This window comes from Ginsengibacter sp., from assembly GCF_057362405.1.
The window spans coordinates 1-57,671 of the sequence record NZ_JBMQQG010000154.1 but is presented as its reverse complement, the minus strand read 5'-3'; the positions used below and the strand labels follow the sequence as shown (position 1 = coordinate 57,671).

Annotated in this window: 45 protein-coding genes and 1 tRNA gene; 25 read left to right on the top strand and 21 right to left on the bottom strand. The window is 38.4% G+C overall.

From position 1 onward, the window contains the following. The first annotated feature begins 100 nt into the window (after positions 1 to 100). Entirely contained in the window at positions 101 to 1,120 is a 1,020-nt protein-coding gene (gene glk, locus ACO1O5_RS12960) for a glucokinase (RefSeq protein WP_486270845.1), read from the top strand. A 38-nt stretch (positions 1,121 to 1,158) separates the two neighbouring features. Here glk and ACO1O5_RS12955 read toward each other — a convergent pair whose 3' ends face one another. The 3 genes from ACO1O5_RS12955 to ACO1O5_RS12945 form a co-directional block, all read right to left on the bottom strand. Next, the gene (locus tag ACO1O5_RS12955; protein ID WP_486270843.1) at positions 1,159 to 2,178 is read right to left on the bottom strand and encodes a hypothetical protein; all 1,020 of its coding nucleotides are present in this window, start codon (positions 2,176 to 2,178) and stop codon (positions 1,159 to 1,161) included. Beyond that, complete coding sequence (locus ACO1O5_RS12950; protein ID WP_486270841.1) at positions 2,156 to 2,668, bottom strand: P-loop nucleotide/nucleoside kinase family protein; 513 nt, start codon at positions 2,666 to 2,668, stop codon at positions 2,156 to 2,158. Before ACO1O5_RS12950 ends, ACO1O5_RS12955 begins: the two co-directional genes overlap by 23 nt. A 504-nt stretch (positions 2,669 to 3,172) precedes the next feature. Continuing rightward, a tRNA-Leu gene (locus tag ACO1O5_RS12945) sits at positions 3,173 to 3,256 on the bottom strand. 109 nt (positions 3,257 to 3,365) lie between these two features. Here ACO1O5_RS12945 and ACO1O5_RS12940 point away from each other — a divergent pair. Then, complete coding sequence (locus ACO1O5_RS12940; protein WP_486270839.1) at positions 3,366 to 4,562, top strand: NAD(P)-dependent oxidoreductase; 1,197 nt, start codon at positions 3,366 to 3,368, stop codon at positions 4,560 to 4,562. 11 nt (positions 4,563 to 4,573) lie between these two features. Here the strand turns inward: ACO1O5_RS12940 and ACO1O5_RS12935 are convergent, their stop codons facing one another. The 3 genes from ACO1O5_RS12935 to ACO1O5_RS12925 all read right to left on the bottom strand — a co-directional run bounded on the left by ACO1O5_RS12935 (position 4,574) and on the right by ACO1O5_RS12925 (position 7,708). Beyond that, complete coding sequence (locus ACO1O5_RS12935; RefSeq protein ID WP_486270837.1) at positions 4,574 to 5,239, bottom strand: tRNA1(Val) (adenine(37)-N6)-methyltransferase; 666 nt, start codon at positions 5,237 to 5,239, stop codon at positions 4,574 to 4,576. A 194-nt stretch (positions 5,240 to 5,433) separates the two neighbouring features. Beyond that, the gene (gene tsaD, locus ACO1O5_RS12930; protein ID WP_486270835.1) at positions 5,434 to 6,450 is read right to left on the bottom strand and encodes a tRNA (adenosine(37)-N6)-threonylcarbamoyltransferase complex transferase subunit TsaD; all 1,017 of its coding nucleotides are present in this window, start codon (positions 6,448 to 6,450) and stop codon (positions 5,434 to 5,436) included. A 13-nt stretch (positions 6,451 to 6,463) separates the two neighbouring features. Continuing rightward, positions 6,464 to 7,708: an ABC transporter permease gene (locus tag ACO1O5_RS12925; RefSeq protein WP_486270833.1), complete on the bottom strand. Its 1,245-nt coding sequence runs from the start codon at positions 7,706 to 7,708 to the stop codon at positions 6,464 to 6,466. 80 nt (positions 7,709 to 7,788) lie between these two features. Between ACO1O5_RS12925 and ACO1O5_RS12920 the strand changes: the two genes are divergently transcribed. After that, positions 7,789 to 8,778, top strand: coding sequence for a cation diffusion facilitator family transporter (locus tag ACO1O5_RS12920; protein WP_486270831.1), 990 nt, complete (start codon positions 7,789 to 7,791; stop codon positions 8,776 to 8,778). Positions 8,779 to 9,474: 696 nt separating this feature from the next. On the opposite strand, the gene ACO1O5_RS12915 is transcribed toward ACO1O5_RS12920, so the two are convergent. From ACO1O5_RS12915 to topA, 5 genes are all read right to left on the bottom strand, one after another. Continuing rightward, complete coding sequence (locus tag ACO1O5_RS12915) at positions 9,475 to 10,185, bottom strand: VIT1/CCC1 transporter family protein (RefSeq protein ID WP_486270829.1); 711 nt, start codon at positions 10,183 to 10,185, stop codon at positions 9,475 to 9,477. 87 nt (positions 10,186 to 10,272) lie between these two features. Further along, the gene (locus ACO1O5_RS12910; RefSeq protein WP_486270827.1) at positions 10,273 to 11,463 is read right to left on the bottom strand and encodes a PQQ-dependent sugar dehydrogenase; all 1,191 of its coding nucleotides are present in this window, start codon (positions 11,461 to 11,463) and stop codon (positions 10,273 to 10,275) included. 122 nt (positions 11,464 to 11,585) lie between these two features. Continuing rightward, positions 11,586 to 12,077 carry a methylated-DNA--[protein]-cysteine S-methyltransferase gene (locus tag ACO1O5_RS12905; protein WP_486270825.1) on the bottom strand — a complete coding sequence of 164 codons (492 nt, stop codon included), beginning with the start codon at positions 12,075 to 12,077 and terminating at the stop codon, positions 11,586 to 11,588. Positions 12,078 to 12,091: 14 nt separating this feature from the next. Next, complete coding sequence (locus ACO1O5_RS12900) at positions 12,092 to 12,961, bottom strand: transglutaminase-like domain-containing protein (RefSeq protein ID WP_486270824.1); 870 nt, start codon at positions 12,959 to 12,961, stop codon at positions 12,092 to 12,094. A 154-nt stretch (positions 12,962 to 13,115) separates the two neighbouring features. Further along, on the bottom strand, positions 13,116 to 15,647 hold the full coding sequence (gene topA, locus ACO1O5_RS12895) for a type I DNA topoisomerase (RefSeq protein ID WP_486270823.1): 2,532 nt from the start codon (positions 15,645 to 15,647) through the stop codon (positions 13,116 to 13,118). A 296-nt stretch (positions 15,648 to 15,943) separates the two neighbouring features. Between topA and ACO1O5_RS12890 the strand changes: the two genes are divergently transcribed. The 5 genes from ACO1O5_RS12890 to ACO1O5_RS12870 all read left to right on the top strand — a co-directional run bounded on the left by ACO1O5_RS12890 (position 15,944) and on the right by ACO1O5_RS12870 (position 20,204). Then, positions 15,944 to 16,711, top strand: a complete 768-nt coding sequence (locus tag ACO1O5_RS12890) for a Rossmann-like and DUF2520 domain-containing protein (protein ID WP_486270821.1) — start codon at positions 15,944 to 15,946, stop codon at positions 16,709 to 16,711. Positions 16,712 to 16,733: 22 nt separating this feature from the next. Continuing rightward, positions 16,734 to 17,255: a KdsC family phosphatase gene (locus ACO1O5_RS12885; RefSeq protein WP_486270819.1), complete on the top strand. Its 522-nt coding sequence runs from the start codon at positions 16,734 to 16,736 to the stop codon at positions 17,253 to 17,255. A 28-nt stretch (positions 17,256 to 17,283) separates the two neighbouring features. Then, a complete protein-coding gene (locus tag ACO1O5_RS12880) occupies positions 17,284 to 18,216 on the top strand; it encodes a geranylgeranylglycerol-phosphate geranylgeranyltransferase (protein WP_486270817.1) in 933 nt (310 codons plus the stop codon). An 11-nt stretch (positions 18,217 to 18,227) separates the two neighbouring features. After that, positions 18,228 to 18,848, top strand: a complete 621-nt coding sequence (locus ACO1O5_RS12875) for a Maf family nucleotide pyrophosphatase (RefSeq protein ID WP_486270815.1) — start codon at positions 18,228 to 18,230, stop codon at positions 18,846 to 18,848. 69 nt (positions 18,849 to 18,917) lie between these two features. After that, positions 18,918 to 20,204 carry a DUF2851 family protein gene (locus ACO1O5_RS12870; RefSeq protein WP_486270813.1) on the top strand — a complete coding sequence of 429 codons (1,287 nt, stop codon included), beginning with the start codon at positions 18,918 to 18,920 and terminating at the stop codon, positions 20,202 to 20,204. A 63-nt stretch (positions 20,205 to 20,267) separates the two neighbouring features. On the opposite strand, the gene ACO1O5_RS12865 is transcribed toward ACO1O5_RS12870, so the two are convergent. Continuing rightward, positions 20,268 to 20,669, bottom strand: coding sequence for an OsmC family protein (locus tag ACO1O5_RS12865; protein ID WP_486270812.1), 402 nt, complete (start codon positions 20,667 to 20,669; stop codon positions 20,268 to 20,270). A gap of 46 nt (positions 20,670 to 20,715) precedes the next feature. On the opposite strand from ACO1O5_RS12865, the gene ACO1O5_RS12860 reads away from it, so the two are divergent. From ACO1O5_RS12860 to ACO1O5_RS12850, 3 genes are read left to right on the top strand one after another with little or no spacing between them, the layout of a single operon-like run. Continuing rightward, complete coding sequence (locus ACO1O5_RS12860) at positions 20,716 to 21,498, top strand: hypothetical protein (protein WP_486270810.1); 783 nt, start codon at positions 20,716 to 20,718, stop codon at positions 21,496 to 21,498. A 47-nt stretch (positions 21,499 to 21,545) separates the two neighbouring features. Next, positions 21,546 to 22,457 carry a lipoyl synthase gene (gene lipA, locus ACO1O5_RS12855; protein ID WP_486270808.1) on the top strand — a complete coding sequence of 304 codons (912 nt, stop codon included), beginning with the start codon at positions 21,546 to 21,548 and terminating at the stop codon, positions 22,455 to 22,457. A 32-nt stretch (positions 22,458 to 22,489) separates the two neighbouring features. Further along, positions 22,490 to 23,485 (top strand): phosphodiester glycosidase family protein, encoded by a 996-nt coding sequence (locus ACO1O5_RS12850; RefSeq protein WP_486270806.1) that lies wholly within the window; start codon positions 22,490 to 22,492, stop codon positions 23,483 to 23,485. Positions 23,486 to 23,747: 262 nt separating this feature from the next. Here the strand turns inward: ACO1O5_RS12850 and ACO1O5_RS12845 are convergent, their stop codons facing one another. Together ACO1O5_RS12845 and ACO1O5_RS12840 are read right to left on the bottom strand one after the other, a co-directional pair. Continuing rightward, positions 23,748 to 24,731 (bottom strand): ROK family protein, encoded by a 984-nt coding sequence (locus tag ACO1O5_RS12845; protein WP_486270804.1) that lies wholly within the window; start codon positions 24,729 to 24,731, stop codon positions 23,748 to 23,750. A 28-nt stretch (positions 24,732 to 24,759) separates the two neighbouring features. After that, positions 24,760 to 26,529, bottom strand: coding sequence for an MFS transporter (locus ACO1O5_RS12840; protein WP_486270803.1), 1,770 nt, complete (start codon positions 26,527 to 26,529; stop codon positions 24,760 to 24,762). Positions 26,530 to 26,619: 90 nt separating this feature from the next. Between ACO1O5_RS12840 and ACO1O5_RS12835 the strand changes: the two genes are divergently transcribed. The 4 genes from ACO1O5_RS12835 (at position 26,620) to ACO1O5_RS12820 (ending at position 32,945) form a co-directional block, all read left to right on the top strand. Continuing rightward, positions 26,620 to 28,053, top strand: coding sequence for a glycogen synthase (locus tag ACO1O5_RS12835; protein ID WP_486270800.1), 1,434 nt, complete (start codon positions 26,620 to 26,622; stop codon positions 28,051 to 28,053). Between the two features lie 139 nt (positions 28,054 to 28,192). Continuing rightward, positions 28,193 to 29,476, top strand: a complete 1,284-nt coding sequence (locus tag ACO1O5_RS12830) for a glucose-1-phosphate adenylyltransferase (protein ID WP_486270798.1) — start codon at positions 28,193 to 28,195, stop codon at positions 29,474 to 29,476. A 79-nt stretch (positions 29,477 to 29,555) separates the two neighbouring features. Next, positions 29,556 to 31,076: an MFS transporter gene (locus ACO1O5_RS12825; protein WP_486270796.1), complete on the top strand. Its 1,521-nt coding sequence runs from the start codon at positions 29,556 to 29,558 to the stop codon at positions 31,074 to 31,076. A gap of 6 nt (positions 31,077 to 31,082) precedes the next feature. Then, positions 31,083 to 32,945: an alpha-amylase family glycosyl hydrolase gene (locus ACO1O5_RS12820; protein WP_486270794.1), complete on the top strand. Its 1,863-nt coding sequence runs from the start codon at positions 31,083 to 31,085 to the stop codon at positions 32,943 to 32,945. A 9-nt stretch (positions 32,946 to 32,954) separates the two neighbouring features. Here the strand turns inward: ACO1O5_RS12820 and ACO1O5_RS12815 are convergent, their stop codons facing one another. Both ACO1O5_RS12815 and ACO1O5_RS12810 read right to left on the bottom strand, forming a co-directional pair. Beyond that, positions 32,955 to 33,713, bottom strand: a complete 759-nt coding sequence (locus ACO1O5_RS12815; RefSeq protein ID WP_486270792.1) for a GLPGLI family protein — start codon at positions 33,711 to 33,713, stop codon at positions 32,955 to 32,957. Between the two features lie 20 nt (positions 33,714 to 33,733). Continuing rightward, positions 33,734 to 36,505, bottom strand: a complete 2,772-nt coding sequence (locus tag ACO1O5_RS12810) for an outer membrane beta-barrel protein (protein WP_486270790.1) — start codon at positions 36,503 to 36,505, stop codon at positions 33,734 to 33,736. Positions 36,506 to 36,646: 141 nt separating this feature from the next. On the opposite strand from ACO1O5_RS12810, the gene glgB reads away from it, so the two are divergent. The 3 genes from glgB (at position 36,647) to ACO1O5_RS12795 (ending at position 41,121) form a co-directional block, all read left to right on the top strand. After that, positions 36,647 to 38,641, top strand: a complete 1,995-nt coding sequence (glgB, locus tag ACO1O5_RS12805) for a 1,4-alpha-glucan branching protein GlgB (protein ID WP_486270788.1) — start codon at positions 36,647 to 36,649, stop codon at positions 38,639 to 38,641. A gap of 28 nt (positions 38,642 to 38,669) precedes the next feature. Then, entirely contained in the window at positions 38,670 to 39,692 is a 1,023-nt protein-coding gene (locus ACO1O5_RS12800; protein ID WP_486270786.1) for a tetratricopeptide repeat protein, read from the top strand. Between the two features lie 259 nt (positions 39,693 to 39,951). Beyond that, entirely contained in the window at positions 39,952 to 41,121 is a 1,170-nt protein-coding gene (locus tag ACO1O5_RS12795; protein WP_486270784.1) for a choice-of-anchor E domain-containing protein, read from the top strand. A 63-nt stretch (positions 41,122 to 41,184) separates the two neighbouring features. On the opposite strand, the gene ACO1O5_RS12790 is transcribed toward ACO1O5_RS12795, so the two are convergent. Together ACO1O5_RS12790 and ACO1O5_RS12785 are read right to left on the bottom strand one after the other, a co-directional pair. Further along, the gene (locus ACO1O5_RS12790) at positions 41,185 to 42,132 is read right to left on the bottom strand and encodes an arginase (protein WP_486270782.1); all 948 of its coding nucleotides are present in this window, start codon (positions 42,130 to 42,132) and stop codon (positions 41,185 to 41,187) included. Between the two features lie 181 nt (positions 42,133 to 42,313). Continuing rightward, positions 42,314 to 43,129, bottom strand: coding sequence for a universal stress protein (locus ACO1O5_RS12785; protein ID WP_486270780.1), 816 nt, complete (start codon positions 43,127 to 43,129; stop codon positions 42,314 to 42,316). A 209-nt stretch (positions 43,130 to 43,338) separates the two neighbouring features. Here ACO1O5_RS12785 and smc point away from each other — a divergent pair, with 209 nt between their 5' ends. From smc to ACO1O5_RS12770, 3 genes are all read left to right on the top strand, one after another. After that, the gene (gene smc, locus ACO1O5_RS12780) at positions 43,339 to 46,878 is read left to right on the top strand and encodes a chromosome segregation protein SMC (RefSeq protein WP_486270778.1); all 3,540 of its coding nucleotides are present in this window, start codon (positions 43,339 to 43,341) and stop codon (positions 46,876 to 46,878) included. Between the two features lie 108 nt (positions 46,879 to 46,986). Continuing rightward, positions 46,987 to 47,226, top strand: a complete 240-nt coding sequence (locus ACO1O5_RS12775) for a type II toxin-antitoxin system RelE/ParE family toxin (protein WP_486270777.1) — start codon at positions 46,987 to 46,989, stop codon at positions 47,224 to 47,226. Between the two features lie 11 nt (positions 47,227 to 47,237). Beyond that, positions 47,238 to 47,537, top strand: coding sequence for a HigA family addiction module antitoxin (locus ACO1O5_RS12770; RefSeq protein WP_486270776.1), 300 nt, complete (start codon positions 47,238 to 47,240; stop codon positions 47,535 to 47,537). Between the two features lie 70 nt (positions 47,538 to 47,607). On the opposite strand, the gene ACO1O5_RS12765 is transcribed toward ACO1O5_RS12770, so the two are convergent. Further along, positions 47,608 to 48,600 (bottom strand): WD40/YVTN/BNR-like repeat-containing protein, encoded by a 993-nt coding sequence (locus tag ACO1O5_RS12765; RefSeq protein WP_486270775.1) that lies wholly within the window; start codon positions 48,598 to 48,600, stop codon positions 47,608 to 47,610. 226 nt (positions 48,601 to 48,826) lie between these two features. On the opposite strand from ACO1O5_RS12765, the gene hutH reads away from it, so the two are divergent. The 4 genes from hutH (at position 48,827) to ACO1O5_RS12745 (ending at position 53,454) form a co-directional block, all read left to right on the top strand. Then, a complete protein-coding gene (hutH, locus tag ACO1O5_RS12760) occupies positions 48,827 to 50,320 on the top strand; it encodes a histidine ammonia-lyase (RefSeq protein WP_486270773.1) in 1,494 nt (497 codons plus the stop codon). 43 nt (positions 50,321 to 50,363) lie between these two features. Continuing rightward, the gene (locus tag ACO1O5_RS12755) at positions 50,364 to 50,771 is read left to right on the top strand and encodes a GIY-YIG nuclease family protein (protein WP_486270771.1); all 408 of its coding nucleotides are present in this window, start codon (positions 50,364 to 50,366) and stop codon (positions 50,769 to 50,771) included. Positions 50,772 to 50,949: 178 nt separating this feature from the next. Next, positions 50,950 to 52,620, top strand: coding sequence for a urocanate hydratase (hutU, locus tag ACO1O5_RS12750; RefSeq protein ID WP_486270769.1), 1,671 nt, complete (start codon positions 50,950 to 50,952; stop codon positions 52,618 to 52,620). 69 nt (positions 52,621 to 52,689) lie between these two features. Then, a complete protein-coding gene (locus ACO1O5_RS12745; RefSeq protein ID WP_486270767.1) occupies positions 52,690 to 53,454 on the top strand; it encodes a ThuA domain-containing protein in 765 nt (254 codons plus the stop codon). A 23-nt stretch (positions 53,455 to 53,477) separates the two neighbouring features. Here the strand turns inward: ACO1O5_RS12745 and ACO1O5_RS12740 are convergent, their stop codons facing one another. Continuing rightward, complete coding sequence (locus tag ACO1O5_RS12740; protein ID WP_486270765.1) at positions 53,478 to 54,965, bottom strand: LamG-like jellyroll fold domain-containing protein; 1,488 nt, start codon at positions 54,963 to 54,965, stop codon at positions 53,478 to 53,480. Positions 54,966 to 54,974: 9 nt separating this feature from the next. Beyond that, positions 54,975 to 57,671, bottom strand: a 2,697-nt coding sequence (locus tag ACO1O5_RS12735) for a beta strand repeat-containing protein (RefSeq protein WP_486270764.1), incomplete at its 5' end; no start/stop codon positions are given.

Genomic DNA, 57,671 nt, shown 5'->3' with positions numbered 1-57,671 from the left:
GTTCAGATAATATTGAATGACAGGCATGAAGAACGATAGATTAATTTAAATCGGGCCGGACCACAAAAAACTATGATTCAGGGATGAAGACCTTTAAATTATGCTCTTAAGAATTAAATCATCCAGCACGTTCGCTTTAAAAGACAAAAGCAGGATTGTGCTTGCCGGTGATGTGGGTGCCACCAAAACAAATCTTGCTCTTTTTAAGAGTAAAGGCAATACCATCGTTTCAATAGCAGAACAAAAATTCTTATCAAAGGAATATAAAAGCATTACAGAGATTATTGAAATCTTTCTAAAGAAAATTCCTCTTCCGGATTCTATTTGTTTTGGGGTAGCCGGCCCCGTTATGAATGGGCGTGCCAAACTTTCCAACATTTCATGGGATATAGATAGCAACGAACTGTCCCGGTATTTTACGATAAAAAAAGTAAAGCTCATTAATGACCTGGAGGCAAATGCATATGGGCTGGCTATGCTAAATGAAAAAGATGTGGTCTCCGTCCATTCAGTTAAAAATGCAGAAAAGGGTAACGTGGCTATAATCGCACCCGGAACAGGTTTGGGTGAAGCAGGAATGTACTGGGACGGAAAATATTATCACCCATTTGCAACAGAAGGCGGACATTGTGACTTTGCGCCACGCAATGATTTTGATTTTGAATTCTATAATTACCTGAAGAAAAAATTTGGTCATGTTAGCTGGGAGCGACTTATTTGCGGACCTGGTATCGTTAACATATATAATTTCCTTCGGGATGAAAAGAAACGGAAAGAACCAGAGTGGCTGATTAAGAGAATTAAGGAGGGCGAAGCCGCAGCGATTATCAGTCAATACGTTGACAAGAGCGCTATTTGTACAGAAACAATGGAGCATTTTATCCGTTACCTTGCTTACGAATCGGCTAATATTGTTTTGAAATTTAAAGCATTAGGCGGACTATTTATCGGGGGTGGAATTGCCCCAAAAATTATTTCACTGTTCACAAAAAATAATTTCTACGACTCCTTTTGCCAGAGCGGTCGCCTGAATTATTTGCTGGGAAAGGTTTCCATAAAAATTATTTTAAATACACAAACTGCATTGCTGGGAGCGGCCTGGTATGGCGCCAAAAATTGACAACAGTCCGGGAAATAAAATAGATCATACTTCCGCTGCTAAAAAGACTGCGCGACAGATTCTAAATAGTTATTCATCAGTTGAAGATATTTTTCTGCCTCACTCAGAGCTTTTGTTTTAATGGCTTCGTTCGCCGCTGACTTTGCACGTAAGCTGTTAACTTTTGCCCGCACGTTAGCCCGATAGCTTTTATAATAAATAAAAAGAGCGCGGTCTTCATGGGTCTTTATCGCAGGGAAAATCCGGTTGTAATAATCAATAAATAAAGTTGACAGATCTTTCCTTCCAAATGCGTCCAGGTCCATGCAAAGAAATGCGACCTCATTAAGCACATCAATTTTCCGTAAATCATCATTGAATTCTATGCAATCGAAAGGTACCGGGGCAGGCAAAAAGAAGATGTTTCTTGAATGTAAATCGCCGTGGCAATCCCTGTAGAAACCTTTGCGGAGCCGCTCTGCCAGCAATTTCATGCTGCCTTCTATAAATGAATCTGACACTTCTAGTGCATGATTGATAATATTGTTGCATTTATCGCTTATCTGAATGGTGAGGAAGTCCTTTTCTTTTCCGAGGTCATTAAAGTCCTGCCTGATTTTCAGGAAGTTTTTTTTGTAAATTATTGCTGCATGGCTGTGGAAGTCTGCTATTTTCTCAGCCAGGTTCCTTATATCGGATTCTGTCACTTGATTCTTCACTAAAAGATGATCCATTTGCTTTTCCCTATCCACTTTTTGCATTCTTACTGAATAGTCCGTTATCATACCTTTTTCCCCTCCCAAAATAAAATTTCCCTGGTGTTCATATACAGGCTGCACATCAAGATAAATATTTTCCGCAAGCCTTTTATTTAGTTCAATTTCTCTTTTGCAAAAATGCCTGCGCATCTCAAGAGTAGAAAAATCAAGGAATGAATAATGAACCGGTTTTTTTATTTTGTACACGAATTGATTGCATATAATTACCCACGATATATGTGTTTCAATTAATTCCCGCTCTCCGGGGTCATCCGGAAATACTCCATCTGAAACTAGTCTATTGATTTGTTCTTTTGTCATTTTTAAACTTCAGATAATCACAAGCTTTTTGAAGCATCTCATCTATGTTATCATTGGTTGATTGCAATACTAAATGCGGTTCCCTCATCCGTTCATTTTCCCTGCTAATAATTTTATAAACCTCAAAATCTGCCTCGCTATCCGGCCTCTCGCTTTTTAGTCTTTCCCTGGTCACATTTTCATCGGCCGTTATTTCGATAAAATAAATACCACCCCTTTCTTCCATTTCCTTCATAAACAGTCTGCGTGTCTCTTTTTTATGAAAAGTTGCATCTAAAACCACGTTCCTGTTTTGCTCTTGGTCTTCTTTCAATGTTGCCAGCATTTTATGGTATACAGTTTCTTTCTCCTGGTTCGAATAGGTTCTTCTTGCAAGCATCTCCTTCCTCACACGATCACTATTGATGTAATCAGCCCTGACTATCCGGGCAAGCCTTGAAGCAAAATAACTTTTGCCGGAACCTGGTAAACCAAATACTATTACAACCATTTTTCGGTGTTTAATATTTTAATCGTACTTCTACATAAAATTGTTTCGAAGAAACAATCGTTCCACTTGCTTTCATTATTTAAAGGAACATTATTACTATGGGCACTAAAATGATTTTGGGCATTGGATTACATGATTGGTATATCCAAATTCCTTTTGAACAGTACCGCTTTTGGGCGAGAAGACGCTATTTTTATTTTTTACCTTTCATTGTGTAAAACAAAGCTTTAACATCAGTTTCCCCATTTGACAATAGCACTGCCAGGATAATTGGCCATACCCATGAAAATGTATTTACTGATGCTCTTATAGAACATTTAGAACGGTATAAAGATCCATTCTTAAATCGCAAAGAAGTTGCAAGTAATGACGGATTTCGTGACTCACGCTTAGATTGGGTTAAAAGAGGATTGCCATCTCACAAACAAAGAGGGAGAGTCTATGTTTGTCTGCAAATTATAAAAGCCCACTTACGTGAGCTTTCATACTTTCTTGATAATTAAGTGCCCGGAACAGGAATCGAACCTGCACATCCTTGCGAACGGCAGATTTTGAGTCTGCTGCGTCTACCAATTCCGCCATCCGGGCATAAAAATTGGAGCGCAATATTACGCATTCCATCTTATCCTTCCAAATACGTTTCAAAGATTGCATTCTTAATTTAAAATGTAAATTGCCGCGATTGAAAAATATACGGATGCTTACAATTGGTTTAATAAGAGAAGGAAAAATTCCGCCGGATAACAGGGTGGCGCTTACACCTGCACAATGCAAATGGGTCGAACAAAATCTTCCCATATCAATTAAGGTGCAGCAATGCGACATAAGATGTTTTAAAGACAGGGAATACATCGAAGCCGGAATTGAAGTAAAAGCAGATGTTAATGATTGCGATGTGCTGCTGGGTATTAAAGAAGTGCCTGTGAGTATGCTTATACCTGGCAAGACTTATTTATTTTTTTCGCACACAAAAAAGATGCAGCCTTATAATCAGCATTTACTGCAAAGCATCATCCGTAAAAATATTACATTGATAGATTATGAATGTCTTGAGCATGACGACGGAACCCGCATAATTGGCTTTGGCTTTTTTGCAGGTGTGGTTGGTGCCCATAACGGCATGATGGCTTATGGCAATAGAACCGGCGCTTATAAACTAGGAAGAGTTTACAAGCAAAAAAATTTTCAGCAATTAATTCATACCTATTTCGGGCTGCAACTCCCATTGCTTAAAATTGCGGTAACAGGAAGTGGGAGAGTGGCGCATGGTATCCTGGAAGTTATGAACCTTATGGAAATTCATGAGGCTGAGCCGGACGAGTATTTTGAGCAAAGATTTGACTACCCCGTTTATGTCCATTTAAAAGGCGTTGACCTTTATGAAGATAGACTAACGGGAAAGTATAGCCGCACCGGATTTCATGAGCATCCGGAAAATTATAATTGTCTATTTAAAAAATATGCCAGTGAAACTGATATTCTCCTGAACGGAGTTTATTGGGATGAGAGAATTCCACGGTTGTTTGAACTGAGTGATATAAAAAATGAAAATTTCAGGATCACAACCATCGCAGATATATCAGACGACAGGAATGGCTCAGTGCCTTGTAACCTTGGCGACGGAACAATAGAGAACCCGATTTATGGTGTTGATAAATTTTCCGGAAAGATGACGCCTCCGTATCTTGAAAATTCAGTAGACGTAATGGCAGTAGGCAATTTGCCTAACGAATTACCAAGAGATGCTTCAAGGTATTTTGGAGAACAATTAATAAAATTTATTTTGAAAGATTTGATAAAAGGAAATTCCAAAATTATTAATAACGCGACTATTGTTAACAAAGGAAAGCTGACCGACGAATTCGCTTACCTTAAAGAATATGCCGGCTTATAAACAGGCAACATTTACAGTTGTAAATAATAATCTCTAAGGAGGAATTGAAATTCATCAGAATAATCCCCGCCGGTATTTTTAATGTTTATTTCATTTTTTAACGCCAGTGCCTGTTGTTTTTGTAATAACAACATTGCCCGAAAATAAAGGTGGGACGGTGTCTGCTTTACTTCTACCTTTTCTTTTACAAACAGCGAATGCCTGGCGACGCTATTTTCAAAAATCTCTATGCTTCGCGACGGTAACAATACCGCTAACATTCCATCTTCATTTAGTCTTTCGTTAGCGGCTACTATCAATTCTTCTAAATTCAAAGTGGTACTGTGTTTTGAAATATTCTTTCCATGATCAGCCGGCAACAAATCATTTTCGTAAAACGGAGGATTTGAAATTATTAAATCATATTTCAAAGGAGCTTTCCATTTTCTTACATCGACGTTAAATATTTTGATTTGATCCTTCCATGTTGAAGCTTTTATGTTTTCAGTGGCCTGCTCAAAAGCATTTGACCCGATTTCAACTGCGTCTATGCGTGCATTAGATTTTTGGGCAATCATCAGGCTCAGTAAACCTGTTCCTGCTCCAATATCTAAAATTGTTCCAGGGTTAATTTCTTTTTTGTCAATCAAAGAAGCCAGCCATGCACCAAACAGGCACGAGTCCGTGCAGACCTTCATGCTGCATTTGTCCTGGTTAATTAAAAATTTTTTAAACTGGAAATGTTGATTGGACAATGGTGTAAAATTGAAATAAAATATTTTCCCACTAAGGCACAAAGATCACAAAGAAAAAAATTTAAAAACTATCCCGCGAGGCCGAAAAGAAAGTTAAGAATATAACTTGGTGGTCCAGGCGTCTTCGTGGGTTATATTTAAAATACAGCTCTGGCCGATGGCACAACCGACAGGTCTTCAAAAATACCTGCCAGGTATTTATAATAACCTGTAATGGCGATCATGGCAGCATTATCGGTACAATATTCAAATGGCGGAATGAAGGTCCTCCATCCTTGCTCTAACCCTAGTTTTTCAAAGGCATTGCGCAATCCACTGTTAGCACTTACTCCGCCTGCAATACAGATGTCTGAGATACCCGTATCGTCCGCCGCTTTTTTTAGTTTATTTAATAAGATTGAAATAATCCTGGATTGAATAGATGCACATATATCCGCCATATTCTCCTCCACAAATTTTTTATTTTTTATTTTTTCATCTCTTACAAAATAAAGAATAGCTGTTTTCAATCCGCTGAAACTAAAATCCAATCCATCTATTTTTGGTTCGGGAAATTTATATCTGTCAGCATTTCCACTTTTCGCATATTTGTCAATAAGCGGACCGCCGGGATAAGGAAGTCCTAATATTTTTGCGGATTTGTCGAATGCTTCGCCCGCTGCATCATCCAACGTTTCACCAATTACTTTCATCTTTAGGTAATCTTCGCACAAAACAATTTGAGTATGTCCGCCACTAACGGTAAGACATAGAAAGGGAAAAGTGGGAGTAGAGTTTTTCTTATCGGGTACCTGGATACAATTTGCCAATACATGCGCCTGCATATGATGAACTGCCATCAATGGCTTATCGCAGGCAAGTGATAATGACTTTGCAAATTCTGCTCCTACCAGTAAGGCACCGATCAATCCCGGAGCCTGCGTAAAGGCAAAGGCATCTATTTGATCTAACTGTACTTTGGCTTTCTTTAGGGCGGTGTCCACAACGGGAACTATCGCCTGTAAATGAGCCCTGGAAGCCAGCTCCGGAACAACTCCTCCATATTCTTCATGAACTTTTTGACTCGCAATAATGTTGCTCAATATAATTCCATCGCGGCATACTGCGGCTGCGGTTTCATCGCATGAAGATTCAATTGCAAGAATGTGAGGCATAAAAAATTTAAGATTATTTAGAACGAATGGCGACTACCGGATCTAGGCGTGAGGCGGAATATGCGGGAATGATGCCAGCCAATATTCCAATAATAATGCATATTGATATTGCCAGTGTAAGTATTCCGGCGGAAATAAATACGGGAAAGTTAAATGCGTTTGTAAGGACTATCGTTAATATGTAGACGAGAATCAGGCCCATTAAACCACCCATTATGCAAATGATAGCGGATTCCAGAAGGAACTCAGAAAGTATACTTCTCTTTTTTGCCCCGATCGCTTTCTTTAATCCAATCATTGAAGTTCTTTCTTTAACAGTAACAAACATGATATTGGCAATACCAAATGCGCCGACGATCAAACTTAAAATTCCAATAGCCCATCCTCCTATATTAACACTTACAAAAAAGGAACTTATTTTATCACTAAATCCACTGATTTGATTAACGGTGAAATTATCCTCCTGTTTAGGACTTAGTTTCCTAACGGTACGCATAACACCTTCTAATTCGTCTGCCAGCGCCACAGAACTTACATTTTCATTTGCATTCACAATAATTTTTGGGCGGCTGTTTTGCTCGTTAAATATTTCTCTTGCAAACCTATAAGAAGTTATAAAACATTGATCATAGTCCCACCCGATCATACTCGTGCCCATTTTCTTAATAACGCCAATTATCCTTGCTTTCGTCCCTTTGATTTTAACTTCCTTGCCAACAGCAAGGGAAGGATCAAGAAACAGATTTTCGGCGTTGGTATATCCGATGATCGCAACGGGGCTCCCCAAGGCAAATTCAGTTCCGGAAATAAAGCGCCCGTATATCATTGTGATCGGCTGGATTTCATTTTCTTCTTCGCTTACACCGAATACATTAACCCGCGTTAAAGCATAGTCCTGGTATTCTACCTGTACATTATCATTGATAACAAAGGCAATATTCTTTGCGAGTTGACTGCGTTGTTTGATAGCTTCAACTTCACTAAATTTTGGAACAGGGCGATTGATGAATTTCCACCAAGGATAATCAGGCCCGCCGTTATAATCCCATTTGTCAATATAAATGGTATTCGACCCAAGGCTTTTGATCTGGTTTTGAATGTTAGCTTCCAGGCTATTAACAGTTGCCAATACACCAATGATGCAAAATATTCCGAACGAAATTCCTATCAGTGAAAGAGCGGTACGCAGCTTATTCACCATCAATTCCTGCATGGTAAGGCGAAAAGAACTTGCTAAAATGTTGAGCGTTTTACGCATGAAGCAAAATTAATGTTTTTTAAGATGTCTGCAGATTCAGGTATCAAGTGCGTACATTTGCTGCCCTTAAAAGATTTATATTGACGCCTTTCAAAGAAAATATAAGGTTGCAAAGATTGATCATCGTTATTGCAATTGTTTTATTTGCGCTAAAACTTGCTGCATGGTATTTAACGGGTTCGCTGGCAATACTTACAGATGCCCTGGAAAGTATTGTGAATATCTCGTCGGGATTTTTAGGATTGTATAGTTTGTATCTTTCTGCTAAACCAAAAGATGCCGATCATCCCTATGGACACGGCAAGGTTGAATTTATTTCTGCCGCTGTTGAAGGCACACTAATTTCAGTGGCCGGAATTATAATCATCTATAAATCTGTCTCCAGTTTCTTTTACCCTCATCAGATTTACAAACTTGACTACGGCATTATGATATTAGCGGCAACGGGAGTTGTAAATTATTTTGCCGGAGTTGTATGCGTAGCAACGGGCAAAAGAAATAAATCACTATTATTAATTGCCAGTGGCCAGCATTTAAAAACAGATACGTATAGCACCATTGGAATTTTTATAGGATTACTATTAGTTTATTTTACCAGGCAGGTCTGGTTGGACAGCACTGTTGCCTGCATCTTTGCCCTGATCATTATTTTTACCGGTTATAAAATTGTTCGTACATCCGTTGCCGGTATTATGGATGAAGCCGATCTGAAATTATTGCATGATCTTGTTGATCTGTTAAATAAAAACAGGAAAGAAAATTGGGTTGATCTGCATAACCTGCGCTTTATTAAATATGGTAGCACGCTGCATTGTGATTGTCATTTTACGGTGCCCTGGTACCTGAATGTGCAAGAGGCGCATGCCGAAATGGAAGCGCTTACAAAATTGATTCGCAATGAATTTGGGGAAACGGTTGAATTGTTTGTACATACAGATGCATGCGAAGAATTTTCATGCCGCATTTGTTCGAAACAAAATTGCATGGTGCGCAAGCATGAGTTTGAGAAAAAGATAACATGGACAATCAACAATATTTCTAAAAATTCCCGGCATGGAATTAACAGCTGATAAAAAATTTAAAATTAATATACGAAATGTGCAAAGAATTTTTACTATCAGATTGTATTTTATTTATTTTTTTCGTTTCTGTCTTTTAGGATTGAAATAGTATTTCTAAATCTTTCACTGTTTCTGATTCTTCTGTTTGTCTTCTTGTTATCGCGGGCTTTATTTAGACCAATTACTATTATAATGGTTATCGCGATACAAATAATTCCGAAAGGGATAAATATCATCATTTATTTTTTTAATTGCCTTTCTTTCTTTCTTCTTCAAAGCTAACTGTCTTTTTCTTCGTTCATCTGTATTGAAGTTGATAAAAAAATATCCCCCCATAGAAATGGGGGGATTTCCAAAATTCAAAAACTGATTATCCATTAAGCTCTTCTGTACGTATTATTTTGTTTTGATTTGATTTATTATATACGATTTATTAATTGTTGATTCGATACTATATTGGTGTAATCTTTTCGCAAAAAACATTAAGCTTCCTTGTAAAAAAATGCAAACATGATAAGTTCAATGAAACTTTTGTAAGATAAAACAGGTGCAGAGAAGCGTGAGTAAATAGGGTTAGCAACGGCTTCTGAAACATAAAACGTTGCTACTTAAGCGATATTTTATTTATGTGTAAAATTGAGTACACTTACTTATATAAAGGTAGAACCCACAAGCAATTATACTACCGGTTGTACCGCTTATTTTCTATTTAAATAGCATAGCTACGCCATACGCCGCACCGGCTGCAAGTGCTCCAATGAGCATTACTTTTAATGCGCCTGACATTACAGGCACGCCGGTAATTTTACTCTTGAAATATCCAAAAATAAAAAGACAAATCAAGGTTGCCACAACTGAAAATTTTAAAGCTTCTTTTGAGTCATTAAGAAAAAAATAAGGGCTCAATGGGATAATGCCTCCAACAATATACGATACCCCAATATTTAGTGCGCTGTTTCTTGCTCTTTTCGGATTTGGTTCATCAAGGCCTAGTTCAAATTTCATCATAAAGTCGACCCACTGCTTTTTATCTTTTGCAATCTCCTCTGTTGCCCTGTTCTGTAATTCTTCGCTCAGGCCGATGCTTTCAAAAAAATCTTTTACCTCCTGTTTTTCCATTTCCGGAATTCTTTCTACCTCTGCATATTCTCTTTTTAATTCACTGTCGTAATGGTCCTGTTCAGTTTTCCCTGCGAGGTATCCGCCAAGTGCCATTGCTATACTTCCGGCGGCGATCTCCGCAATACCCGCAACTACAATAATACCGCTGGTTGCCACAGCGCCGCTTAATCCGGCCGCAAGAGCGAAAGGAACCGTGAGGCCATCACTCATTCCTATAACTACATCTCTTAAAAGATCTGAACTTTGCAAATGTTCTTCTGCGTGATGATGATGATGATCATGATGATCCGACATTAGATTCTGGTTAAATGGTGTAAGAGTTAATTGGTTAAAAGTGGAAGATACAAATAGATTAAATGAGATTCGATTTGTATTGGCCTGTCACGGGGCTTTATAGCTAACCCTGTAAACAAGTCCTTTATAATCGTCGCTTATGAGCATTGACCCATCTTCTAAAACCTGCACGTCAACCGGCCGTCCGTTTACACTGGTTAAATTTTGCAGCCAGCCCTGCGCAAAGGGAACAGGATCGGCAAGAACGCCGCTGCTATCCATCTTAGCAACCACAACCCTGTACCCAACAAGGGCCGTTCTGTTCCAACTTCCGTGTTCAGCGATGAAAATCGCATTTTTATAGTCAGCAGGAAACATATTGCCTGTATAAAAACGCATACCCAACGAAGCAACATGAGCGCCCAATTTTTTTACGGGAGGTGTGTAATCAAGACAGTTTTTTCCTTTACCATATTCCGGATCTAAAATATCGCCTTCATGGCAATAAGGATATCCAAAATGCATCCCTTGTTTTGGTGCATTATTTAGTTCATCGCTCGGTATGTCGTCACCCAATTCATCACGACCATTATCAGTAAACCAAAGCTGTTTTGTAACAGGGCTCCATGCAAAACCAACGGAGTTCCTGATTCCACTTGCATAAATTTCAAAACCAGTGCCATCAGGATTCATCCTGGTCATGGATGCATAAGGTTTCGGAGAATCACAAATGTTACAAGGTGCACCTACCGGAACATATAATTTTCCGTCTGGCCCAAACGCTATAAACTTATTACCGTGATGCGTAGACGTAGGATATTTATCATAAACAACAACGGGAATCGATGGATTATTTAATTTTGATTCAATATTATCAATTCTATAAATTACTGATATAGTTCCGATATAAAGACTGCCATCTTTGAAAGCAACGCCGTTAGGAGCATTTAACCCGCTTGCAATAGCATAAACTTTGTCGGCTTTGCCATCATGATTTTCATCGGTTATTGCATACACTTTATCTTTTCTTGTGCCGACAAAAACAGTTCCATTTGGAGAAACGCACAAGCTTCTTGCATCCGGTATTTCGGCATATACATTTATTTTAAAACCATCAGGCAATTTTATTTTATCCAGTTCATATTTTTTAAAAAGCGAATCGGTGTTCTGCGAAACATTCATGCCTCCGCTATTAAAGGTTTTATTGTTATTGCTGTTACATGCAGGAACGAGGACAATGCATGCAAAAGCTATAGGCAGGATAGCCAGTCTCTTAATAGAAATAAAAAAAATGCTCATAATATTATTTTATTGAATTTAAAATGAAGACTAAAATCTTCCGGCAATGATATAGCTAAAAATGATAATCGATTTATTTTAGAAAAACGTACCTAAGAATTTATATAGATGGTTACAATTTATCAAAATAAAAGCGAAACTCCGTTGGCATATTTATTTTCATGTTCCAGTAGCCATTTTTTTCTTGGCAATCCTCCGCCATAACCAACAAGACTTCCATCTGAACCTATTACGCGGTGACAGGGAACAACAATGTTAAGTTTATTACGGCCATTGGCTGAAGCTGAAGCTCTTATTGCTTTCACATCTCCTAATTGTTGGGCCAGTTGAAAATAGCTGATCGTTTTGCCATAAGGGATTTTAATTAGCTCATTCCAGACTTTTTGTTGAAACCCGCTTCCTTCCTGCTTCACAGGTAAATCAAATATTTTTCTCTTGCCTGAAAAATATTCATCAAACTGGGTGATACATCTAGTTAACACTTTCCTTTCTTCAGTGGACAGCTTTATGGATTCAGCCTCAGCTTCTGACTCATCATTAATGTATAAAAGTTCAGTGACGTAACTGCCGGAGATTTTAATCTTAATAATGCCAACAGGGGAATGATAGAACATTGGGCGACCTGGTATTATTCGTCGAGTAATTTAGCCAAAAATATTAAATCATTTTTCTTGTAAAGGTTGGCACTGTCTGTAAAACACTTACTATACTCTTCCAGTAAGTGCTGGATAATGCGCTTATTACTTAGTTGCCGGAAATAGGAAGCAGTGGGTGGCACCGAAATTCTTTTGAAATAATTCTCTACATCTTTATGCGAATAAATCTGCCCGTTGAGCGGATCAATATAGAAATTTATTTTTTCGCTCTTTTGCCTTTCGGGGTTGGGGAAATTATAATCAATATCAAAATAGCCAAGAATAAACTGCCTTGGGATGTTAATTGCTTTTATCGGAATATCGAGAAGCTCGCAAATGATCAAATATAAAATGCCGTTAGTAATTGCATTGCCTTTTTTTTGCTCAATTACTTTATTAATCAAAAAATCTTCCGGGAAATCGTATGCTACTTCGTTACCCTTTAATTTGTAATAACTGTAAAGGATACCCGTAATTACATTTACCTGTTCAAGAGGCGTGAGGTAACTGTTTAATTCGAGCCAGATGTTTCTCCTTATTTTTTCCATCTCCTGTAATGTAGTTGTCGTGTTCATTTCAGGATAGCGGTATTTTGAAACGAGCAATGCACCTTGTAATAATTCGCAGGTTCCATTTTTCCATTCGGTAATTTCTTGAACAAGATCCCTAAAATGAAGTTTGTGAATCAGCATTTCAATTCTTTCCTGTACATTCTGGTCAGGAGTTGTTTCCCATAAATTTTCAAGATTGGGAATTATGGCACGACCCAATGAGACAATACGATCGCTGACCGAGCTAAAAACTTCTTCGTCAGGATCATCAATGAGATGAAATAAAGCAGATATTTCCCTATTCTCCTGCATTACAATGGGTACTAATGATGCGTTTTTTGATGATGTAAAGATAGAAAACTAAGACATATCAATAAATTATTGCGTCATTAGTTATCAACAGGTATTGATAACTACCCCGGGAAATATTTTGGGCTGGAAGACTTGCGCAATAGACTTATAGTTATTATTTCTTTTTTGCCTTCTTCCTGGCAGTTTTTTTATCAAAGGCTTTGGGATCCTGCGCAACAATCATTTTCTTTACTTCTTCTAAATCTATCGACGCTAATTCTTCAGGTGTAAATTTTCCTTTTGCTCCATTCGCAGATAGTTTCAACATTTTTTTATTGAAACGTATGAATGGTCCCCATCGACCATTTTCAATGGCAATTTTTTCTTCAGGCCATTGCCTGATATAACGATTAGCTTCCTTCTCAATCTTTTTTTCTATTAACGCATTACAATCTTTTTGCGTAAGTGCATCAAAATTATAAGCCCGCGGAACATTAATAAATAAATCGTTCCATTTTATAAACGGCCCGAATCTTCCCTTCCCTTTTGTTATAGGTTTTTGATCGTAATAACCAATGGGAGCATCTTCAACTTTTTTCGCATGAATAATTTCGATGGCTCTTTTTAGATCCATATCGGAGGGTTCTTCACCTTTGGGTATCGAAATAAATTGTTCGCCCCATTTTACGTAAGGTCCGAAACGACCAATGTTTACTGATACTTCGAGACCTTCGTGTTCCCCCAGAGTTAAAGGCAGCTTAAACAATTCAAGCGCCTCATCCATGCTGATCGTTTCAATACTCTGGCTCGATTTTAATTTTGCAAATCTTGGTTTTTCCTCATCATCTGGTGCACCTATCTGTACCATTGGGCCATATTTACCCATCCGCGCTATAATAGGTTTTCCTGTTGCTTCATCTGTACCTAACAATCTTTCACCAACAGCTCTTTCCGCTGTTTCGAGCGTATGTTCAACACCTGAATGAAAAGGGCCATAAAAATCACCGACCATTGTGCTCCATTTCATTTTCCCTTCAGCAATTTCATCAAACTCTTCTTCAATATTTGCGGTAAAAGAATAATCCATCACCTTTTCAAAATGCAGGTTTAAAAAATCGGTAACAACCAAACCAAGATCTGTCGGAAATAATTTTGATTTTTCCGCACCTGTGTTTTCCTGTTCAGTTACCTTCTGAATAACATCATTCTTCAATTTTAAAATCCGGTAATCTCTCTTTACACCTTCCTTATCTTTTTTCTCAACATAATTTCTTTTAATAATTGTTGAAATGGTAGGAGCATAAGTACTTGGCCGGCCAATTCCCAGTTCTTCCAGTTTCTTAACCAATGACGCTTCCGTATAACGGGCTGAATGTTTGGTAAACTTTTCTGTCGCCGTCATCTGGCTAAAATCCAATGATTGTCCAACGGTTAAATTTGGCAAGCGACTTTCGTCGTGTTCAGCATCATCATCGTCATCGGTACTTTCAAAATAAACTTTTAAAAATCCATCAAATTTGATTACTTCACCGCTTGCAGTAAGCTCGGCATTGTTGGTACTGATATTTATTTTTGCAATGGTTTTTTCCAATTCGGCATCTGCCATTTGACTCGCTATTGTTCGCTTCCAGATTAATTCATACAAACGGTTTAATTCGGGATCATCTACCGAATTGTTTTGCATATAAGTCGGACGAATCGCTTCATGTGCCTCCTGTGCACTTTCATTTTTGTTTTTGTATTTACGAACCTGCAAATATTTTTCTCCATAAGTTTTATTGATCTGCAATTTGATATCGTTCATTGCAGTTTCACCAAGGTTCAAACTATCGGTACGCATATACGTAATCTTTCCACTTTCGTATAAGCGCTGGGCAAGTAACATAGTTTTGCTTACGCCATATCCCAGTTTTCTACTCGCTTCCTGTTGTAAAGTTGATGTGGTAAAAGGGGCTGCAGGTGTACGTTTCCCGGGTTTAACCTGTACGTCCTTTACAGTATAATTTGCGCCAATACAGGTTTTTAAAAACTGTTCAGCATCTGCTGCTTCATTATATTTATTTCCTTCCGCTTTAAAAGTAACAGTCTTATTATTGATATCATTCGCTGCCAGCAACGCTTCAATTTTAAAACTGCTCGTTGCTTTGAAATTATTAATCTCACGTTCTTTTTCTGCGATTAATTTTACTGCAACGCTTTGAACTCTTCCCGCACTTAAACCACCTTGCTGTCCAATTTTTCTCCACAGTACAGGGCTTAGTTCAAACCCGACAATCCTATCGAGAATCCTTCGGGCCTGCTGCGCATCTACCAGGTTCATGTCGATAATCCTGGGATTTTGTACCGCTCTTTCTATGGCTGGTTTTGTTATTTCGTGAAAAACGATTCGTTTGGTAGTTTTAGGATCTAATTTTAATACCTCAGCAAGGTGCCAGCTGATGCTTTCTCCCTCTCGGTCCTCATCCGAAGCCAGCCAGACCTCGTCTGCCTTTTTTGCAAGAGATTTTAGTTCATTAACAACTTTAACTTTTTCGGGAGGTACTATATAAGTGGGATTAAAATTATTTGTTATATCAATTCCCATATCGTTCTTTTCCAGGTCACGAATATGGCCATAACAACTTTTAACTTCAAAATCCTTTCCAAGAATTGCTTCGATGGTTTTTGCTTTCGCAGGGGACTCAACTATCAATAAATTTTTCGCCATATTATTTATTTAATCAAATTCTCGTTATTTAAATCGCATTAAGTAACAAGAATAAAATATTTCCGTTTGCTGCAATATTAGTTTAAAAATTAAAAATGGAATCTTAAAAACTAAATAGGAATTTTAATGAGGCATTATTATCTTCGCAACTTACCCCCATTTATTACAAATCCTATAATTGTAAAACCATTTTTAATCGGTAATTATAATAACGCATTTTTAAACATAATCTTGCAGGCCAAAACTAAAATCAAACATTTAATTTGATAATACCTGTGGTTGAAAAATAAATCTACATGAGGGTTGTAATACTAGGCTCGGGTAATGTTGCCACCGTGCTAAGCAGTTTAATTCAAAAAGGCGGTCATGAAATAGTGCAGATCGCAAGCCGAAACCGGGATCACGCTGCCATTCTTGCATCCAAATATAATGCTGATGCCGTTTCATTGATTGAACCCGAATTTGCTTCGGCAGATATTTATGTAGTTGCATTGCACGATGCATCGCTGGATTCATTAGAAAAAATAAAAGGACTAAAAAATAAATTTGTTGTACATACAGCTGGTTCCGTATCGAAAGATGTTTTGAAAAATATTTCTTCAACTTATGGTATCCTTTATCCGTTGCAAACATTGTCCAAAATATCAGACCAAATTCCTGAGATTCCTTTCCTTGTCGAAGGCAATAATAAAGAATCCCTGCACCAGATTACTGAATTTGCAAGAACACTTTCAAATAAAGTAATATCAGTTAATGAAACAGAAAGGCTGCATTACCACATTGCAGCGGTGTTTGCAGGTAATTTCACCAATCACATGTATGCAATTGCTGAAAGTTTCTGTCAAAAAGAGAATATCGATTTTAAGAATCTATTGCCGCTCGTAAATGAAGTTACTTCCAAAGTAAATAATAATTCGCCTCATGATGTTCAAACAGGGCCGGCCATGCGGGAAGATATCTTTACCATTAACAGGCATTTACAGGCACTCTCGTCATTTCCCGATATGAAATACCTGTATCTTAAACTTTCGGAAAGTATTTTGAAATTTCATGAGAAGCATTGATACGCTTTAATATCTTTAACCCATGAATATTCTTTCCCGATTACGGTTAATAAAAACATTTGTCTTTGATATGGATGGTGTGCTAACTGATGGGGGTCTCCTGGTTAATCCCGGCGGTGAATGGCTCCGCCGTATGGATATAAAAGACGGGTACGCATTGCAGTTAGCCATAAAGTCCGGTTACAAAGTCGTTGTAATTTCAGGTAGCGAATCCGGGCCGGTGGTTGAACGGCTCAGCAAATTAGGTGTTACGGGTATTTTTATGAAAGTAAATGATAAGGCAGCTTGTTTAAAAGAGTATATTGAAAATAATAATGCTGGGCCCGGCGAAATTTTATTTATGGGGGATGACATTCCCGATTATAGCTGCATGCTTATTGCAGACTTTGCATGTTGCCCCTGTGACGCTGCAGTTGAGATAAAGCAAATATCTTCTTACATCTCCCCGTTCAAAGGAGGATATGGATGTGTAAGAGATATTATTGAAAAAGTGCTTAAGCTTAGCAATAGCTGGCCATTGGAAACAATTGTTGCTGCTACCTGATAGCAATTTATTTTAAAAAGATACTCCAATGAATATTGTATCAGCATTTTTTAAATTAATCAGGTGGCCGAATCTTTTTTTTATTGCTGCTACACAAGTTCTGTTTAGGTTCTTTGTGTTGAATTTTGTTTACAGGGGCTCAAATAATGCCTACGGGGAAAATATAAAACTTTCATTGCCGCTGTTCTATTGGCTGGTTTTTGCTTCGGTGTGTATTGCAGCAGCGGGGTACGTCATCAATGATTATTTTGATGTAAACATTGATCTTGTAAATAAACCCGGCAAACTTATCGTTGATCGTTATATTAAAAGGCGTTGGACAATTGTATGGCATATCGTTTTATCTTTCATTGGTCTTGGAATAAGTTGCTACGTTGGTTACAAACTTCGTAATTTTTATATACCCCTGTTAAATTTTGCGGCCATAATTGCTCTTTTTTTTTACTCAACTACTTTTAAGAAAAAGCTTCTCATCGGTAATATAATAATTTCGCTGCTTACTGCCTGGGTAATTCTTGTACTTACTTTTTCTGAATATCGTTTCAGGATTGTTTTTCCAGACATTTATTGGAAGCGACTGGTGAAGGTCTCTTTTATTTATGCCGGATTTGCATTTATTATTTCACTTATAAGGGAAGTAATTAAGGATATGGAAGATATGCAGGGCGACGCCAAATATGGCTGCACAACCATGCCTATTGTTTGGGGTTTGCAGGTATCAAAGGTCTTTGCCGCCGTGTGGCTTGTAGTTATAATTGCAGGCGTTGCCTTTGTACAATTCTATGTAATTCAATTGGGCTGGTGGCTATCGGCCATCTACTCTTTGTTAACTATAATTATACCGCTTATATGGGTGTTGCGTAAATTATATACGGCTCAGTCTCCGAAAGATTTTCATCGGTTGAGTAACGCCGTTAAACTCATTATGCTCACAGGTATTCTGTCAATGATTTTCTTTTAAAAAGTATTAAAATGAAGATTCAGAAAATAATTTTAGCGTCACAGTCTCCGAGACGAAGCCAGTTACTTCAGTGGGCAGAAATTCCATTTGACGTAGTTGTCGCAAACACCGATGAAAGCTACCCTGAACATTTGAGGCCCGAAGAAATTGCCACCCACATTGCTTGTAATAAAGCAATAGCTGTAAAAAATGATTTAACCGGTTTAATTACTAACGCAGAAGATTATACGATTCTTGCAGCAGATACAATTGTTGTTTTAAAAAATGTGGTTATTGGCAAACCTTACGACCGCGAACATGCCATCCAAATTCTTTCTCAATTGTCGGGAAATACCCATTCTGTTATTACGGGGGTTTGTATTTTGAAACGAGGCGAAAAAATAATTTTTGCAGATGAAACAAAAGTGGAATTTTATGCGCTTTCCCGTGAGCAGATTGAATATTACGTTGATAATTATAAACCGTATGATAAAGCCGGGGCTTATGCCATTCAGGAATGGATCGGTGTTACCGGCATTCGTTCTATTGCCGGTGATTTTTATAATGTAATGGGATTGCCTGTTAGCAGGGTGGTGAAGGAATTAGCAAACCTTGCAGCTTCTGAAAACCTAACAAGTTTCCAAAATCCGTGAGATTCATAAACTGGCTGTTAGGACAATCAGGATATTTTCTTTATTTTTTCTTTCAATAATCTTTTTCGCATGAAGGAAGACCTTTTGCAATACATTTGGCAGTTTCAATATTTTAATAACTCAGAACTGCTTACCTCTTCAGGTGAAGCGATTCGAATAATTAGTACAGGCACCCACAATACCAACCAGGGGACTGACTTCATTAATGCAAAAATAAAAATTGGCAAAACAATATGGGCCGGCAATGTAGAACTGCATATTAATTCATCTGATTGGGATATGCATCATCATTCAGGTGATCCAAATTATAACAACGTTATTCTCCATGTTGTATGGAACGACAATGCCATTGTAAACGATAGGGCTGGTAATAGTTTGCATACGCTCGAGCTAAAAAGCCGCATTCCAAAATTGTTGCTTGAACGTTATAAGATGCTTATGGAGTCTTCTAGATTCATTCCATGCGAAAGCCAGTTGCAACAAGTAAACGAGCTAACCATGGCCAACTGGAAACAAAGACTGGTTGCCGAAAGGTTAATTAAAAAATCAGCCAATATTCTGGCTATTCTAAAAGAAACTAATTCGCATTGGGAGGAAACTTTTTGGTGGCTTGTGGCTGCCAACTTTGGGTTAAAAGTTAATAACGATTTATTTCAGCAAGTCGCAAAAATATTACCGGTATCAATTTTGGCAAAGCATAAAAACAGGATACAACAGGTTGAATCTTTATTATTCGGTACAGCCGGATTACTCGAAAAAGAATTCCAGGAAAAATATCCGCAGATGCTTCAAAAAGAATTCTTGTTTTATCAAAGAAAATACAAGTTGAAAATTATTGATGGCGAACTATCTTTTTTAAGAATGCGCCCCGCAAATTTTCCTTCAATAAGGCTTGCGCAATTAGCTATGCTCATTCACGAAAGCGAGCATTTGTTTTCTAAAATAAAAAGTTCGTCGTCTCTAAAGGATGTGAAAAAAATGTTTCAAGTGAGCGCAAACGATTACTGGCATTATCATTATATTTTTGATGAAATTTCAGATTATAAAGTAAAGACATTAGGAAATCAGATGATTGATAACATTATTATCAACACCGTTATACCTGTTTTGTTTGCCTATGGTTTGCATCATAATGAAACGGTGTATAAGGACAGGGCAATAAAATGGCTCGATGAGATTTCTCCTGAAAAAAATAGCATTACATCAGGATTTGAAAAGCTAAATTTTACAAATAAAACCGCATTTGATTCGCAATCCTTTATTCAGCTTAAAAATGAATACTGCAATAAAAAACTTTGCCTGCACTGCGCCGTCGGCAATACATTGCTAAAAAGAGGTTTCAATGCAAACCAGTAGACTACGAAAGTGATAAAGTTTCCTTAAATCTGTGACATTTTAATCGTTAAAGTCACTGTACTACTAACCCCATTTGTAATTTATGATCACCTCAATTTCCGGAGAAATACTTTTCATGACCGGGCAATTGTTACCTGCAGCCTGCAGGATTTTTTGATCATTTTCGCTTCCATTATTGGGTAGCTGTACGGCAACTTCGATCTTGCCAACGCGGCGCGGATTGCTGAGCATGTGCTTGGTCACTGCTGCTTTTGAATTAGTAATGTCTACGTCTAATTCATTCGCCTTAATACCCATTGTCGTAAGCATGCAAGTGGCTAGTGAAACACACAGAAGATCGGTTGGAGAAAATTTTTCACCTTTGCCGCGATTGTCTGTGGGTGCATCAGTTTCTATCGTTGTTTTACTTTGAATGTGTTCAGCCTCGCATCGCAGGTTTTCCTTATATACTATTGAAGCAGTCATTATGTATTTTTGTATAAATTTACATCCGTAACCATCAATTAATTACATGCGCAAAATTATTTTCCTGATTTTTATAATTTCTATTTCTTTTGGAGCTTCAGCACAGAAATCAAAAAAGCAACGCCAGGCAGAAAAAAAAGCAAGAATTAATAATATGGTTAAGGAAGAAGAAGAAGGTGTAATTGCATATAAGAAGAGTTTTTTGTTCGGCGCCAAACTTATAAGCGATGGCTACGGCGCATTTTTTGAACTTGGGAGAGCGAGTTCTGTAAAAAAGGCAACATTATTCCAACTTGAACTCAGCGAGCGAAAGGCAATTAAGGAAGATAAACAAAGCAATCAGTACATAAATTCGATTCCTTATGTATTCGGTAAGCAAAATTTCGTTTACCCGGTTAAACTCGGTGTTCAACGTCAAGTGCTTCTTGGAAATAAATCAAATAAAAATGGTGTGAGTGTTACAGGGAATTATGGCGGTGGATTGTCGCTTTCGTTTCTGCGGCCGTACTATGTACAGGTACAAAAGGGTAACGACTACGTTTATGTAAAATATGATTCAGAAGATAGTGCCCTGTTTTTAAACCAACCAGGTATTTTTGCGGGCCCGACATTTAGTAAAGGTTGGAGCGATATGACGGTAACGCCCGGTTTGTATGCTAAGGCTGCTGTACGTTTCGACTATGGAAGTTATAATGAAGTGATATCGGCAATTGAGGTAGGTATATCCGGGGAGTATTATTCAAAAAAAATTCCAATTCTCGTTTTAACTCCCAACAAATCATTTTTCTTTAGTGGCTACGTTTCCATTTTGTTTGGAAAAAGAAGATAAAGGCAGTTGAATTTAATTTTAATCATTTTAATTAAGGCGATAAAATAGTGATAAACGAAGAAATTATTACAGGGCCTGTTTCACAACCTAAGAAGCCTTCTTGGCTTAGGGTAAGGTTGCCGATAGGTGAAGAATATAAACACGTTAGAGGTCTCGTAGACCAGCATAAATTACATACAATTTGTGAAAGCGGTAATTGCCCAAATATGGGTGAATGCTGGGGCGAAGGCACTGCAACATTTATGATATTAGGAAACATCTGTACAAGGAGTTGTGGCTTTTGTGCAGTGGCAACCGGCCGGCCGCTTGCGATTGATTGGGATGAACCTCAACGCGTGGCGGAAGCAATTCATTTGATGAAAGTAAAGCATGCGGTTATTACATCAGTTGACAGAGATGAAATTGAAGATGGCGGTTCTATCATCTGGTACAATACCATAAAAGCTGTTTATGCTTTAAATCCGGCCACTACTTTAGAAACACTCATTCCCGATTTTAAAGCGGAAAAAGAAAACATCCAACGAATTATAGATGCGGCGCCAAATGTAGTTAGTCATAATATCGAGACGGTTGAGCGTTTAACCCGATCCGTTAGGATACAGGCAAAATACTGGCGCAGCATGGAAACCCTGAGAATATTAAAACGGGGAGGGATGCGTACTAAAAGCGGTATTATGCTTGGTCTTGGGGAAGCGAAAGAAGAAGTAATACAAACCATGCATGATCTTAGGGAGAATGATGTTGACGTAATTACGATCGGGCAATACCTTCAACCATCAAAAAAACATTTGCCGGTGCATCGCTTCGTGCAGCCTGATGAATTTGCAGAGTTCAGGCAAATTGGTTATAAGCTTGGGTTTGATTATGTTGAAAGCGGACCGTTAGTTCGTTCGTCTTACCATTCGGACAAACATGTTATTGCAGGATGGGGAAGAAAGAATTGGGAATTGAATGGCTAAACGTTTGAAGTGTGCCTCTGAAAATTTAATAAATGAAATTTTTTGCAATCGTCGTCTTATTAATTACAACCTCATATTCTTCAATAGCACAAGCGCACTGGAAAAACCTGGACTCAATTTATCAGCCGCTTCCCTCGTCCGTGCATATTTATAAATCTGCTGATTCAATTGACGGAAAGCCTGATGTAGTCTATTATGTAATAGCAGACCTGAGAGACAAGCACCTGAATTTCACAACGGACACAACTTATAAGAGAAGACTAACTCCCTCACAATTTTTTGAAAAAGATAACCACCCGCTCGTGGTGGTTAATTCCTGTTTCTTTTCTTTTGCCACCAATCAAAATTTAAATATTGTAGAGAAGAATGGAAAGCTTATTGGGTACAATGTCCATACAATTGCCGGAAAAAAGAAAGATACTTTGACTTATTATCATTCCTTTGATGGGGCTTTTGGCATTGCAAAAAATCGTACTGCAGATGTTGCCTGGATATATACGGATTCATCAAAAAAATATCCTTACGCGAGTGAACTTGCTATTGAATACATTCACGATTCTGTTGCACATCCATCTTTTAATTATATAGATAGAAATACGTCTCTTGTTTCAGGAACTTACGATGGGAAGAAAGGACATGCATCGCCTCTATTTAAAAAATGGAACATGGAAACTGCCATTGGGGGCGGTCCTGTGTTAGTACAAAACAATAAAGTACAAATCTCCAATAATGAAGAGAGAAAATTTGCGGGTAAAGCTATTAACGACAGGCATCCGAGAACAGCAATTGGATATACTACCGATAATAAAATAATTATCTTGGTTGCCGAAGGACGAAGTGAAACTGCGTCAGGGCTTACCTTAACGCAGGAGGCTCAAATTCTTGTAGACCTTGGCTGTGAAGAAGCATTAAACCTCGATGGGGGAGGAAGCAGTTGTATGTTGGTTAACGGTAAACAAACTAACTCACCTTCCGATAAAGAAGGGGAGAGGTCTGTGCCTTCTGTTTTTTTAATTGAGAAAAAATGACCAGGCAACGGCAATAAAAATCGAACACTATTAAATTGATACAATTTAAAATCGAACTGAAATACTTTACCAATATTTTCAGCAGACTATGCATTGGCATTACTTCCGTTTGCGAAAAGCCTTTCGTTATTCAGCAATAACATTTCATCAGCATAATTTCAATGCAAAATTAAAATCGCGTAATACGGCAAAATTAAAGACGACCAGTAAAGATGAAATAGGTTTTATTGAATGCTAAACAGCGATGGCCCGGTGCTTATTTTTATTTTGTTGCTTCCGGCTTAATTTCCCAAACCAATGCGCTGGCTCCTAATATGGCCGCGTCGGATTCTTTTAATTCACTAAATAACAATTTCACTTTATTCTGAAAAATTGGAAGTAAATTTTTTTCCATACTTTTTTTGACAGGATCCATTAATAATTTTCCGGCTTTGCATACGCCACCAAATAATATAATTGCTTCGGGAGATGAAAACATCACAAAATTAGCCAGGGCTTCACCTAGTATCTGGCCTGTATATTTAAAAACATCCTTTGCAATTTTATCACCTTTTACTGCAGCCTCAAATACGGCTTTTGAGTCAAGCTTTTTTTCCGATAGTTTTCTTAAAATGCTTTTTTCTTTTGGCTTCTCTTTCAGCATTTCTCTTGCAGTAAGCGAAATACCTGTTGCGGAGGCATACGTTTCTAAAGAGCCACGCATTCCCGTGCCCGGATGTAAGCGACCCTTTGGTCGTATGATCGTGTGTCCCAATTCGCCGGCAAATCCATCATGGCCTAAGATTAATTGACCGTTAGCTATAATACCACTGCCTACACCAGTACCCAATGTTATCATTATGAAGTCGTGCATTCCCCTCGCAGCGCCATACATCATCTCACCAACTGCTGCAGCATTGGCATCGTTAGTTAAAGTACACGGTTTATTGAATTTATCCGATATAAGTTTTGCCAGAGGAATAATACCGCGCCATAATAAATTTGGCGCATACTCAATAGTCCCATTGTAATAATTTCCATTGGGTGCACCAACACCAATGCCCTTGATTAATTCCTCGCCGCCAATTTCTTTTATTGCCGGTTGCATTTCATCATACAATTCGTCAATAAATTTATTTACATCAATATGTTTATTAGTCGGTAAATTTCCCCGGTTAGAAATTTCACCCCGATGGTTTACAATTCCAAATTTTGCGGTCGTTCCGCCAACGTCAATTCCAATAGCATACTCCAATGGTGATTCCATATTTAAATTATTCTTGTTTATTATAAAATTATGCTGTTGCTCCTTCAAATGCGCCTTCGGGTGTGCTTGCTTCGGCACTTTCGTCAATTGCTGTGTCGTAATCAATGCCTTGTCTTTTCAAAATTCCTTTTACGATAAACGCAAATAATGCGATGTAAGCAAAACAAACAACGGGTACCCAATAGGAGTAATGTATGCCATAGCCTACGATGCCATCGCTCTTGGATTGAAGGTAATCTGCCAGTTTACCCTGAATTGGAGGAATAATGCCACCTCCTAAAATCATCATAATTAAGAATGCAGCTCCCTGGGTTGTATATTTTCCGAGGCCGGCTATTGAAAGAGCAAAAATGCATGGCCACATAATTGAGCAAAATAACCCACCACTTAAAAATGCATAAATAGCCAGAGTGCCGGTGGAAAATAATCCTATAAGCATCGAAATCATTCCTAATAACCCAAAAATTAAGAGTGTACGAGCGGGCTTATTATTACTCGCGTAAAAAGCGCCTATTTGAACAATTACGCATATGATATAATAATACAATATTGAGATATTATATTTTGAAATTGCATTAACAGCTAATACAATAGCAAACGCAACTAACGGGACAATAAAAGTAAGTAACTGTTTCGTGGCAGGCTTTAGGTCAAATGCCGGGATCGCTCCGACCCACCTCCCAATCATTAAGCTTCCCCAATACATTGACACAAACATGGCGGCTTGTGAAGACTGAAAGCCACCAAAATCAGGCTGTTTTAATAATTCACTCAGGTTGCTTACGATAGTTACTTCAGTCCCCACATAAACGAAAAGTGCAAGCATACCTAAAACAAGTTGCGGATATTTCATAGCTCCCCATCCATCAGGATTTTTTCTTGCGCTCATGTTTGAAATTAATAAGCTCAATACAACAACAGCAAGCGCACCAAATAACCATTTCATGCGATAAGTTTCCAAATCATGTTTTTCAATATCCGTTAGTAGGGAAGGATCAGTTTTATAACTATTAAATACAGGGACAAACATTATTATAAGAAGTCCGGTCATAATTAATAAGGAATACAAAACTTTATTTGCCTTTTCAGTTTTTTCAATTGAAATTCCCGCCGGTACCTTTTTTGAAAAATAAAATAAAGCTGCTGCTCCTATAAAAAGAATTCCAACGAAAGTGTACAAAACAATCACTTTACTTAAACCCAAAGCTGCAATCTTCTCATCAGGCACAAAGGCTGTTGTACCGAATAATGCAAACGCAACAATTAACGGCCCAATCATGGTGCCGAAAGAATTAATGCCTCCGCCAAGATTAACCCTGCTGGTTCCTGTTGACGGGTCGCCCAATGAAATAGCAAAAGGCTGCGCTGCTGTTTGCTGCAAGGAAAATCCTAATGCAACAATAAAAAGGCCAACCAGCATACCTGTAAATGTATTCGCATTAACTGCAATAATCATAGCAACCGCTCCCAGAGCTGAAAAGAGTAAGCCATAGACAATACTTTTTTTATAACCCCATTTAGCAACAAGGTCTTTACCACCAAATGCTCCATAGGCAAATAACGCAAGGGCGCCTAAATAATATGCGAGGTAAAAAGCAAAGTCTACTAATTGGCTTTGAAACTGATCAAGCTGAAAGTAATGTTTGCAAAAAGGAATAAATACACTATTGCCTGCAGCAATAAAACCCCAAAAGAAAAATACAACAATAAGCGTACTTAAGGCACCGTAGTTAGTTGGTACAAATTTTCCGCTTGTATTTTTTGGAGCAGAGGAAATATTCATCGTTGGTGTGGCCATCGTAATAAGAATTTAAAAATGAAAGTAGGGGAATTTTTTCAAGGTATGAATTTTCATTAATAATTTTTTAATAAGAAAATCATTGTTACTTTGAAGAATATATTTTTTTACGATATGGAAATTATTCATATAAGTGCGGAATGTTATCCTGTTGCTAAAGCCGGTGGTCTCGGTGATGTTGTTGGCGCATTGCCAAAATATCAAAATAGTCTTGGTCACATCGCAAAGGTAGTAATGCCAATGTACCGGACAAGATTCCTGTATGAAAATAGTTTCGAAGTAGTGCACAAAGGCGCCTTCGGCCTTGCCAATTATTGGTTTGATTATACAATAATTAAAGAAGTTAATAATGTTACCGGGTTCGATCTTTACCTTGTTGATATTTATGGAATACTCGATCGTGAAAAAATTTATGGGTACGATGATGATTCACTTCGCTTTACCGCTTTCCAGGTTGCGGTGGTAGATTGGATGAGTAAATGGAAACATCATCCTGACATTGTACACGTACACGACCACCAGGCGGCGTTGATCCCATTTATGATGCAGCATTGTTATGCATACAGGCATCTGTCTTATATCAAAACAATACTTACCATTCATAATGCCCAGTACCAGGGCTGGATGGGATGGGACAAATCAAATTACATTCCCCACTGGGATCCCTGGAAAAGAGGCTTACTGGAATGGGGAGACGCAATTAATCCGCTCGCCAGCGGAATAAAATGCGCGGCAAAAGTCTCAACCGTTAGTCCCGGTTACCTGCAGGAATTGAGGTACGAAGCCAATGGCCTCGAAAAATTATTTGAATACGAAAAAGGGAAATGTTTTGGAATCTTAAACGGCATTGATAACGACGTATGGAATCCTGAAAATGATGTTTACATCGAGGAAAACTTTGGAGTGGAAGATTTCGAAAATAAAAAGGCCGCCAATAAAAAAGTATTGTGCGACCAGTTTAACCTTGACGAAAATAAACCACTCATTGTTTTTATTGGAAGATTGGTTGGAGAGAAAGCGGCCGATCTGTTGCCATCCGCAATAAGCGATTGCATTTACCACATGGAAGGAAGAATGAATTTTTTGATTTTAGGAAGCGGCGAACATTGGGTTGAACAACAACTGCAAAATTTAAGAAGTCATTTCTTCGGTTATTATAATTCACAAATTGGTTATAACGAAAAGTTAAGCCACCAGATGTACGCAGGTGCTGATTTTCTATTAATGCCCAGCAGGGTAGAGCCATGCGGGCTTAACCAGATGTATGCAATGCGATATGGAACGATTCCCATTGTGAGGAACACCGGGGGATTAAAAGATACGGTAAAAGATTTTGGTGATAAAGGTGGATATGGAATTTGTTTTGATAATGCTACAGTTTGGGATATCAGTTATTCAGTTCACCGTGCTATACAATTGTACGACCAACAGGAACGGGTAAACGAAATTAGAAAGCAAATAATGGAGATTGATAATAGCTGGGAAAAGAGCGCCCGGATTTATATCAATCTTTACAATTCGTAGCGAACACAGATTGCTTTGAATTAACTTGATAGAACCTGATGAGAAATTACGGTTGCAACCTTCGCCGGTTATTTTTGAAATAATTATAATACATTTAATAAATCAATTAAAATAACTTTTAACTTCTAAATTTTATACTATGTGGATCAGTAAATCATTAGTTGCAGTAATACTTGGTGGCGGTGCAGGTACAAGGCTTTACCCTTTAACAGCCAGCAGGAGCAAGCCCGCGGTGCCCATTGCAGGAAAATACAGGTTGGTGGATATTCCCATTTCCAACTGCATCAATTCCAACATCAACCGGATGTTTGTGCTTACGCAGTACAACTCTGCCTCGCTGAATAAGCATATAAAAAACACCTACCAGTTTAGTGCTTTCAGTACTGGTTTTGTAGATATTATGGCGGCGGAACAAACCCCGGACAATCCTAAATGGTTCCAGGGCACAGCAGATGCCGTGAGACAATCTTTGCGTCACATTCAAAATAATGAATTTGATCATGTTCTGATTCTCTCCGGCGATCAATTATATCAAATGGACTTTGGAAATATGTTTCGCACACACGAAAAAAATGGTGCAGACATTACCATAGCTACTATTCCGGTTACCGAAAAAGAAGCAACTGAATTCGGTATCTTAAAATCTGACGAAGACCACAAGATCACTTCATTTATAGAAAAGCCCGGATATGATAAACTTCCCGAATGGCTAAGCGATACCGGGGCAACCATGCAAGGACTTGGCAGAAATTACCTAGCCTCCATGGGTATTTATCTTTTTAAACGCGAAGTGCTTTTTGCATTACTAAACGACCAGGTAAAAGAAGCCACCGATTTTGGCAAGGAAATTATACCCCACAGTATAAAAGGTCATAAAGTTTACAGTTACCAGTATGATGGCTACTGGACAGATATTGGAAATATCTCTTCATTCTTCGAAGCCAACCTGGCACTAACCCAGGACATTCCACCATTTAATTTTTTCGACAATGAAAAGAAAGTGTACAGCCGTGCAAGAATGCTTCCTCCCGCAAAAATCAGTGGTTCTACATTAAAAAATACATTGGCTGCTGATGGCTGTATCATTTTTGCTGAGAGAATTGAAAACTGTATTATCGGTATAAGAATGAGGATCGGCTTTGGTACGGTAATCGAAGATTGCTATTTAATGGGAAGTGACTATTACGAAACATTGGAGGAAATGGCTTTTGAGGCTGAAAAAGGAATACCTAAAATAGGCATAGGCGATAACTGTTTTATTAAAAATGCCATTGTTGATAAAAATTGTCGTATAGGCAATAACGTTAGGATCAACGGAGGGGCGCATTTGCCTAACAGCGACCATGATTTATATGTTGTGAAAGATGGTATAGTTGTGGTGAAAAAGAGTGCAATAGTACCAGATGGCTTCACACTTGGATAAATAAATTTTGCTGCTTCTTTAATTGTCGTATTTTTATGAATGTGTAATTATTACACATTCTATTTACTAAACGATTGCTATGGCCTTAACTACAACCGTCAAAAAACCCCTGCTTAGTCTGCCACAGATCATCAACATGAGTGTCGGTTTTTTAGGTATTCAATTTGGTTTTGGATTACAAAATGCCAATGTCAGTCGCATATTTCAGTCGTTGGGGGCCAAAATTGATGATATACCCATTCTATGGATCGCGGCTCCATTAACCGGTCTTATTATGCAACCCGTTATCGGCCATCTAAGCGATAAAACCTGGCATCCGCGGTGGGGAAGGAGAAGGCCATTCTTTCTAATTGGCTCGGTGCTCGCGTCATTGGCCTTGATTGTTTTTCCGAATGTTTGGGCGTTGTGGATGGCAGCTATCATGTTATGGCTCTTAGATGCGTCCATCAATATTTCGATGGAACCATTTAGGGCATTTGTAGGTGACATGCTTCACGATGACCAACGAACTGCCGGCTTTGCTATGCAAAGTTTTTTTATAGGCATTGGCGCCGTTGTCTCTTCAATATTACCCTATTTATTAACGCAGGCTGGCGTTTCCAACGAAGCTGTGGCCGGTGCCATACCAGATTCTGTCAGGTATTCTTTCTATGTAGGCGCTGCCGTATTTTTTCTCACCGTAGCGTATACCGTCTTTACTACCAAAGAATATTCACCAGGGGAATTGAAAAGTTTTGAGACAGCCGAACAGCAGCAGGTAGATCATTCCATTATTACTACCTCGGTTAAAACGTTTTACAGCAAAGGCCTTGTTTGGTTATTTTCAGGATTAATATTAAGCCTTTTAATTTATTACTACAATTCAACTCATATTCAAACTCCGCTCGAAAAAGAACTGTATGTCTTAACATTGTCCATTGCTACTTTTGGCTTGATACAACTATTGGCAGGTTTATTTTGGTCGGGTAAAAATAAAAACGGTCTCGTTGAAGTAGTTAATGATTTATATAAAATGCCCGTAACCATGAAGCAATTAGCAGTTGTGCAGTTCTTCACATGGTTTGCCTTATTTTCGATGTGGATATACGCAACACCAGGATTGGCTCAAAACCTGGCCAATACGACTGATACATCTTCAAAGGCTTATAATGAAGTAGGTAATTGGGTGGGGGTGTTATTTGGATTTTACAATGGATTCTCCGCATTCTTCGCTTTTCTATTACCGGTTCTTGCCAAAAAAACAGGAAGGCCGATGACGCATCTTATTTGTCTTGTTGCCGGTGGACTCGGATTAATATCTTTCTTTTTGTTTAAAGACAAATATTTATTGATCATAAGTATGGCCGGTGTTGGATTGGCCTGGTCTAGTATTTTATCAATGCCATATTCTATGCTTACGGCTGCATTACCTTCCAATAAAATGGGTATTTACATGGGTATCTTTAATTTTTTTATTGTGATCCCACAAATACTGGCCGCGACATTGTTGGGGTTTTTTACGAAACATATATTTAACGGTAATGCTATTTACACAATCGTATTAGGCGGTTGCCTGATGATTGTTGCGGCTCTTTTTACGCTTAGGATTAAGGTAAAATAATTTCATATGAAAAAAGCTGTTTTCCTTTTTATTTGTATTAGCTTTCTTCTTGACTCATTCGCTCAGCAAACACAATACAAATGCTACCCAACCAACTGGTGGGTTGGAATGAAATGGAATAAGATTCAAATCATGGTGCACGGTGACAAAGTTGCCGACCATTTCCCGATGATAAAGATGGGCCCCTCGGGAGTTAAACTGGCAACAGGTGTATATCTGACCAAAATTAATCGCGTTGAAAATCGCAATTATGTTTTTCTTGATCTTACAATAAATGCAGACGCAAAGCCTGGAACATTTTCATTTCCTTTTTTAAAGGATATTAACCTGCAATATGAATTAAAGGTACGCAGGCAAGGTAACGGTATAGCGTATGCGCAAGGTGTTACTTCTAAAGATTTTATTTACCTGATAATGCCTGATCGCTTTAGTGATGGCGATTCAACTAACGATAGGGTTGCGGGAATGAGAGACCAAAGCCTTGGCAGGGATTCCGTTTATTACAGGCACGGGGGCGACCTAAAAGGAATTGAAAATCACCTTGATTACCTGCAGACGCTTGGCATAACTACATTATGGCTAACGCCTGTAATAGAAAATGACATGCCCAATCGCACAGAACACGGGTATGCATTTACAGATCATTATACAATTGATCCAAGGCTCGGTGGGGAAAAAAGTTACCATGAACTTATAAAAGCAGTTCATGACAGGAAGATGAAAATTATCCAGGACGCTGTTTATAATCATGTAGGACTATACCATTTTACCGTTCAGGATATGCCGATGAAAGATTGGCTGCATCAATGGCCTTCCTACACCAACACCAATGCTAAAGACCAAACAGTATTTGACCCTTACGCCAGTGCCATTGATAAAAAGATAATGCAGGATGGATGGTTTACCCGCCAGATGCCGGACCTTAACGAAAGCAATCCTTATGTGGCCAACTTTCTAATTCAACATGCATTATGGACAGTTGAAAATTTTGGAGTTGACGGATGGCGTATTGATACCTATCCTTACAACAACCTAACGTTTATGAATAAGTGCAATAAGGCACTTATGGACGAGTATCCCCATATAACCATGTTTGGCGAAACGTGGGTTCATGGTGTTCCTAACCAAAGTTATTTTGCCCAAAACAATTACACTATTCCATTTAAAAGTAACCTGCAGGCAACGTGTGATTTCCAGGCGTTGTGGGGAATTACGGATGCGATGACCAGGGATTTTGGCTGGACGGATGGTGTAAATAATTTATATACTACACTAGCTCAGGACTTTGTTTATAAAGATCCAACCCGTGAGGTAATCTTTTTAGATAACCACGACATGTCGCGGTTCTTTTCGGTAATTGGTGAAGACGTTGTGAAATATAAATCGGCTATAACCTGGCTACTAACGTGCAGGGGTATCCCGGAAATGTATTATGGAGACGAGATTGGCGTAACTGGTGTTACTTCGCCAAACGACGGACACGTACGACTGGATTTTCCAGGTGGATGGCCTTCTGATTCTTTAAATAAATTTTTAGCTGCCGATCGCAATCCCAGGGAAGAAAGTATCTGGAACTTTTATGCAACCCTTGCCAATTTTCGTAAAACATCATCCGCACTAACAACCGGTAAATTGATGCAGTACGTTCCCGAAAATGGCGTGTACGCCTATTTCAGGTATAGTAGCGAACAAACAATAATGATCGTTATGAACACGGCAAAAGAACAGAAAAATATTGTTCCTTCAAATTATTCTGAGAGAACTAACGGTTTCTCAAAAATGAAAAACATTATAACAGGAGAGATTACAGCTTTGAAAAATTTTTCTATTGATGCCAAAGCTAGTGGTGTCTGGGAGTTGTTGAAATGATGTAAGTTGTTACAACATAAACCCCCAGAGATATCTGGCTTTTTGTTGCCTTTCTTCGTCGTCATCGGGGATCCAATCTTTGAAGCGGTCTTCCAGCGTCGTTTGAAGAAATTTCATATCGTAATTTTTTTTGGCAGTAACCGGCTTAATTAGACTTTCATCAACCCCAGTAACGATAACTTTTGTAGCAATCCATGACGTATACAATCTTGGAATTGTTACTCCCAATATCATTCCGGGTAAACCGTTAATTGAACATGGGCCTCCGGAAATCATAATTTCATCCGTGTAGAAAGCAAATACGTAAACGCTATCAAAAATTACGGCAACTGCTTTTCTGCAGTTAAAGCCGGCAATAACCCGGTTGTCAGCGGTAATTCTCCATCGAAGCTTCGGAATAGTATCTTCAAGATTAATTGAAGTTCCAAAGACAGATTTTTCATTGTCATATTTACCGGTATTGTAATCGTAATACCACACATTATCTTCATCGCCTCTTTTCAGCCAAATCGGTATTTTTTTGGATTCTTCGCTCCAATGATCAAATTTGTAAATGCTTTTGTTATTAGCAAAAGTAAAATTGAAATAGCCCGTCTTAAACTGTGGCAGCTGATCTTTAATCATGTCTTCAAAAGTACCATTGCCCATAGTTTTTTGAATATTCGATTTTACTTCATATTCAATTACTGCTTTACTAATGAATTGTTGGGCATGTACGTTAGCAAAGGAACCTAACAAGGAAAATATAAAATATATTCTGGTTTTCATGACGTGCGTTATTTAAAATTCTATTTTGCTTTTGACGCTTTATTCTTAAAATCCCATTCGAAACCAATCATAAAATATCTTTTTAAACGGTCGTTAGTTACCTGGATGTAAGTGTTGCTGTAAAAACTTCTGTCAATGCCAATATTCTGATTTAAGATATCACGTACTCCTATGTACGCAGTAAATTCATCACTATGAAACGTCCTTTGCAACCTGGCACCCCAAAGGTTTTGGTTAAGATTGGTATTGATTTGAGGCGTTTTCTGCCGTGATAAATACTGAAAATCCGAAATTAAGGACCAAACCTTTTTATAATACACTGTTGCATTTAAAGAGAGTGTATTGGTGTTATAATGAATTTTAGTACTGTTTTGAGATGTCGTGTTTGAATTATAGCTAAATTCATCGCCTATTGAAAAGTCGTATTTCTTTTCTTTAGCCTTGTTTAATTGTCCGTACATGCCAGGTGTTACCGTTTTTGAAAAGCTCTTTTGACTATTGATAATATCGGCGTATTTTGAATAACTCAATCGCGGCCCAAAATAAAATCGTGTATCAATTTTCTTTATTTTAAAATTGAGTCCCCCGTAAAATTGTAAAGAGATATTACCGTTCGTGTTTATGGGCTGTGTAACGGTTTTACCTGAATCAATATTAATCGTTCTTTTATTAGTAATCGAATTGCTCGTTACTGTAACATATAAGCCCTCGTACATGCCGATGTCCTTAAGAAAATTGTAGTTACTATGTGATAAATTAAACTGGTTGGTGAACGATGGTTTTAAATCCGGGTTACCGATGTATTGGTTAAAATAGTCATTGTTGTTTCTTAAAGGTTGTAGTTGATTAATGGTAGGTTGTACCGTTCTTCCGGTATAGTTAAATCTTACGTTGTGGTTGGCTTTGTAAGTATAATTTACATTTGCGGTTGGATAAAAATTTACGTAATTCCTCGTATAATCTTTATTAAATGTGAGGTCCTTTAAATCGAAATTAGTAAAGCCAAACCCCGAGCCGATGTTTATCTTAAGTTTTTTATTAGCAAAGTTTAATCTTGCTGAAGGAATGTTTTGAACAATATTTTGTTTAAACTGGTTGGATAAAGAGTCTACCAATACGTCATACTTGTTTGAAAAAGGAGTATAGCTATACGTAAGCTGGTTATTGGTTCCGTAATTATATGAAAGCTGGTAAGCCAATTCTAATGAATATTCTTTAGATAACGGTTCAGTGTATGCGATTTTTGCAGAAAGGTTAGTCGTGGAAGTGCTATAACTCTTCATCTGGTTCAAATCCTGGCTGCTGGCGGGCGAGCCGTCAAAATATGCCTGGTTAAATGACCTTAAGAAATTGGTTCCTTTATTATTCAAAACATTCCAATCCCCCGAAAAGGTCAACGTTCTCCTGCTTTTATGAAACTTATGCCTGAAAAGAATATTGCCCGATTCAGCGTATTTATCGCTTTTCGTTTGCAAATTACTTTGGCTGGTGTTCTTTAATGTTCCCGTATTTCCGGTAGTTGATGATACGATTGAATCCTTCCTTTCCGTATGATAATAATTATTGTTCGCGGTAATTTTTAATGAATTTGATGTATCAAATTTAATATCGAGGATACCACGTGTTTTGAAATTGTACCGGTCTACAGCGTTTATCTCTGTCGCATCTGAATTTAACACGGAATCACCAAGCTGCGTTTGAGTGAGTGTTTGTTTATGATTCGTGTATTGCTGCCTGTTGAATTTAGGGGAAAAGTTTAAGTTGTATTTATCTTCCCATTTATTACTGTATTGAATGCCTGCATTTGTATTGGTCATGAATCCATTTTGCGGATCAACATAAGCTTCATTGTCATCTACACCTGTCCATTGGAAATTCACATTTCCATCGTCGTCTATATTTGCACTGATATTGTCATTACCCCCATACTTCTGTTCATCCTGCCAGCTAAGGCCATCCTGTCCCGTATTTCCACCTAACAGGAAGCCTGATAATTTTCGTTTGCCCCTAAAAGAACTGAATAATAAATTTCCGTTATACCGGTTTTCATTATTTTGTTGCGTGCCACCTGCAAGGTCTACTTTGCCAAAATATCCATGTTTGGCATTATCTTTTAACCTAAGGTTGATGGTCTTTTGCGTTTTGCCGTCATCTATCCCGGTAAACTCTGCCTGGTCACTTTTTTTATCAAATACCTGCACCTCTTTAACTGCATCCGCTCTTAAGTTTTTTACCGCCATACCCGGGTCGTCGCCAAAAAATTCTTCACCATCAACCAAAACTTTTTCCACCGTCTCACCCATAGCGGTTATTTTGCCATTTTTGTCGACCTGTATACCGGGCAATTTTTTTAATAATTCGCCTACATTAGCATTGGCGCTCACTTTAAAACTATCGGCGGTGTAAACAGTGGTATCTCCTTTAATGCGAAACCCAGACCCTGATTTTACGATTACCTCCTGTAATAATTTAGCCTTTGATAAAAGATTTAATTCAGGAAGCTCAACATCACTTGTTACTTGAACATTATCCAACAAATCCGCAAAATAGGGATGAGTCGTCATTATAATATAGTTGCCATGCTTCACATCGTTAAAGGTAAATTTCCCCGACGCGTCGGTCCTGGTGAATTTATAAAGAATAGAATCCTTTGGCGTAAGTAATGCTACGACAGCGTTGTGCACAGGTTTCTTTTCATCTGCATTAGATACAGAGCCGGTTATTTTTGATGATTGCGCTATTAAACTTAATGTTGCGAAGAACCCTGTAATGAGTAGAATTAGTCTTTTCATAAACGGAAGTTTTTGGGTGGGGCTGCAACTAGAGAAACAAAAATGAATTAATTTATTTGTAATAACTTAAACGCTAATCTTAAATTTACGTTAAACCAAAAATGAGTGTTGATGAGGATTGCATTTAATTTTAAATTATAAATGGCAGAAATAAATTCACAGGCGGAAAAAGTTAATCGAATTAAAATGACAAATCAAAAGAAATACGAAGAAGAATTTTTTGTAGATAGCAGCAAACCTGTATGGAACTATTCTTTTTTTACAAACGAAGATTTGGAAAATTTCAAAAATGGAACACACTATAGTCTGTATAAAAAATTCGGTTCGCACCCGGTAAAAGTTCTGGAAAAGGAGGGATACTATTTTTCTGTTTGGGCACCTAATGCAACTAAGGTAAATGTAATTGGAGATTTTAATAACTGGAATAATGAATCACATCCATTATTTGTGCGATTGGATCGATCGGGTATCTGGGAAGGCTTTATTCCCGGCGTAAATGAATATTCATCTTATAAGTATTATATAGAAGGATTTGAAGGCGCCAAACTGTACAAGGGCGATCCCTATGCAAACTACTGGGAAGTGCGGCCTGGCACAGCTTCCAGAACAGTTAATCTTGCTCATAAATGGAAGGATGACGAATGGATGCAAAAACGAAAGGAGCATAATGATCTTAAGGCTCCGTGGAGTATTTATGAGGTACATCTTGCCAGTTGGATGAGGCCATTTCCTTTCAGCGAAAAATCATTAAACTCCTACAGCGAACAGGCGAAACTGTTAGTACCCTACGTAAAGAAAATGGGGTTTACACATGTTGAGTTAATGCCGGTAATGGAATTTCCTTTCGATGGTAGTTGGGGATACCAGGGAACGGGTTATTTTGCGCCAACCTCACGTTTTGGAATACCCGAAGAATTTATGGAAATGATTGAAGCCTTTCATAAAGAAGATATCGGCGTAATCCTTGATTGGGTTCCTTCTCATTTTCCTTATGATGAATTTGGCCTTTTTATGTTTGATGGTGCACATACGTATGAATATGCCGATATGAGAAAAGGTTTTCACCCTGACTGGAACTCGTACATCTTTAATTATAAAAGAGCAGAGGTAAGGTCATTCCTTATAAGCAGTGCCCGTTTTTGGTTTGATAAATTTCATATTGATGGGATAAGGGTTGATGCAGTAAGTTCTATGCTTAAGTTAAATTATTCTAGAGAAGAAGGGGAGTGGGAACCAAATGAATTTGGCGGTAATGGAAACATTGAGGCGATTGCTTTTATAAAAAATGTAAACGAGATGATATACCGGGATTTCCCGGATGTGCAAACCATTGCTGAAGAATCTACTGACTGGCCGGGAGTTTCAAATCCAACCTTTGCAGATGGCCTTGGTTTTGGCATGAAATGGATGATGGGCTGGATGCACGATACACTGGATTATTTTAAAATGGATCCTTTGTTTCGTAAAGATCACCAGGACAAATTTACTTTCAGCATGATGTATTTTTATGATGAAAATTTCATGCTGCCATTGAGCCACGATGAAGTGGTTCACGGTAAATCTCCCATGATTTATAAAATGCCGGGCGATGAATGGCAAAAATTTGCCAATCTCAGGTTGTTGTATACTTACATGTACACGCATCCGGGAGGTAAATTGCTTTTTATGGGTAATGAATTTGCACAAACCTCCGAATGGAATTACCAGGCAGAGTTGGACTGGCATTTACTCATTCACGAACCACATCAAAAAATGCAGGATTGCGTTGCCGCTCTTAATAGACTTTATACAAGTAATCCTGCTATGTATGAGTGTCAGTTTGATGAAGCAGGTTTTGAATGGATTGATCTCGATCATCGTGATGAATCAGTGATTATATACATGAGGAAGGGGAAGATAAGCGAAGAGAATGTTTTAGTCGTTTTCAATATGACACCGGTAACACGTGAAAATTGGAAAATTAACGTTAGTGGAAAAAAAGAGTGGAATGTAATTTTCAATAGTGATGATAAAAAATATTATGGCGCAGGCCACTACGATGAACAACCAATTGCAACCAAATTGGTGGATAAAAAAAGTAACTTATACGAAATAAACCTTCATCTACCAGCGTTAGCTGCTATAGTACTGCTATGATTGGTATATAATTTGCAAATATTTCCCTATGAAAAACTTCATTCTCATCTTTTTATTTTTTCTTCCCGCGTATTTTGGTTTCTCGCAAAATATGGATAGCGCCCAAATTTATTTTAAGAAAGGAATAGAAGAGAAAAATTCGCGATTGTTTGCATTAGCAGGAAAGGATCTTGACAAAGCAATTGCCTTTAACCCAAATTATACTGAAGCATATATTGAAAGTGGCAATGTAAATCTTGAAATGCGCAAAATGGATCCGGCAATGGCACGATTTACCAAAGCCTACGAACTGGATCCTAACAATAGTGAAATAATTAAACAACTTTCTACTTTGTATTTCAACAACCGGCAATTTCAAAAGGCGATTGATTTAGCTCAGAAGTGCAGCGCCTGTACGGATGCTGACCGAATTATCGGGATGAGTTATTACAATCTTGAAGATTACGGAAAGGCACAAACGCTATTACAAAAAGCTATTGCTAAAAATGATAAAGACGGTGAAGCTGCTTATACGTTAGGTCGCACTTATCTCGAACTGGAAAATGAAAAAAACGCAATTCAACTGTATCAAAAAGCTATCTCGCTGGAACCGGACAGATATGTGTGGATTTATGAGTTAGGACTTATTTATTACAACCAGGAAGATTATAAAAATGCGCTTCAATATTTTAACATGGCTGGCGATAAAGGGTATAACAAAACAAGCGATTATTATGAAAATACAGGCTTTGCCCAATTATACACCGGTGATGTTGAAAACGCAATGAAAACGCTGAACGATTTATTAACCAAGAAGCCCAATAACAAAGAACTTATAAATAATATCGCTTATGCCTTATACGAAACGAAGCGATATGACGGAGCGCTAACTTACTACTCTAAACTGCTTGAACTAAATCCTAACGATGCGCAATCGCTGTTTATGGCAGGAATGATTTTTCAAAAGAAAGGCGAAAAAGAAAAAGGCCAAAAGATCTGTGATAAGGCTATTGCAATGGATCCCTCATTAGCCAAAAACCGGCAGAAAAAAGATGTGCCGATGGGTTTATAGGACAGAACTTCAATTTCAATTCAAAATTTTGCATATCACTTTTATCTCGTAAGTTGAAATTAAGTTGATGTCTATAATCTGTTGAAACCCATTTTATTTAGTTCTATTTTAGTTTCGCGCCAATTTTTCATAATCCCCTAGTAATGTTGTTTTTACGACCTCCTTTTTAAAGGGTTTCTCCTGTTGATAGGCAAGCTTACAATTTATATTTTTAGAGTTGCTAAACCAATAATTCTCATGACTTCAAAATCTGTTACCTATGAAAAAATTATACACATTGATTACATTTCTGGCAATTTCATTTTTTCTGCAAAGAAGTGCTGCACAATGTACCTGTGCCGATGGATCAACACCTGATTCATTATCTTATAGCCAATATTTCGATTCTATCGTAACTACAAACACAACCATTTCGTTTCCACAATTTGATCCCGCAATTGGAACATTAACCTGCTACAAACTTAGCGACACAGTTTCCACCATTGTTAGTTACAATTTGCAAAACAATCTTCCCGATACAACTGTTTACAATTTTGAAACTTTCAGAAGGTCGCAGTTCACCGGGCCAGGAAGTTTTTTTAGCTCTGTTACATCAACTCCAAAAGATTTTGGACCTTATACACTTTCACCGATAGATTCCGCAGGTGACAATGTGGATATAGGCCCGGATACCGTATTCAATAAACAAGCGTATACAAAATATGGCTCATCAAACTCAGCATTTTATGGCACAGGAACTGTCGATTTTAATTATTTAAATACCAGCACTTTTACCATTTTAACGGGCAGTGATAATGCTATTTTTACCCTGAGAGCTTATACCAGGTTAAATGTCACCCTTGTCTACTACTGGTGTCCTTCGTTGGTTTTAGAAACACATTTAACCAATTTTACAGCCTCACTTTTGGATAACTCTGTTATTTTACAATGGAAGGGTAACGGCCGGGCTCCGGGAGATAAATATGAAATTGAAATGAGTGGAGATGGGAAGGAATTCAAAAATTTGGGTGAAGGAATTGCTACAACTTCGGGTAGTCCTTCCAGTTATAAATTGCTTTATACTCCGGATAAAAATTTCATGGGAAATTTATTATTCAGAATTAAGCGAACTAATAAGGATGGCCAAATCTTATATTCTGAAATCCGCACTGTTTCTATTAATAAGTACAATAACACAAAATATTCGTTGTATCCCAACCCATCAATTACGGGCATCCATCTTCAATTTTCAAATAGCGCTGGTGGTGAATACGAGGTAGAATTAATTAATAGTTATGGCCAATCAAATTTTAGGAAGAAGTACTCTTTCACTCAGAATGGAGCATTAAATATTGAATGGCCCAAAAAGCCGGCAGCCGGTATTTATTTTCTTAAAGTAAAAGATTTGAAAAACAATACAGAACAGGTGGAAAGGTTGAAGATTATGTAAATGATATCAGTTGAAAAGATTGTAATAATTTACTGCGTTTTTGATTAATTCTTTATAAGAGTATTAATTCATCATTAGCACATTAACGCTGCGCTGCAAAATATTAAAAGCAATTTCGGCCATCAAATTTTCCTTGTCGAGAGTTGGATTTACTTCCGTTATTTCAAAGCAACAAATTTTGCGGTTCTGCATAAATTTACTTACAAGATCTTCGGCTTCTCTTTCTTTAAGCCCGTTGCTTACTGGCGTTCCGGTACCTTTTGTTATCGACGAATCCAGGCAATCCACGTCAAAGCTTACAAAAATATCCGTGCATTCTGTGAGATATCTCAAAGCCGCTCTAACCACATTTTCCGGGCCTTTCCGTCTTAGTTGGGCGGTGGTGATCACCTTCATTCCGTATTTTTCAATCAAGTGTTTCTCTTCCTTCTCATAATCGCGTAAAGAAATAAAAACAACATCTTCCGGCAAAACTTTGGGGCAGGTCTTTCCTAAATTTTTTAATTGGTCCCATTGCTTTTTAGTTTTTTCATCCGGATCATGAACTTTGCTTTCTTCATTGTCTTCGCCAATTGATGCCGACAGCGGCATTCCATGCATATTTCCCGAAGGCGTCGTATAAGGTGTGTGGAGGTCAGCGTGGGCATCAATCCATATTACACCTAATCGACTGGCAGGTTTTGCAATTTTGATTCCTGCAATCGTTCCTGCAGCAGTACTGTGATCACCACTTAATACTACCGGGAAAAAATTATTCTTAATAGTTTCTTTTACAGACTTCGATACTCTTTCGCACATAATCAATACACCATTCATTCTTTTGGCGTAAGGAGATTGTATAGGTTCAAAAAGTAAATTATTTTCTGTCTCAATTTTTTCTGAAGGAAAGTGAACAAAGAAATTGCTCATAAAATCAAGCGCCGCTATTTTTATCGCGTCGATTCCAAGACTGGCGCCACGGGTGCCTGCCCCAATTTCACTCGGCACTTCAATAAGTTTGATATTCTTCATACATTATTTTTGGCTTCGGTCTTCAATTTTTCAATTTTAAAAATCAAGTTTAGCAAGACGTTTCAACCATTGCCTGCCAGAGCAGACTGCTGACGAAAATGGCCTTAAAAAAAGGCCAGCATATTAAGTGATTCTATGTATCGTTCATCCCGATAAATGACCTTAATTATGGTTCAGCAATTTATTGAGAAATTGCAATCGTAGGTAAGTCGCTATGGTAGGCAAGTTTCTTGGTATGACTTGTCTTAAAGAGCTGGCTGATAAATCCATGCTTTTTCGGAACGGTAATAATCGCATCAATTTCTTTTGCATTAGCAAACTCATTTATACCCTCTAAAAAATCGTAGGCCCTCAAAAAAGAAAATTCGGGGTTATATCCATTAAGTTTTTCTTCCATTGTTTCCTTTTCAATTTTAAATTCATCGGTCAGCTCTATATAGTGGTCGCTATCAACGTTAAGCACCTTCAATTTTGGTTTGAAAAAATCCAATACATTTTTGAGCGAAGAGAAAGGAGTTGTACGGGCAACATCTTTAAAATCGGACACAAAAAGCATATTTTTAATACCGGCAAATTTCGCATCTGGCGGAATAATCATAACAGGAGTACTAATATGTCTTATCACATTAAGTGTATTGGTACCCATAAATACCTGCGAAATTCTTGAACTCCCTGTGATTCCCATAATCACCATATCAACATGATTACTTAATACATATTTAGAGATATTATCAATAAACGAACCTTCTTCTGATTCAACTTTAATTGTTTGATTATCAAATGAATTCAATTTGTTTCCTAAAGCTGTTAATTCGGCATCCGTCACTTTCTTTCTGGAACCTTCATCCTTATCGGTCAGGGTTGCGAAACTGATGCTGCTGTACACGTGGTACAAAATAATTTCAACCCCCGGAGCATCTTTTGTAAGATCAATCGCATATTTAGCAGCGTTTTCTGAAGTAGAAGAAAAATCAACAGGAACTAAAAATGTTTTCATGTGAGATTGTTTTTTGTAAATGTAAATAAAAAGCTGTCTAAAAAAGTGCATAACAAAAAAATCATTTGAAATCTTAAAAATCAAGCTGTGAAAAATCTGTGTATAATTATAAAAGCCAAATCAGCACAACTAACACTTCTTTATACGAGAACCAATATATTTGCGAGCCTGCCCAAACCGTCTTTGTGGCGGGTTAAAAAAAAGATACTGTGAGATTAAAGAGTCTTGAAATTAAAGGTTTTAAAAGTTTTGCTGACAAAACCACACTCAACTTTGATGAAGGAATTACCGGTGTTATTGGCCCAAATGGCTGCGGTAAAAGCAATATCGTTGACAGTATACGCTGGGTAATTGGAGAGCAAAAGATCAGCCAGCTCCGTAGCGAAAACCTCGAGAGCCTGGTATTTAACGGTTCCAAAACACGTAGCGCCAGCGGCCTTGCTGAAGTGAGCCTAACATTTGATAATACACGTAATTTACTACCCACGGAATTTAATACGGTAACGATTACCCGCAAATATTATAAGAACGGTGAAAGTGAGTACCGCCTGAACGATGTTAGCTGCCGCCTGAAAGATATTCATAATCTCTTTATGGACACCGGCGTAAGTACCGATAGCTATGCAATTATTGAACTGGGAATGGTGGATGATATTATTAAAGATAAAGAGAACAGCCGTCGCAGGATGCTTGAACAGGCAGCCGGCATTTCTATCTATAAAACAAGAAAGCGTGAGGCTAAATTAAAACTGGACGCTACAGAACAGGATCTGGCCCGTATTGAAGATCTTCTTTTCGAAATCAATAATCAATTAAAAACATTAGAAAGCCAGGCGAAGAAAGCGGAGAAATATTACGAAATAAAAAAAGATTACCGCGAAATAAGCATAGAGCTCGCAAAAGCAGCGCTGGAAGGTTTTAATATAACCTATAAGGGTTTAAACGAACAGCAGAAAACTGAAACCGATAAAAAAATTCAACTGGAAGCAGAGATTGCAACACAGGAAGCTTCACTCGAAAAAGAGAAAGCCGATTTTATTGAGAAGGAGAAAATATTGCAACAGCAGCAGCATGCTTTCAATGAATTGAATAACACTGTTCGTGAAAGGGAAAATCAAAAAAATCTTAGTTCGCAAAGATTACAATACCTGCAGGAGAGAGAAACCAACCTCAAAGATTTTTTGGAAAAAGCGGAAGGGCAATTGGAAGGAATTGAAGAAAGTATTGTTTTTACAAAACAACAGATTGTTGATGAAGAAATAAAACTAGGTGAACAAAAACAGGAACTCGAATTGCTGAAACTAAATGCAGAGGAAAAGCGCAATGTGTTTGATGACAAACGAACAACTGTAGACAGATTGCGGCAATCGCAAATGAGTTTGCAGCGAAATTATTTTGATGCCGAGAAGAAAGTTGCTGTTGCAGATACTACTATAAATAACCTGCAGCGAACAATTGCCCAGACGGACGAAGAACAAAATCAGCGAAAGGAAATGCTGGAGAAACTGGAAGTAGAAAAAAAGCAAAAAGAAAATGAGCTCGATGAGAAAAAGGCTACCCTGGAGCAATTAAAACAACACAACGCTTTTACAAAAGAACAAATTCTTGAAACGCAGGCTGCGCTTGAAAAACTGAGGAGCGAACTTGCAGAAGAAAATCGCACGCTCGATGCAAGGCAAAATGAACACGATCTTCTCAAAAGCCTTATCGATACAATGGAAGGCTACCCTGAAAGTGTAAAATTCCTGCATAACAATAAGGGATGGAATTATACGGCGCCTATTCTAAGCGATATAATTTATGTGAAAGAAGAATTTCGAACTGCACTTGAAAATGTGCTGGAGCCTTACCTGAATTATTATGTGGTAGAAGATATTAATGAAGGGTTGACAGCGGTTCATTTGTTGGATAATAATAAAAAGGGGAAGGCCAATTTTTTCCTTTTAGATAAGTTGAATGCATATGAGTCAAACAGTCAACACCGGGCATTTGAGGGAGCAATTCCGGCAATGTCGGTTGTTGAGGTAGATGAAAAATATAAACATCTTGCTAACTATCTTTTGGGAAATGTTTTTATAGCCGAAAATGAAGAAGCCTTGCAAAATGCTAACGGTCATGTGGTACTCGAAAAGAATGGCAAATATGTGAAAGGAAAATATTCCCTCACTGGCGGAAGTGTGGGACTGTTTGAAGGAAAGAAAATTGGTCGGGCAAAAAACCTGGAAAAACTGGCAGAGAAAATAACGATTCAGCAGCAAAAAGTTACGGCGCTAAAAGCGATAATAAATCAAAAATCCAATGAGGTAATTGCCTTCAACGAACAACTAAAAGAAAATACTATACAACAAACACAACAAATTATAAATGAATTAATTAATACTTCGTTTTCCATCCAGAATAAAATGGAAAACCTAACGCATCAATACTCATTGGCTGCCAGACGTTCGGAGGAATTGAGCAGCCAGTTGGAACAAAATCACCTGGCTATAAATGAAACGAGATTGTTGCTGGAATCGCTCACGGGCGAAGTTGAAAAATTAGATGCGACAATGAAAATTGCGGCGGAAGAATTTATGAATGCGGAAAATGAATTCAATGCGATAAACGGCTTGTACAACGAGAATAACCTGTTGCTTGCAAGGCAGCAAAATAAATTAAATTCATTGCAGCAGGAACTGGTATTTAAGACCAACCAGTTTAACGATTTATCTGCGCAGCGTGAATCAAGCAACCTTCAGTTGAAAGAAGCCAGTGAAAATATTGCCATTACCGGCGACGAGTTAAAACAACATGAAGAAGCTGTTATTTCATTATTAAAAAATAAAGAGGCAGAAGAAAAGAAACTCAACGAAGCTGACCAGGCATATTATAATCTAAGAAATGAGCTGAACGAAAAAGAAAGTGAATTACGTCACAAACAAAAGGCAAAGGAACAAACTGATTATTTGCTCAATGAGATAAAGGATAAACTGAACGAATTGAAATTGCATCTCGCCGGTATGAAAGAAAGGCTGCATGTAGAATTCAGAGTTGATCTTGATGCCATTTTGGATGAAGAAAGAACGACAGAGACGCCGCTTGAAGATTTACAGGAGAAGAGTGATCGCATGAAAAAGCGCCTTGAAAATATGGGCGAAATAAATCCAACCGCAATTGAGGCTTTTACCGAAATGAAAAAACGTTATGAATTTATTGTAGAACAGAAGAATGACCTGGTAAATGCAAAAGATTCGCTTATGCAAACAATACAGGAAGTTGAAATAACAGCCAACAAACTTTTTCTCGAAACATTTAATAAGGTAAGAGAGAATTTCCAAAACGTTTTCCAGGCTTTGTTTACTGAAGATGATACGGCGGATATGGTTTTGGAAAATCCCGAAAATCTAGCTGAGACAGCGATTGATATAGTCGCTAAACCAAAAGGCAAACGACCAACCAGTATTACCCAATTAAGCGGTGGAGAAAAAACCCTTACCGCAATTGCACTTCTTTTTGCCATCTATCTTATTAAACCTGCGCCGTTTTGTATTTTGGATGAAGTGGATGCTCCCCTTGATGATGCGAACGTGGGTAAGTTCACCCAAATGATTCGTAAGTTCAGTAAAGAATCCCAGTTCATTATTGTGACACATAACAAAATGACAATGGCTTCTGTCGATGTTATTTACGGAGTTACCATGCAGGAGGCGGGCGTTAGCCGTCTTGTTCCTGTTGATTTCAGAGGGTTGGAACATCAGTTGGGGAATTAGATATTTGTTTCATTTCAATCCAAACTCAAATACTTACTTTAGCGTTAGTGATCAATTGCGTCTGTATGATAATGTCTTTTGGTAATTCCGAGACTCAAGAAATTTGGAATGGTAAGAGGGTTAAAAAAATTACCAAATGAAATCCAAACTATTGGAAAGCGAAAACTCAGAATGCTAAATAACTCAATAGATTTGACAGATTTGCGGGTACCTCCATCGAACAGATTGGAAAAATTATCCGGTAAAATGAAAGACTTTTACAGCATTCGTGTTAATGATCAATGGCGAATTATCTTTATGTGGAAGTCAGGCAATGCCTTTGCTGTAGAAATTATTGACTATCATTAATACTTTATAACATGACAAAAATTAAAAATATCCACCCAGGTGAAATTTTACTAGAAGAATTTTTAACTCCATTAAATATTTCTGCTTATAAATTGGCTAAGGATATTGAAATTCCTCAAACAAGAGTTTCTCAAATTATCAAAGGCAACCGCAGAATTACTGCTGACACCGCTTTGAGGTTAAGTAAATACTTTGGCAATTCTGCAAAATTTTGGCTGGGTTTACAGGATGATTTTGATATTGAAGAACAACTGTTCGTGAAAGGCTCATCCATAAAGTCAATTAAGACATTCAAAGAGAAAGTTGCCTGATATAATTCAGGTGACGAAAGAATTACTTCCCATTTGCATGAAGTTTCGGAAATCTCTCCTTTAGAGAAATTCAGAAGCGCATCAACTTTGCAATATTCCCTTTCCCACCTGCAAAAAAAGCACTCTTTCCATCCTTCGCTTTTCTACAAACATTAAAGCTTTCTTTGGAAATCCATTTCCACGTGTGCCCGTCATCGTTAGAAATGTCAACTCCGTTAATCCCGCAGGTGATCCATTGTTTTTTATGAAGATATTCCACGCAACTTCTGTAACCATGCGGCGGGTCTTTTGGATAAACCCAGGATTTGCCAGCATCGTTGCTGACAACACAATTCTTAAAAGTTGAATCCGGTGTATTAAAATCGCCACCAACAACAATGAAGGTTTTTTTACTTTTTATTGCAATAGAATTTGCGCCAGCGGTTTCTCTTCCTTGTAATATGGGGAGATCAATTATTTTATCTTTTATAAATAATCGTGAATGCAAACCTCCGGTTACGAAGCATGAGGCATCGTTTCCGAACTTTCTTATGTTGGTTCCGCTCGCAGCAAAACAGGCTTCGCCGCTGTCCGCAACCGGGTATTTATCTTCAGGAATCGTTTGCCAGGTATTGCCACCATTAAAAGTTCTTGCAATAAAAAACTTCCCATTAATGGGATCGCCTATAACAATGCCGCTTTGTTCATTCCAGAATTCCATGGCATCGAGAAACATTCCTTTAGTTTTATTTTCATAAACGAGCTTCCATGTTTGGCCGCCATCAATGGTTCTTAAAATATAAGCTGGCGAATCAACACCCATTATTACGGCAATGTTTTCATCGAAGGCTTCAATATCTCTAAAGTCTGTTTTTTCAAAACCTTGCACCTGTATCCATTTCCAGGTGTTACCGCTGTCAATTGATTTTCCAATCATTCCATTACTGCCACTTGCCCAAATTATTTTATCGTTTACAACACTCAATCCTCTAATAGAAGTATTTGTACCTGTGTTTACAATTTTTATTTCCTGCGCCTGGGCGGTAATGCAAATGAGTGCCAGGAAAACAAAAATACATCTCATAATAATCTTTGAATTAGTATCGCAAAGAACGCAAAGAAAAACGCAAAGAGCATAAAGTTTTTTCTTAGCATTCCGTGCGGCAACTTAGCGTCTTTTGCGATCCCTGGCATCCAGATGCTTAATGAGCTAACAGTACAAGTGAGTGACACAACTGGGATGCCCAAAGAACTAATGCTGGTAAACAAAATAAATTTCTTAATTCGCACCGCTTAATTACATTTGAGCCATGAGCTATAATTATCTCCCGCTTGATAAGAGTGAACTTACTTTTCAACAGGTAAAATATTTTCTCAAGTACAAACAAATGGTTTCAATAACTTTTGCAGCTCACGAAGCCGTTTTGAAATGCAGGGTATACCTTGATAAAAAACTGGAAGAGTCTGATGAGCTTTTTTATGGGATTAATACCGGCTTTGGTTTTTTGCAAAATGTACAGATAGACAAAAAACAACTACGCACTTTACAGAATAATTTATTGCTTTCCCACGCATGCGGCATGGGAGAGGAAGTGCCTGAAGAAATCGTAAAATTAATGATGATGCTTAAAATAAAATCGTTGAGCTATGGATATTCCGGCATCGGTATTGAAGTAGTAAAACGATTGATGGATATGCATAACAACGATGTGCTGCCGGTAATTTACACCCAGGGATCACTCGGCGCTTCGGGAGATTTAGCTCCGTTAAGTCATCTGTGCGTTCCTTTAATAGGTGCGGGCGAAGTGAGATGCAAGGGAGAAAAAATGAGTGCCACGGTAGCTTTGGAAAAATTTGGGTGGCAGCCAATTGAACTTCAAAGTAAAGAAGGGTTGGCTCTTATCAACGGCACGCAATTTATGAGCGCCTATGGAATGTGCAGTCTTATAAAATCGGAAAAATTATTGCAATGGGCAGATGTTATTGCTGCGATTTCTCTCGATGCATTTGATGGAAATATTGATTCATTAAATGAAAGGTTGCATTCGATCCGTGATCATATCGGCCAGGTATCAGTTGCTGCCAACATAAGAAAATTATTAGAAGGAAGTGAAATAGCAGCCCATCAAAAAACAAAATCGCAGGATCCCTATTCGTTCCGTTGTATACCACAAGTTCATGGTGCAACGCACGATACTTTTAATTTTATACTGAATACCTTTTTAAAGGAAATAAATTCTGTAACTGATAATCCAAATATTTTTCCAGATGAAGATTTAATATTAAGCGGCGGAAATTTTCACGGGCAGCCATTGGCGTTAGGTTTGGATTATTTGGCGATTGCAATGAGTGAGCTTGCCAATATTTCGGAAAGGCGAATTTATCAATTGTTAAGCGGGCAAAGAAATCTGCCTTTATTCCTCGTGAAAAATCCGGGGCTTAATTCCGGGTTAATGATACCGCAATATACGGCTGCCGGTATTGTGAGTGAGAATAAACAATTGTGTACACCAGCTTCTGTTGATTCTATTTCATCATCTAACAACCAGGAAGATCATGTAAGCATGGGAGCCAATGCGGCCACGAAATGTTTGCGTGTAGTCGACAACGTTGAAAAGGTTTTAGCGATAGAACTATTATCGGCAGTGCAGGCGATGGAATATAGAAGACCGATGAAATCGTCCCTGGTACTTGAAGAAATCATTACTGTATTTCGTGAAAAAATTTCCTTTAATGTGGCTGATCGATTTTTACATGATGATATGTTGGAAGCGGTTGATTTTATCAGGAGTTATGAGTTGTAAGAAGGTAGCATGATTCTTTACTTTTTATTATTTAGAGATTGTCATGCTGAGCAGTTTACCCTGGGGAACGAAGGGAGGCCTCGTCGGTGTAAGCGTCGCAACAGCAAAAAATAATAATGTGAAGTTGTCCCACAATTATTCAGTTTATATTGTTGAATGCCGCGATGGTTCTTATTATGTGGGCGTTACCAATGATCTGGATAGAAGATTATGGGAACATAACACGGGTTTTAACATTGAATGTTACACTTATTCAAGACGACCCGTGAAATTAAAATACTATGAAACAACTCATGATGTTAAACAAACAATTTTGCGAGAGAAACAATTAAAAGTTTGGTCAAGAAAAAAGAAAGAAGCGTTGTTTATTGAAGACTGGAATGAACTAATAAGATTGTCAAAAACAAAGCAGAAAGTTTCTGCAAGTGGCCCTTCGACAAGCTCAGGGTGACAAAGTAGGTGACTTTGAAAGAGGAGTTTAGTAGCTTACGAATTAGCCGTCAACGTTTTTAATTTTGCTGGATAGATGCCTCTTCTTTCGCCATATTTAGAATTGTCATGCTGAGCTTGTCGAAGCATCGCCAGTAGAAACATCAAACATTAATGTATAAATTCCTAAATGAAATAAAATGGTTCAGTCAACATACGATCCAGTAAAATATAAAACCCCAACTGGCACTCAACTAAGTTGTAAAGGCTGGGTACAGGAAGCTGCCTTGCGAATGTTATTAAACAATTTAAATCCAGATGTTGCTGAAAAGCCGGATGAATTAATTGTCTATGGCGGCCGTGGCAAAGCAGCCAGAAATTTTGAAAGCCTTGATCTTATTATAAAAGCATTGAGAGATTTGGAAAACGATGAATCACTTTTAATACAAAGTGGTAAGCCGGTTGGCATTATGAAAACACATAGCAATGCTCCCCGTATTCTGATTTCAAATTCACAACTGGTTCCAAAATGGGCAACCTGGGAACACTTTGATGAACTGGAAAAAAAAGGATTGATGATGTTTGGTCAAATGACTGCAGGTTCATGGATCTACATCGGAAGCCAGGGAATAGTCCAGGGAACTTATGAGACATTTGGAGCAGTTGCAAAGAAACATTTTAATGGTACGTTGAAAGGCACCTTGAGTGTTACTGCCGGACTGGGCGGAATGGGTGGCGCACAACCCCTTTCCGTAACGATGAATGAAGGTGTCTGCCTGGCCGCTGAAGTGGAAAAATGGCGGATAGATAAGCGGCTGGAGACAAGATACCTTGATGAAATGGCAGACAATATAGAAGAAGGTATTAATAAGGCCATTCGCGCTAAAGAAGAAGGAAAGGCGCTAAGCATCGGCGTGCATTGCAACGCAGTAGAATTGTTGGGAAGACTTATTGAAAGAAATATACCTGTTGATATTCTTACAGATCAAACATCTGCTCATGATCCGCTCGTCGGCTACGTGCCACATACACTTACTACAGAAGCAGCTACTGTTCTCCGTGAGTCTAATCCCGAAAAATATATTTCTCTTGCTTATGATAGCATGAAGCTACATGTAGAATTGATGCTTGAGTTGCAAAACCGTGGAGCTATTACCTTTGATTACGGCAACAACTTACGGGCAAGGGCATACGAAGCGGGGTTGAAGAATGCATTTGGTTTCCCGGGTTTTGTTCCTGCTTATATCCGGCCATTGTTTTGTGAAGGAAAAGGGCCTTTCAGGTGGGCAGCATTGAGCGGCGATCCAAATGATATTGCTGTTACAGATGAGATAATGATCAATCTGTTTCCGGAAAATGAAGGCATGATCCGCTGGATAAAAATGGCGCAACAGAAAATCGCCTTCCAGGGATTGCCGGCACGTATTTGCTGGATAGGGCAGGGCGACAGAGAAAAAGCCGGACTCGCTTTTAATGAACTCGTGAGAACCGGAAAAGTAAATGCACCTATTGTTATTGGAAGGGATCACTTAGATACCGGTTCTGTTGCAAGTCCCAATCGCGAGACCGAAGCTATGCTTGATGGAAGTGATGCCGTCGCAGACTGGCCCGTTTTGAATGCTTTGGTAAATACCGCCGGCGGTGCCAGTTGGGTAAGTTTCCACCATGGTGGTGGAGTAGGCATGGGTTACAGCATTCATGCAGGCATGGTGATCGTTGCAGATGGCACCGATGAAGCTGCGTCTAAGCTTAGCCGTGTGTTACGTAACGATCCGGGCCTTGGCGTGATTCGCCATGCCGATGCGGGATACGATGTTGCAAAAGATTATGCAAGAAAATTTGGATTGGATATTAAGCAAAGGTTGTCCTGAAATAATATTTCTAAATAATCCTGAATTTCAAATAAATAGTCTCACTTTTATAAATTCTTATCGAAACACATGAAACCATTAAAGACAATATTAATCCTTGCAATGCTTCAAACATTATTTTCTGTTTCAACTTCTGCGCAGCAAAAACAATTTAAAGCGCTGTTGGTAACAACTACAAGAGGATGGCATCACGAATCAATTCATGCGGGCGTATTAGCCCTACAGGATATGGGAATAAAGAATTTTTTTGATGTGGTGTTGTGGGAAGATCCGAATGGATTTACCGATAAATACCTTGAGCAATTCCAGGTTGTTATCTTTTTATGTACCACCGGTGATATTTTTGATTCGGCACAGCAGAAAGTAATGGAACGTTTTATTGAATCAGGTAAAGGATTCGTTGGTATTCATAGTGCCTCCGATACAGAATATGACTGGGACTGGTACACGAAACTCGTTGGCAGGATGTTTCATATTCATCCCGTAATTCAGACTGCACGATTGAATGTACTTGACACATCGTTTCCAGGCTTGCAAGGTTTTGCAGGACAAAAATTACGGACGGATGAATGGTATCAATTTGGCCCGGAAAAAATTACCGGACTCAATTATATACTTGCTGTAGATGAATCCAGTTACAATCCAAAAGCAGATTGGGGAACCAAAAAAGGAGAGGGGATGGGCAAGTTTCATCCTATAGCCTGGTACCACAATTATGATGGTGGCCGTTCTTTCTACACAGCCCTCGGCCACATGCCTTCAGACTTTAGTGACCCAGCATTTTTAAACCATGTATTTGCAGGAATTTTTTGGGCTGCCACCGGAAAGAAATGATGCAGATATTTCAATTAGAGAAGTTATCGTACCCAATACCAGATAATTCCGGGATTTTGCATACAGCCTTCTACACCACAACCTGCCGCAATCCATGGAGCGGGCGTCCAACCTGATTGAGAAATCAAAGTTCCCCACCAACTGCCGCCACTACATAAACTACTTGTTGTGATATAGCCACTGCAATTAGAATACCATGGCATTATTTGTTCAATTCCCCCGTCATTATATGTCCAGGTCCCAAACTTGGTGTCGATAGTAATATTAGTTTGCGTGTTGTCTCCTTTCAGGAAAGTGTAGGCGCCGTTAGCAGTCCATATGGCACCATTGCTTCTTCGGGAGTTTGCGTCAATCATATATTGAAAGCCACTTGCGCTTCTCTTAATATAATCTGCCCAGCAGATAATTGAATAATTTGAATTGATACTTGGCGAAGTAGTGTTGAGCGAAATGGCATTTGCATAAGTCCAGCCTGCATTACTTGCATTGCACATGATCAGCGTCCAACCGCCACCGTCAGTAGTCATATCTGCATAAATTTGAAACGGTGTTCCTCCATTAATATTTGGATTTTTAATCCAGTAATAACCATCGGCTGAAGAAGGATATGCCTGCTTAATCGCGTAAGCGCTGCTGGAGGCTTTTAATGCAGAAGTACCGTCATAAATAAGTGGAGCGCCATTTACCCAGTTGCTGGTAGTTCCGCCAAGGGCGAAGTTATTCAGCGTCCCGGTATAGGTGTTACTTGTTTTGTCAGCAAGAGAAGTAATACCGGTATTATTGCCACCGGCCGTTCCCTGGTTAAAGTTATAATAAGCCACTAACCCTGATTCGTTACCGGTTAGTTCTGTATTCATTGATGCTTGAATTTCGGCTTGCGTTTTCGCAGTATTCCAAATGCGCAATTCATCAAAAATTGCATTTGCATAAGGATCACTCCAATTACTTTTTCCAATATAGCAGTAGTTCCTTACAATATTAACTGGTGTTGAAAATGTTGAGGTGCCTGCCGCAACGCCATTGATATAAATAGTAGCCGTATTTCCACTAAGTGTGGCAGCAACGTGGGACCACTGATTGAGTGGGAGTGTTTGATTTGCCTGGAACTGGTTACCTTCTACATAAAACCCAGGTGCGCCACTAGTACCATAAGTGTACGCCAGTAAAACATTATCACTCCCGGCTCCATTTCCGAAATCAGTTATCCTGGCCCAATTCGCAAAACTTTTAGGATACACCCAACATTCAATTGTAAAATCTCCACTGAAATAAACTGCCGGCGGCAATGATACGTAATCGTTGGTTCCATCAAAATCTAGTGCGTTGGTAACGCCGTTATTTATCGGGGAGAACGGCGCTCCATTCTTAGTTAGGCCGGAAATTCCAATCGCACCATTTTTGTTAACATAAGTTGACGCTGCGTTTGTTGGTTGCCCATTTTTTGTAATGCCTTGAGCTACCAAAAAATTTGTAACAGAAATAGACAGCAGGAGAAAAAGAAATTGTTTCATGTTACACGATTAATAATAGTAATCAAATTGAATTCTGTCAGATGCGGTTAGCGAATAGGCGCCATTGTTAGCCGCGTTATAAGTTAACGTACTGCCGGTGATACTATATGCAGTATTGCTAATTCTAATGCCATTAATATACATTTTTACCTTGCTGTTTACTGATGGTGTTTGAGTTAAGGTAAAGCTTGTTTGAGATGCCGTAGCCGAAAATTCATCAGCAACTTCTCTTACCAAAACATTAGACCATGCTACCGTTCCGCTACCGTTCGTTGTAAGTGCTTGCCCGTTGGTGCCATCAGTATTTGGATAAGTAACTGTACCGGTAGTAAGTTTGCCGTTTGTATTTACAGATGTAACGCTTGTATTTCCGAGTTGAATTTTATTACTTGCATTCACTACAGCGCCGTAACCTATCGCGGTCGCATTGTTTACAGTTCCTAAAGACACATTTGAATTGGAACCAATGGAAGTGTTCTGCGAACCAGAGGTTACAGAGCCACCTGCCGATGAACCTACAGCGGTATTATCATTGCCTATTGAACTTATTAAAGACTGTTGTCCGATACCTGTATTACGAACGCCTGTTGTGAGCGACAACATTGCTTCAGCTCCTACAGAAGTATTAGCATTACCAGTCGTCAGGCTAACCAAATTCGAGTATCCCAGACTTGTGTTATTATCGAAAGAGCTACCACTATAATTTTGCATGGCACCATAACCCACCGCAGTGTTTCGGGTACCCGTTCCTGAACCAAGAGCCGAATTTCCTATTGCAGTATTCTGGCCATTTTGCCCGGCGCCTAGCCCGATGTTTAGTCCATTTACTTTTATATCTGATCCAAACGTTGCGGATGTGCCTGTCAGCGCTCCACTTAATGTACCACCTGCTAACGGAAGGTAAGTAGATGAAACTGAAATACTAGTTTGGTAAGGTGCGAGCATCGCAGCTGTATCAGCAATGTTTAGTTTGTTGCCTTCAGCGTTTGTTGCTCTTGTAGTTTCATTATTTAAATTAGTGGTCAATGTGGCATCGCCGTTAGTACGATCAGCAACCTCTGTATTGAGGTGAGTAGTTAACGTGTCTTCGGCGTTAGTTGCTCTTGTAATTTCATTTGCCAGAGCAGTAGAGCTTCGTGTTGAAGCGGCGTCCACATAGGCTTTTACAGATTTTACGCTGGGGTATTTTGTATCGGAAGAACCATCGATTGTAAGATCGGTGCTCTTATTGGCAACATCTTCTTTAGTTGCTTCGGCAGTGGTTGCTCTTGTAACTTCTGTTGAAAGGTCTGTAGTTAAAGTGCCTTCCGCGTTTGTTGCTCTGGTAGTTTCATTATTTAAATTGGTTGTCATTGTTGCATCGGCGTTAGTACGATCGGTAACTTCTGTATTCAGGTGAGTAGTTAAAGTATCTTCTGCATTGGTTGCTCTTGTTATTTCATTAGCCAAAGCTGTAGAGCTTCCTGTTGAAGCGGCATCTACATAATCCTTCACAGATTTTACGCTCGGGTATTTTGTATCAGAAGAACCATCGGTTGTAACATCTGTACTTTTATCAGCAACATCTTCTTTAGTTGCTTCGGCAGTAGTGGCTCTCGTAACTTCTGTTGAAAGGTCAGTGGTTAAAGCGCCTTCAACGTTGGTTGCTCTTGTAACTTCATTATTTAAATTCGTGGTTATTGTTGCATCTCCGTTAGTACGATCTGTTACTTCTGTATTCAGATTGGTGGTTAATGTATTCTCACCGTTTGACGCCCTTGTTGTTTCATTAGCCAGGTTTGTTTTAATAGAATCATCTGTATTTATACGGTTGATTATTTCATTGGCCAAAGCCGTAGAACTTCCTGTTGAAGCAGCATCTACGTAAGTCTTTACCGATTTTACACTTGGATATTTGGTATCGGAAGAACCATCGGTTGCAATATCTGTGCTTTTGTTGGCAACGTCTTCTTTGGTTGCTTCGGCAGTTGTTGCTCTTATAACTTCTGTTGAAAGATCAGTGGTTAAAGTTCCTTCAGCGTTTGTTGCTCTTGTTACTTCAGTATTTAAATTAGTTGTTATTGCAGCATCACCGTTAGTTCGATCTGTAACTTCTGTATTCAGGTGAGTAGTTATAGTATCTTCTGCATTGGTAGCCCTTGTTATTTCATTTGCTAAAGCAGTAGAACTTCCTGTTGAAGCGGCATCCACATAATCTTTTACTGATTTTACACTTGGGTATTTGGTATCGGAAGAACCATCGCTTGTAACATCAGTACTCTTATTGGCAACATCTTCTTTGGTTGCTTCAGCAGTGGTTGCTCTTGTAACTTCTGTTGAAAGGTCAGTAGTTAAAGTGCCTTCCGCGTTTGTTGCCCTGGTAGTTTCATTATTTAAATTAGTGATCAATGTGGCATCACCGTTAGTACGATCGGTAACTTCTGTATTAAGATGAGTAGTCAAAGTGTCTTCAGCATTGGTTGCTCTTGTAATTTCATTCGCCAAAGCAGTTGAACTTCCAGTTGAAGCGGCATCTACATAATCTTTTACAGATTTTACACTTGGGTATTTTGTATCGGAAGAACCATCGGTTGTAACGTCAGTGCTTTTGTTAGCAACATCTTCTTTGGTTGCTTCTGCAGTTGTTGCTCTGGTAACTTCTGTTGAAAGGTCAGTAGTTAAAGTGCCTTCAGCGTTTGTTGCTCTTGTTGTTTCATTATTTAAATT

Excerpts from the sequence above, each read along its gene's own strand:
- glgB (WP_486270788.1), top strand. The coding sequence starts at position 36,647 with ATGGCAGAAATAAATTCACAGGCGGAAAAAGTTAATCGAATTAAAATG.
- ACO1O5_RS12850 (WP_486270806.1), top strand. The coding sequence starts at position 22,490 with ATGAAATTTTTTGCAATCGTCGTCTTATTAATTACAACCTCATATTCT.
- ACO1O5_RS12845 (WP_486270804.1), bottom strand. The coding sequence starts at position 24,731 with ATGGAATCACCATTGGAGTATGCTATTGGAATTGACGTTGGCGGAACG.
- ACO1O5_RS12955 (WP_486270843.1), bottom strand. The coding sequence starts at position 2,178 with ATGACAAAAGAACAAATCAATAGACTAGTTTCAGATGGAGTATTTCCG.
- ACO1O5_RS12825 (WP_486270796.1), top strand. The coding sequence starts at position 29,556 with ATGGCCTTAACTACAACCGTCAAAAAACCCCTGCTTAGTCTGCCACAG.
- ACO1O5_RS12935 (WP_486270837.1), bottom strand. The coding sequence starts at position 5,239 with ATGAAGGTCTGCACGGACTCGTGCCTGTTTGGTGCATGGCTGGCTTCT.
- ACO1O5_RS12840 (WP_486270803.1), bottom strand. The coding sequence starts at position 26,529 with ATGGCCACACCAACGATGAATATTTCCTCTGCTCCAAAAAATACAAGC.
- ACO1O5_RS12815 (WP_486270792.1), bottom strand. The coding sequence starts at position 33,713 with ATGAAAACCAGAATATATTTTATATTTTCCTTGTTAGGTTCCTTTGCT.
- ACO1O5_RS12785 (WP_486270780.1), bottom strand. The coding sequence starts at position 43,129 with ATGAAAACATTTTTAGTTCCTGTTGATTTTTCTTCTACTTCAGAAAAC.
- ACO1O5_RS12925 (WP_486270833.1), bottom strand. The coding sequence starts at position 7,708 with ATGCGTAAAACGCTCAACATTTTAGCAAGTTCTTTTCGCCTTACCATG.
- ACO1O5_RS12800 (WP_486270786.1), top strand. The coding sequence starts at position 38,670 with ATGAAAAACTTCATTCTCATCTTTTTATTTTTTCTTCCCGCGTATTTT.
- ACO1O5_RS12820 (WP_486270794.1), top strand. The coding sequence starts at position 31,083 with ATGAAAAAAGCTGTTTTCCTTTTTATTTGTATTAGCTTTCTTCTTGAC.
- ACO1O5_RS12950 (WP_486270841.1), bottom strand. The coding sequence starts at position 2,668 with ATGGTTGTAATAGTATTTGGTTTACCAGGTTCCGGCAAAAGTTATTTT.
- ACO1O5_RS12795 (WP_486270784.1), top strand. The coding sequence starts at position 39,952 with ATGAAAAAATTATACACATTGATTACATTTCTGGCAATTTCATTTTTT.
- ACO1O5_RS12865 (WP_486270812.1), bottom strand. The coding sequence starts at position 20,669 with ATGACTGCTTCAATAGTATATAAGGAAAACCTGCGATGCGAGGCTGAA.
- ACO1O5_RS12875 (WP_486270815.1), top strand. The coding sequence starts at position 18,228 with ATGAAGATTCAGAAAATAATTTTAGCGTCACAGTCTCCGAGACGAAGC.
- ACO1O5_RS12940 (WP_486270839.1), top strand. The coding sequence starts at position 3,366 with ATGCTTACAATTGGTTTAATAAGAGAAGGAAAAATTCCGCCGGATAAC.
- hutH (WP_486270773.1), top strand. The coding sequence starts at position 48,827 with ATGAGCTATAATTATCTCCCGCTTGATAAGAGTGAACTTACTTTTCAA.
- ACO1O5_RS12860 (WP_486270810.1), top strand. The coding sequence starts at position 20,716 with ATGCGCAAAATTATTTTCCTGATTTTTATAATTTCTATTTCTTTTGGA.
- hutU (WP_486270769.1), top strand. The coding sequence starts at position 50,950 with ATGGTTCAGTCAACATACGATCCAGTAAAATATAAAACCCCAACTGGC.
- ACO1O5_RS12770 (WP_486270776.1), top strand. The coding sequence starts at position 47,238 with ATGACAAAAATTAAAAATATCCACCCAGGTGAAATTTTACTAGAAGAA.
- ACO1O5_RS12915 (WP_486270829.1), bottom strand. The coding sequence starts at position 10,185 with ATGTCGGATCATCATGATCATCATCATCATCACGCAGAAGAACATTTG.
- ACO1O5_RS12890 (WP_486270821.1), top strand. The coding sequence starts at position 15,944 with ATGAGGGTTGTAATACTAGGCTCGGGTAATGTTGCCACCGTGCTAAGC.
- ACO1O5_RS12810 (WP_486270790.1), bottom strand. The coding sequence starts at position 36,505 with ATGAAAAGACTAATTCTACTCATTACAGGGTTCTTCGCAACATTAAGT.
- ACO1O5_RS12790 (WP_486270782.1), bottom strand. The coding sequence starts at position 42,132 with ATGAAGAATATCAAACTTATTGAAGTGCCGAGTGAAATTGGGGCAGGC.
- ACO1O5_RS12885 (WP_486270819.1), top strand. The coding sequence starts at position 16,734 with ATGAATATTCTTTCCCGATTACGGTTAATAAAAACATTTGTCTTTGAT.
- topA (WP_486270823.1), bottom strand. The coding sequence starts at position 15,647 with ATGGCGAAAAATTTATTGATAGTTGAGTCCCCTGCGAAAGCAAAAACC.
- ACO1O5_RS12740 (WP_486270765.1), bottom strand. The coding sequence starts at position 54,965 with ATGAAACAATTTCTTTTTCTCCTGCTGTCTATTTCTGTTACAAATTTT.
- ACO1O5_RS12870 (WP_486270813.1), top strand. The coding sequence starts at position 18,918 with ATGAAGGAAGACCTTTTGCAATACATTTGGCAGTTTCAATATTTTAAT.
- ACO1O5_RS12910 (WP_486270827.1), bottom strand. The coding sequence starts at position 11,463 with ATGAGCATTTTTTTTATTTCTATTAAGAGACTGGCTATCCTGCCTATA.
- ACO1O5_RS12755 (WP_486270771.1), top strand. The coding sequence starts at position 50,364 with ATGCTGAGCAGTTTACCCTGGGGAACGAAGGGAGGCCTCGTCGGTGTA.
- ACO1O5_RS12900 (WP_486270824.1), bottom strand. The coding sequence starts at position 12,961 with ATGCAGGAGAATAGGGAAATATCTGCTTTATTTCATCTCATTGATGAT.
- ACO1O5_RS12765 (WP_486270775.1), bottom strand. The coding sequence starts at position 48,600 with ATGAGATGTATTTTTGTTTTCCTGGCACTCATTTGCATTACCGCCCAG.
- tsaD (WP_486270835.1), bottom strand. The coding sequence starts at position 6,450 with ATGCCTCACATTCTTGCAATTGAATCTTCATGCGATGAAACCGCAGCC.
- ACO1O5_RS12745 (WP_486270767.1), top strand. The coding sequence starts at position 52,690 with ATGAAACCATTAAAGACAATATTAATCCTTGCAATGCTTCAAACATTA.
- ACO1O5_RS12775 (WP_486270777.1), top strand. The coding sequence starts at position 46,987 with ATGGTAAGAGGGTTAAAAAAATTACCAAATGAAATCCAAACTATTGGA.
- ACO1O5_RS12830 (WP_486270798.1), top strand. The coding sequence starts at position 28,193 with ATGTGGATCAGTAAATCATTAGTTGCAGTAATACTTGGTGGCGGTGCA.
- ACO1O5_RS12905 (WP_486270825.1), bottom strand. The coding sequence starts at position 12,077 with ATGTTCTATCATTCCCCTGTTGGCATTATTAAGATTAAAATCTCCGGC.
- glk (WP_486270845.1), top strand. The coding sequence starts at position 101 with ATGCTCTTAAGAATTAAATCATCCAGCACGTTCGCTTTAAAAGACAAA.
- ACO1O5_RS12880 (WP_486270817.1), top strand. The coding sequence starts at position 17,284 with ATGAATATTGTATCAGCATTTTTTAAATTAATCAGGTGGCCGAATCTT.